Origin of the sequence: Nocardioides sp. NPDC059952 (assembly GCF_042730435.1) — a bacterium.
GTDB lineage: Bacteria > Actinomycetota > Actinomycetes > Propionibacteriales > Nocardioidaceae > Nocardioides.
This window is the reverse complement of sequence record NZ_JBHWLY010000001.1, coordinates 151,666-205,491: the sequence shown is the minus strand read 5'-3', so window position 1 is coordinate 205,491 and position 53,826 is coordinate 151,666. Positions and strand designations below refer to the sequence as shown.

The window sequence follows — 53,826 nt, the reverse complement described above, 5'->3', positions numbered from 1 at the left end:
TCGCGGTCCTTGACACCGGTGCCCGTCGAGAAAGATTTGGCTGGCTATCGGGGCGGCGGCCCGGGTGTGGCGCAGCGGATTCTCGCTGGGGAGGGTGGGGCTTGTGGGGGTGGAGAGGTGGCCCTACGGGCCACTTACCATCCACAGAAGCGATGTCGTTCGCTCACCGCGAAAACCGCGTTTGACCTGCATCTATGGGTGGTTAGGTATCCCTCGAAGGCGTAGATTCAGACCCATCACGACACACCTCTGAGGGAGGGTAAGCGATGAGTCTCGGACACGACCTCGACCCCTGGGGCACCAACCCCGGTGACGCGATCGACGCCGCCCTCGAGGCCATCGAGACCGCCCTTCACGACCTCCTCGCGAGCGACCCGGCCTATTGGCTCACCGGCCAGAAGAAGGACCTGCTGGAACGGTTGGAGAAGCTCCAGGCCCAGCAGGCCGCTCTGAAACTCCGCGTGCTCGCGGCCGCTGGCGACATCGCGGAGGAGACCGGCGACAAGGACGCCTCCGCCTGGATGCGGGCCGAGCTCCTCCTCGACAAGGGTGTGGCCCGCTCCCAGATCAAGCTCGCGACCGGGGTGGCCAAGTACGACCTCGTCGCAGCCGGTCTGGCCGAAGGCGTGGTGTCTCTGGACAAGGCCCGTGTCATCACCCGGGCGTTGGACAAGGTCCATGCCGACCCGGTCGCGAGTGCCGAGGACCTGGCCCTGGCCGAAAAGCTCCTGGTCGACTACGCCACCCAATTGACCGCGAACGAGCTCCGGATCGTCGGCCGGAAGATCCTCGCCGAGGTCGACCCCGCCCGGTTCGAAGACGCCGAAGCCAAAGCCCTCCTCGCCGAGGAAGAACGCGCCCAGCAGAAGACCGCCCTGCGGATCTGGGACAACCACGACGGAACCGTCGGGTTCGACGGCGTCCTGCCGACCTCGATCGGGATGCGGTTCAAACGACTCGTCGAGGCCTACGCCCAACCCCGCAAACAACAACTCGTCACCAAAGGCGCGGCCTTGCCGCCGTGGGAACGACTCATGGGCCAGGGCTTCTCCCACCTGTTGGAGACCCTCGACCCCGCCGCCCTGCCCAGGCATGGCGGGGACGCGACCACCATCAACGTGGTGATCCCCCTCGACGAGCTTCGCAAGGACCTCGGGGTCGCCACCCTGGGCTATGACGAGACCAACGGGGCCACCATCAGCGCCGCCGAGGCCCGCAAGCTGGCCTGCAACGCCACCATCATCCCCTGGGTGCTCGGTGGTGACGGCGAGGTCCTCGACGCCGGCCGGGCCAGCAGGTTCTTCCAACCCATCCAACGCAAAGCACTCCGGCTCCAGCAGAAGTGCTGCCAAGCCGAGGGCTGCGACATGCCACCGGAGTGGTGCGACGCCCACCACCTCGACCCCTGGGCCGCCGGCGGCAAGACCAACCTCAAGGACGGCGCCCTGCTCTGTCCTCATCACCATCGTCTGGCGCACGCCCCGGCATACGTCCATGAGCGACTACCGGATGGCACGATCCGGTTCACCCGCCGCCCCTAACCAGCCGGCAGAGCGGTGCGCTCGGCAGGCGGGGCCGTGGCAGCACGACCCCGCAGCGCCAGCCATCCCGCGAGCGCGACGACGAGAAGCATGGCCACGTTATGGGCGTACTTCGGACCTGCCGCGACATCGCCGATGAGCGGGAAGTAGGTGAACGCCAACAAGCCCCGCACGACAAGGTACGCAGCGCCGATCGTCGCCGCGTGCCGAACCGTCCAAACCCTCGTCCGGGCGGCCAGCAGGACCAGGACGCAGAACACGACTGTGGTCGTGGCCGCGATGGCTACGCCCAGCCAGGTCGCGGGGGTCAGATCCGGGACGAGCGCGAAGACCAGCGCGGTGACGAAGAGGGCCCAGAGCGGCACCTCGCCTGCCCCGTCCCGATGGCTGGCCGTCTGCGCTCGCCGGCCTAGGACGAAGGCGACAAGAAGCAGGACGACGATCACTCCGGCCGTGGCGAGCAGCTGGGCCGGGCTCCCGGAGCGCGACTCCGGGTCGGCGAGGATGAACAACGCCGCGATGACGTACGCGACCGCAGCGAGGGCGGTGCCGATCGGGCCCAGCCACGGCTTTCGGGCGCGGGCCGGCACCCAGGCCTCGGCCAGCGCGACGGGCGCCGCGAAGCTGAAGATCACGTGCCCGATGATGAAGGAGTAGGCGCTGTAGCCGCTGAATCCCAACGACGGGATCAGGGTCGGTTCCCGGTTCTCCTCCCATCCCTCGTAGCCGCCGTAGTCGGCACTGAACAACGACTGGTCGATGAGGCCCGCCTCCGCCACCCCCAGAGCGGCGAAGATCAGCAGCAGGCTCGGCCAGCCCCAGCCGAGGCGGCGCACCAGCTCCCGGGCGACCAGCGCCGGCGCCCCGTAGAGGGCTCCGAAGAAGACCAGCGCGAAGGCGATCCCGCCGATGTTTCCCGTGCTGTCCCCGTACGCCGCCAGCAGCTCGGCTCCGATCCCGCAGAGCACCAGCAGACCCACGACCTGGAGCACACGGCTCCGGTCGGGTCCTGGCCGGTTGTTCACTGCCGCGTCCGGCCCATCCGGCCCACCCGGTGCGGGCCCGGCCGCCAGCCTTCGCACCAAGGCGTACGTCGCGGCGACCAGCCCGACGACCTGAACCCAGCGCATCGCGGCGACGGGCAGCCCGCGGTCACCGATCAGGTCCGGCCCCAGTCCGGCGCCGAGCGACGCGACCGTCACGACGGCGACCGCGACCAGGCTGAGGATGGTGCCGGGACGGCCCCGCCACCACCAGCTCGCCCCTGCCGCGACCAGCAGGATCGGCACCCCTGGCGGGATCCGGATGCCGCCGTCCGACGTCGGCGGGCCGACGACACCCAGTCCGAGCAGACCGACGGCGCCGACCAAGAGTCCTACCGGGACCAGCTGTTGCCGACGCATGAGTCCAGGCTAGGAACGAGCCGGCGGCGCGGCATCGTCCTTCCGTCGCGGCCTTACGCGACTTTGGTCGCGCTGGGTCAGGCGTCGTGGGCGGGGGCGTCCTCGGCGGGGGCGTCATCAGCAGGGGCGTCATCAGCAGGGGCGTCATCGGCCGGCGCGTCGTCGGCGGGCGCGGCGGGGCCGTCCTCGCGCTGCGGACGCCAGAAGGCGGCGAGGAGCAGCGCGGTGCCGACGACCCCGCCGCCGAGCGCTACCGCGCCGCCGACCCAGCCGTCGTAGACGATGTCGAGGGACGCGTCGAGCGAGATCGTCCCGGGTCCGGTGACACCGAGCACGACCGCGACGACGGCCAGGATCATGACGTACTCCCAGCCGTCCTTGAAGACGAAGAACCCGTTGGGGCGGTGCGCCAGCAGCGCGGCCACGAGCATCACCGCGACGACGGCGGCTGCTGCCAGCGGCGTGATCAGGCCCAGGATCAGCAGTACGCCGGCCACGATCTCGGTCACCACGCTGGCCCACGCCTGCAGGGTGCCATGGCGCAGGCCGAGGCTCTCGAACCAGCCCGCGGTGCCGGCGATCTTGCCGCCTCCGCGCCAGTGGTTGACGCCGTGGGCGATCATCGTGCCACCCACCGCGAGCCGAAGAAGCATCAGAGCCAGGTCGACGGGGTCCATCACAGAAGTCCTCAGGGTTGTGGAGTTGGAGTGGCCCAGCCTAGGAGGAGCCCGATGAGCGGGTGCGCAGCGACGCCGTAGGCTCACCCGAATGTTGCTGCTCGGAGTCGTTCTCGCCCTGGGCTCGGCGATCGCCCACGCAGCCTGGAACACGGCGTCGAAGACCATCGCCCCCGCGGGGAGACCGGCGCTGTGGGCGGTGGCGATCGTGGAGAGCTGCCTGGTCGTCACGGTCACCGGGGTGGTGATGATCGTGCGCGGGCACGGCATCGCGGTGTCCTGGGAGCTCCTCCTGCTCTCGCTCGGAAGCACCGCGATGCACGCGCTGACCATGGGCCTGGTCCAGGTCGCCTACCAGGACTTCGACGTGAGCCAGATCTACCCGCTCTCCCGCGGCCTGGCTCCCGTCGTGGTGGCGATCACCGGCATGGTGGTGCTCGGGCAGTGGCTGAGCTGGGCGCAATGGGGTGGCGTACTCCTGATGGCAGCGGCCGTCGGGGCCCTGCTGTTCGAGACCGTCCGCACCCGGGGCTCGCTGCAGGCGAAGCCGCTGCTGTGGTCGGGCTGCATCGCCGTATCGATCGCCGGCTACACGGCCTACGACGGCTGGGTGGTCGTCGAGCGGGGCCTCGACCCGATCGCCTACTACGCCGTCGGCACGGTCATCCAGGTGGTGCTGTGGAGCGTGATCGTGCGTGGCAAGTACGCCGAGGGGCTGCGCCAGGCCAGGATCCACGCCCGGACCGTGGCCGTGCTCGCGGTGCTGATCCCCACCTCGTACGTCCTCAGCCTCTACGCCACCCTGCACGCTCCGGTCTCGCTGGTGGCTGCCGTCCGCAGCTCGAGCCTGATCTGGGTCGCGCTCTCGGCGGCGTTGGTGCTGCACGAGCCGATCGGCAAGGTACGCATCGCCGCAACGGCCCTCGCCGCGGCGGCCGTGGTCGCGATGGTGGTCTGAGCGGGACCGTCGGTGCGGAGCCTCAGCGCAGCGCCAGGAGACGCAGCTGGAGCGCCGCCCCGAAGCGTTGCTCCGCGTCGGCGAGGTCCAGACCGCTGACCTGCTCGAGCCGGCGCAGCCGGTAGCGCAGCGTGTTGGGGTGGATGAAGAGGGCGGCGGCAGCGGCGCGTACGTCGCCGTTCGCGTCCAACCACGCGTGCAGGGTCTCGGCAAGACCGGAGTCGTTGCGCTCGTCGTAGGCGAGGAGCAGCGCGATCGGACCGACCGGACGCTCGTCCCGGGCGGCGGCGAGGTCGCGGAGCTCGAGGAGCAACGACTGGGTGTAGACGTCGGCGAGCCTCGCCACCGAGCGCGTCTCGCCGCCCAGGGCGCCGTCGCGGAGCACCCGCATCGCCCGGGTCGCGGCCGCGCGGGAGGCGACGATGGCGCTGATGTCCGAGCCGACACCGCCGACGCCGACGACGACCGGCAGCCGCGTGCCGAGACGCTCGCAGAACTCCCCGGCCAGCCGAGCGGCCCGTTCCTCGGGCTCGGAGCCGTCGCCGGGGAGCGGGACCAGGGCATGGACGATGCCCCCGACGACCGCGACCGCCGAGGCCGGCACGGCGGCCGAGAGGTGCACCGCCAGCGCGTCGGCGGCGCGCTCGAGCGTGCCGGCGCCGCCCGGGTCGGGTTCGTGCTCGTGATCGGCTGACGGATCGTGCCGCAGGGCCAGGGCGAGCACGACCACCGGGCGCCCCGCGAGGCCGAGCCGGCCCAGCGCGTCTCGAGCACCGGCCGCGCCCTCGAGGACCGAGCTGACCAGATCCGTACGCAACCGCCGGTGCACATCGGCGCCGGCCCGCACGCGCAGCATGTGGAGCGCGACCAGACTGGCGGCGTCGCGCAGCGCCGCGCTCCGCTCGGGCGTGACCTCACCGTCCATCGCCGCCCAGATCGAGCCGAGGACCTCATCACCGGCACGGACCGCGATCGCGACACGCTGCTTGCTGATCCTGTCCTCGTCGAGCCGGGCCGGGTCGACGACGACGGGCCGGTGCTCGCGGTAGAGCTCGCGGAAGACGCCGAGGTCGGTGAGCATCCGGGCGTAGCGTTCGGGAACCTGGCGGCCGATGACCGTCTCGACCCGCGAGGCGTCGGCCTCGTCCTGACGGCCGGAGAAGGCCAGCACCCGCGAGCTGCGGTCCTCGATCGTCACCGGCGCGTCCAGCAGCGCGCCGATCGCGTTGGCGACCGCGAACAGGTCACCCGAGGGCAGGCCACCGAGCGTCTCCGCCTCGGTCGGGCCGATGTCGCCCTCCGCCAGCAGCGACCGCAGCAGCGCGGTCAGCTGCGCCCAGGTCGCGCCGCGGCGCAGCCCGAGCAGGGCGATCCGGCTCTCCTCGACCGCCGCGGCCAGGGCCCCGGTCAGCACGACGGGCGCGCGGACGACCAGCCCGACCGCCCCGCGCCGCCCCACCTCGTAGATGAGCTCTGGGAGCTCGCCCGACGACACCCCGACGGCCAGGACCAGCGCCCCCGCGGGATGGACCGGCTCGTCGTCGGGGTCGTGGATCACCACACCACCGATCTCGCCCTCATGCGCGGGGTCGCCGGCCAGCAGCTCGAGCAGCGTGTCGCCCAGATCATCGAGCACGCGGCCCAGACTCGCGCGCGGACGCTGGCTCACGCCCGGAATACTAGAACCGACCCCCGACACCGTCCACCGATCTACGTCGCGTCCCGAGCGAGATCCATTCGGTCGAGGTGGTGAACGACTCCAGGATCTCCGGGATCGGGGTGACGCCCAGACCCGGGCCGGTCGGGACGCTCATGTGGCCGTCCTCGATCGTGAGCGGCTCGGTGATGTCGGTGCGATAGAACCGGTCGGAGGCGGAGATGTCCCCGGGCAGAGTGAACCCCGGCAGCGCGCCCAGGGCAGCGTTGGCGGCGCGCCCCAGCCCGGTCTCGACCATGCCACCGCACCAGACCGCGAGTCCGTGCGCGGCGGCGAGATCGTGGATGCGTACGGCCTCCAGGTAGCCGCCCACGCGGCCGGGCTTGATGTTGATGATCGAGCAGGCACCGAGCGAGATCGCGGCGGCGGCCGTCTGCGCGGAGACGATCGACTCGTCGAGGCACACCGGGGTGCGGATCTCGCGGGCCAGCTTCGCGTGGCCGAGGACGTCCTCCTCCTCCAGCGGCTGCTCGATGAGGAGCAGGTCGAACGGATCCAGCTTCGCCAGGTGGCGGGCGTCGCGCAGCGTGTAGGCGGTGTTGGCGTCGACCTGCAGCGGGATGTCGCCGAACCGCTCCCGGACCGCGGCCACCGGCTCGATGTCCCAGCCCGGCTCGATCTTGAGCTTGATCCGCACGTAGCCGTCGTCCAGGTAGCCGCCGACCACGTCCAGCAGGTGGGGTACGGAGTCGAAGATGCCGACCGAGACACCGCTCGGCACCCGGTCGTGCACGGCGCCCAGCTCGCGGGCCCAGGACCTCCCGGCCGCGCGCAGCTCGGCGTCGAGCAGCGCCATCTCCAGCGCCGCCTTTGCCATCCGATGTCCCTTGAACGGGTGCAGCACCTTTCCCACCGCGTACGCCCCGTGCCTCTCCAGCTCACCGCCGGCCGCGGCCAGTGCGGGGAGCAGGAACCGACGGAGCACGTCCGCAGTCGCCTCGACGTACTCGGAGGAGTAGAGCGGGTCGGCCATCGCGACGCACTCGCCCCACCCCTCGCTCTGCGAGGTCACCGCGCGCAGAAGCAGGATGTCGCGCTCGCTCTGGGTGCCGAAGGAGGTCCGGAAGGGCGATACCAGTGGCATCGACACCCGTCGCAGCTCCATCCCTTCCAGCTTCATTCGGTTCCTTCCCTCGGGGCTGTGCTTGTCAGCAGATATCCGTGGTCGCGGTCGAAGCCGGCGACCGTGCCCGACTCCAACCCGCTCAGCAGCTGGTCGCGGACCTTGGTACGCCACGCCCGGGCCTCGCCGGGGTCGGAGACGCGCAGCGCCTCGATGTCGCGGGGCACCTCGACCCAGGACGCACCCGGCCCGCCGGCGACCTCGGCGACCTCGACCGGGCTGCCGTCGCACGCGGATGCGACCTGCGGCGAGTCCAGGTCCCAGTGCACCAGGATCCGGTCGCTGGCGTCCTCGGCATCGTTGATGCCGTCGCCCATCGAGCCGTAGAAGTCGGGGAGATACTCCGCGACCCGGGTGCCGAGCTTGGCCAGGTTGAAGTAGGCGTTGCGGGCCACGAGCGGGTCGAAGGTCCACTCCATCAGCGTGATCCCACGTTCCAGGCACCAGGCCCGCTGGTGAAGCTTGAGCGCGAAGCCCGCGTGGCGACCGGCCATCTCCGGGACCACGCCGGCGATGTGGCTGTGCATCGCGCGGGCCGCCGGCACCGAGTGGAACCCGACGCAGACGCCGACCATCTCCTCGCCGGCGGCATCGTCGAACGCACCGGCCACGTAGCCCTCGGCCTTGCGCATCGCGCGCATCAGCTCGGACCCGAGCGGCGGATTGTCCGGAACGCCCCAGATCCCGCCGAGCACCTTCTCGGCCCGCTGCAGCTCCGCGATCCCGTCGAGCTCGCGGACGGTGACCCGGGCGGACTCGGCGGCCCGGACGTACGCCCCCCATGCCCGAGTCACGGCCGATCCCTCGATCCGTCGGTCGGACGGCCGGCCACCGGCTCCTCGAGCAGATCCTGCAGCAGACCGTGCAGCAGAATCGTCCGGTCGGCCAGCCGGTCGACCAGCACGTGCTCGTCCTCGGCATGCGCCCCGCCGCCGACGGCGCCGAGCCCGTCGAGCGTCGGGGTGCCGACGCCGGCGGCGAAGTTGCCGTCGGAGGCCCCGCCGACTGCGGCCTGACCCGGCACCGGCAGCCCGAGCCGGGTCGCGACGTCGACAGCTCGATCGAACAGCCGCGCCGACATGGACTCTTCCAGGGGCGGCCGGTTGATCCCGCCGTGCACGACCAGCTTCGCGCCTTCGAGCGCCGGCTCCAGAGCACGCATCCCGGCGTCGACCCGTTCCTGCTCGGCCGCGCTCCAGGCGCGTACGTCGACCGTGAACCGGGCCGCGCCCGGGACCGTGTTGAGCGTCGTGCCTGCGGATGCGGACGTCGGGGTCACCGTCGTGCCCGCGGACGGGTCGGCGAGCGCGGCCACCGCGGGCACCTGGTGGGCCAGCTCGATGGTGGCGTTGACGCCCTTGTCTGGCTCCAGGCCGGCATGGGCGGCACGTCCGACGACCTCTACCTCGTACATCGAGGTGCCTTTCCGGGCCGTCTTGAGGTCTCCGTCGCCGACCGACGCCTCGAGCACGAGCACCGCGGACGCCTCCCGGGCCTCGGCCTCGATCAGCGCGCGCGAGGACGGCGAGCCGAGCTCCTCGTCGCCGGTGACCAGGAGGCAGACCCCGTCGGGAGCCGGCAGTGCGGCGACCGCGTGCAGTGCCATGACCAGGCCGGCGAGCATGTCGAAGCAGCCGGGGCCGCGCAGGACACCGTCGGTGACGGCGTACGGGATCCTCTCCAGCGTGCCGTGCGGCCAGACCGTGTCGTGGTGGGCCAGCAGCAGGACGTGCGGGCCGGGCCCGAAGCGCCAGCGCAGATGGGTGACCCCGTCGACGACGATGCGCTCCGGGGGGACGCCGAGATGGGCGCCTCCGAGGTGGGCCACGACCTCGGCCGAGCGGGCGACGGCGTCCAGGTCGGTGGAGGGCGACTCGGTCTCGACCAGCTCCCGGATGTCGTCCAGGAGCCGGTGGAGATCGATCTGAGGTCGACGCATTCAGGCCTTCTTCGGGGTCGCGCGGGCGCCGAAGTGGAGGTATCGCTCGCCGGTCGGCAACGTGTAGAAACGTACGGGGAAGTAGGCCGCGGACTTGTCGGGCTTGACCGCGAAGATCGCCTCCGCGACCGGCACCAGCTCATGCACCTCGGGCTCGGAGGCACCCTCGAGCTCCGCGACGGGTCCGGAGACGGTCGTCCGCATCACCGGCTTGCCGTCGAGGACCAGGACCTCCTCCAGCACCGACTCGCGCGAGTACTCGCCGAGGAACGGGGTGATGTCGACCTCGGGTGCGTCGGCGGGGATCTCGAAGCGGTCGGGGAGGCGGACATCGGCGAGCTCGGCGAAGATCTCCTCGAAGAGGTCCTGGTAGAGCGCGATGGCGCTGGCGACGTTGGTGTTGAGCGAGACCGCGATGCCGGCCTCGGGAAGCAGCCGCAGGAACGCGGCCTGCCCGATGGTGTTGCCGTCGTGACCGATCGCACGCGCCCCGTGCCAGTCGCAGCGGAACCAGCCGAGGCCCCACGAGTCGCCGAGCAGGTCCTTCTCCGGACAGTCGACCTGGAAGTCGGCCATCGCCGCCACCGACTCGGCGGAGAGCACCCGGGTGCCGTCTTTTGCCACCCCACCGCTCAGGTGCATCCGGGCGAAGGCGAGCACGTCGGCAGCGGTCGCGGTGATCAGACCGGCCGGGCCGCACGAACGGGGCAGCCCCCATACCGGCGCCGGGGCGATGTCCTCGCCGGTGCCGAGGTGGCCCATCGCGAGCGCATGGAGCATCGCCTCCTCGGGCAGGGTGCCGGTGTGGGTGAGGCCGAGCGGCGTGAAGAGCCGCTCACGCATCGCCTGGTCCCAGGTCTGGCCGGTGACGACCTCGATGACCCGCCCGAGCAGCACGTAGCCGGAGTTGCAGTAGGACCAGGTCGCGCCCAGCGGGTGGTTCTGGGCGGCCTCGCCGAGGCGGGCGACGTACTTCTCCAGTACGTCGTCACCGCGTCCGGTGTCGGTGAAGACATCACCGTCGATGCCGCTGGTGTGGGTGAGCAGGTGGTGGATCGTGACCTTCTCGGTGACCTCGGGGTCACGCAGATCGAGATCACCGATGATCTCCTTGACCGGGGTGTCGAGGGCGAGCTTGCCCTCATCGACCAGCTGCATCACCACGGTCGCGGTCCAGACCTTGGAGATCGAGCCGATCTGCCAGACGGAGTCGGTCGTGGCGGGCTGGCCGGTGCCGAGGTGGAGCACTCCGGTGGTGAGCGTTACCTGCTCGTCCTGAGCGCCGTCGCGGCCGACCCGGAGGATGCCGAGCTGGGCCCCGGGGACGCCGTGCTTCTTCGTCAGCTCGGTGAGCCGGGTCTGCCAGTGAGCGGAATCGATGGTCATCAGGTCTCCTTGGTGAGAGTGTTCGAGGTGCCGCCGGGGACGGCGGCGAGAAGCTCTTGGGTGTAGCGATGACTCGGGTTCTCCAGTACGTCGGCCGCCGGCCCGCACTCGACGATGTGTCCGTGGCTCATCACCGCGACCGTGTCGGCCACGTAGCGCACCACGGCCAGGTTGTGGGAGATGAACAGGATCGAGAGGCCGAGCTCGCGCTGCATCTCGCGGACGAGGTTGAGGACGGCGCCCTGGACGGAGACGTCGAGCGCCGAGGTGATCTCGTCGGCGATGAGCACCTGAGGTCTGCCCGCCAGCGCGCGGGCCAGGGCGACCCGTTGCCGCTGGCCGCCGGAGAGGTTCCCCGGACGCTGGCCGGCGCGGCCCGGGTCGAGATGGACCAGCCGGAGGAGGCGAGCGACCTCGCCGGCCCGTTCGGACTTCGAGGGCCGTCCGGGGATCGCCTCGGCGATGCTCTCGCCGATGCTCATCCGCGGGTCGAGGGAGGAGTAGGGATCCTGGAAGACCATCTGGACCCCGGATCCGGCCTTGGAGCGCCGGCCGGCCGGGACGCCGTCGACCAGGACGCGCCCGGCGCTGACCGGCACCAGCCCGACGGCGGCCCGGGCGAGCGTCGACTTGCCCGAACCGGACTCCCCCACCAGCCCCACGATCGAGCCGTCGGGCACCTCCAGGCTCACCTCGTGGAGCACCTGGGTGCGCCCGAACCGCACGCTGACCTGCTCGAACCGCATGCTCATGCCGCCGCCTCCGTAGCGAAGGGCGAAGAATACGGAAGCGGCGGCCTGAGGCCCACTGTCGCTCGCTGTCGCTCGCTCATACGCTCACCTGCTTCGTCTGCTCCATCGGGAGCGGGTCGTCCGCACGCCAGCACGCGACTCCGTCGAGGAGCGCGGGCTCCTCGCTCAGGCACTGGTCGGTCGCGAGCGGGCACCTGGCGGCGTACGCACAGCCCGGGGGAAGCGCGGCGGGGTCGACCGGCTGGCCGGGGATGGTGGCCAGCGGCTCGTCCCGCGGTGTGCTCATCGACGGGACCGCCGCGACCAGTGCCCGGGTGTAGGGGTGCCGGGCACCGCTGTGGAGGTCGCCCGCGGCGATCTCCTCGACGATGCGCCCGGCATACATCACCAGCACCCGGTCGCAGATCTCGCCGATGACGGACACGTCGTGGGAGATCAGCAGGATCGCGGTGCCGTGCTCGCGGCGTACCCCCTCCAGGAGCGCCAGGACCTGCTTCTGGACGGTGACGTCCAGGGCGGTGGTGGGCTCGTCGGCGATGATCAGCCGCGGGGTGCCCATCAGTCCCATCCCGATCATGGCGCGCTGACGCATGCCGCCGGAGAGCTCGAACGGGTAGGCGTGAGCCGCCCGCTCCGGGTCACGCAGGCGCACCGCGCGCAGCCGGTCGACAGCGCGGGCGAGTGCCTCACGCCGACCGAGGCTCTGGTGGAAGCGGCTCACCTCGGCGAGCTGCGGGCCGACCCGCATGGCCGGGTTGAGCGAGGTCATCGGGTCCTGGAAGACGACCGCGAGCGAGGTGCCGAGCAGGTCCTCGTGGTGGCCGCCGTCGTTCAGGTCGGTGCCGCAGAGGGTGACCTCGCCGGTGACCCGGCCGGGCTCCTCGACGAGCTGGGCGATCGCGAGCGCGGTGAGCGACTTGCCCGACCCCGACTCCCCCACGATCCCCACGGCCTCACCGGAACGCAGCGAGAGGGAGACGCCACGGACCGGGGTGACCGGGGCCGATGGGCCGGGGAAGGCGACAGCGAGATCGCGTACGTCGAGCACCAGGTCGTCTCCCTGCGTGCTCGCCTTCGCAGGAGTCGAGCGGACCGGCCCCGACCAGGACCGTGGCCCGACGACGGGCGTCACCCCCAAGGCACCGGCGACCGCCTCGCCGGTGAGGTTGAAGGCCAGGCCGGCGATGACGACCGCGATCCCCGGCGCGAGCGCCGCGAGCGGGTGGAGGTAGATCCCGGCCAGACCGTCCTGCATCAGCCGCCCCCAGTCGTAGGCGGGCGCCTGGACGCCGAGGCCGAGGAAGGAGAGGCCGGCGAAGGCGAGCAGCGCGCTCCCGGCGCCGATGGTCGCGTTGACGATGAGCGGCTCCGCGACGTTGGGCAGCACGTGCCGCGCCAGGATCCGGGTCCGGCCGAGGCCGGCGATCTCGGCCGCGGCGACATAGTCGCGGGCGGCGATCCCGGCGATCAGCGTCTGGCAGAGGCGGGCGAACGTGGGCGCACCGGCGAACCCGATCGCCAGGACGGCCCCGCGGGCACCGACTCCGAACACGGTGGCCAGGGAGAGGACCAGGAGCAGTCCGGGGAAGGCGACCAGGATGTTGACCAGCGCCGTCACCGGTCGCCCGAGCCGTGGGCCGAGCAGCCACGGCAGCGAGCCGAGCACCAGCCCGGTGAGCACCGCGATCGCGGTCGCCAGCAGCGCCAGGGTGATCGAGAGCCGGGTGGCGACCAGGACCCGCAGGAACAGGTCGCGGCCGGCGTTGTCGGTGCCGAACCAGTGCTCCGCCGAGGGGCCGGCGAGCAGGTTGTCGGTGTCGACTGCGGCCGCCCCGTCGCCGAAGGCGACCGGAGCCAGGATGGCCAGCAGCAGCACCGTCGCGAGCAGGCCCGCGCCGAGCGCTCCCACCGGCGTACGCAATGCCCTCATCAGGCCTCCCCCACCGTCGAGCGGGGGTCGAGCACGGCGAGCGCGACGTCGACGAGCGTGTTGACCAGCAGCACGATCACCCCGTAGACGAGCACCGTGCCCTGCACCACCGGATAGTCCTTGGTGACGATCGACGAAACGATGGTGCTGCCGAGCCCGGGCCAGGCGAAGACGTTCTCGACCAGCACCGTGCCCGCGACCATCGAGGCCAGCAGCATCCCGCCGAGGGTCAGCGTGGCGGTGACGGCGTTCGGCAGGGCGTGCACCAGGTGGATCCGGCGTGCCGGGAGCCGCTTGGCCCGCGCGGTGCGGATGTAGTCGGACTCCAGCACGGAGATCATCTCGACGCGGACGATCCGGGCGAGCATCGCGGCCGGGCCGATCGCCAGGGCGAGGACGGGCAGGACGTAGGACGCGGCCCCGTCCTCGCGGCCCGCGACCGGGAGCCAGCCGAGACCGACCGCGAAGACCGCGACCAGCACCACGCCGATCAGGAAGTCGGGGATCGAGCCGATCACCACGCTGCCGGAGGCGAACCCCAGAGACGTACGCTGCCGGCGCCCGCGCCTCGTCGCGACCGCGACGCAGACCCCGAGCGGTACGGCGATCAGGAGAGCGAGGACGAAGGCGATCAGACCGAGCGAGACGGTGGCACCCAGGCGCCGGCCGATGGTCTCCCCGACTGGCAGCTGGGTCTGGATCGACTCCCCGAGGTCACCGCGGAACAGGCCGCCGACATAGTCCAGGTACTGGGTCAGGAGCGGGTCGTCGAGGCCGAGCGCGTGCCGCCGCGCCTCGACGAGCTCCGTCGGCGCGGTCATCCCGAGCGCGGCCCGCACCGGGTCGCCGGGGACTAGGTGGATCATCAAGAACGCGGCGGTGACCAGCACGAACAGCGACACCAGCAGCCGGCCACCGCGGCGCAGGGCGAACTGGGTCCACCGCCCGCCCAGGGTGCCTGGCACCCCCGTCGGCACCTCCGTCCTCGGGGGTCCAGGCGCCGCTGATGTCGCTGTCATCGACGCCTGCCTCAACCCAGCATCCGGATGCTGGTCGGGACGACACCGCCGACGACCTCGAGCTCGGCACCCTGGGAGAAGAACGGCAGCAGGTTGTTGGCGAACGGCACCACGTCGTAGGACTCGAACAGGCTCGCCTCCGCGGCCAGCCAGTCCGCGCAGCCCTCGGCGCCGTTCTTGGCCATCGCGGTCTTCACCGCTTCGTCGTAGCCGGTGTTGGTGATGCCGGCGAAGTTGTTGCCGCCCTCGGCGGGCGCCGGCCCGGAGAGGAACGGGACGATCTGGTCGGGGGTGTTGATGTTGAGCGGCTCCCAGGCGACGTCCCAGTCACCGGTGCCGAACATCGCGGTCTGGATCGCGGTCTGGTCCAGGGACGTGGCCTTGGCGTCGATGCCGACCTTCTTCCACGCCGCGACGGCCAGCTCGGCGGCGGCGGTGCCGGGCGCGCCGAGCGAGGAGTCGTAGACGAACTCGACCACGAGCGGCTTCCCGGCCTTGGTGCGGACCCCGTCGGCACCCGCGGCCCAGCCGGCATCCTCGAGCGCCTTCTCGGCGGCAGCCGTGTCGTCGTCGGCGAGGTTCCCGTCGACGGAGGAGCCGGTGCAGCCGGCCGGCTCGACGACGGCGAGCTGGGTGGCCGGACCGCCCTTGTCGGCGGTGATCACCTTCTGCAGCTCGGCCAGGTCGAGCGCCTGGGTCAGCGCGGCACGTACCGCGGGGTCAGCGGTCGGGTGGCCCTCGTTGTGGTTGAACCACTGCTCGCCGACCACGGCCTGCGCGTCGACCCGGTTCAGCTTCGCCGCGTCCAGCCGGGCGGCGTCCTGACCGGTGATCGAGGCGGCGTTGAGGTCCCCGGAGAGCAGCTGGTTCGCGACCGTGGTGTCGTTGGCGACGATCTTGGCCTCGACCGTGGCCGGGGTCCCCTCGGCCGCGGTGGTGGCGCCGTCGGGACCCCAGGCGTAGCCCTCGCGGACCTCGTAGGTGTAGTGGTCGCCGGGGACGGCCTCCTTCAGCACGTACGGGCCGGTGCCGGCGGTCCCGGCCTTCAGGACGGCCCGGTCTGCGAGGCCGCTGTCACAGATCATCGGCAGGTTGGAGAAGGAGGCCAGCACGAAGGGCGCGGGCGCCGCCAAGGTGACCGTCACGGTCTGTCCGGAAGCCGTCGCGGTGGCGCCGGCCGGGATGAAGACGCCCAGGTAGGGGCTCTTGTTCTTCGGGTCCTCGACCCAGCTGATGTTGTCGACGACGGTCTGCGCAGTGAACTCCGAGCCGTCCGCGCAGGTCACGTCGTCCTTGATGTCGAAGGTGACCGTGGTGCCGTCCACGCTCCACTTCTCCGCGAGCTGCGCCTGCACCTCGCCGTCACGGTCGACGCTGACCAAGGAGTCGTACGCGAACCGGCTCAGCTGCAGCAGGGTGCTGGTCACGCCGCCGTGCGGGTCGAGGGCACCGGGGTCGGAGGCGATCGCCATCGTGAAGGACTCGCCGTCGACGTACGCCTCGGACTCGGTGCCGCCGCCCGAGCCGGAGCCGCACGCGGCCAGGCCCGCGGCGGCCAGAGGCAGGGTCAGCGCCGCGAGGGCGGGTCTCAGGGCTGCTCGGGCTCGGCGCTGGTTCATGGGGGACGTACCTCTCTCGGACAAGGTTCTCGGGCAAGGTTTTTCGGGCAGGGTTCTCGCGCAGGGTGGTCAGTCGGCGCGCGCGACGACGCGGCCGTAGTGGACGTACTTCGCCGGGGCGTCCGCCTCGCCGAGGAAGGCGAAGACGACGTGGATTCCGCGGACGGGCTCGGTGGCGATGAAGGAGTCGCCGTCGAGGTGGACGAGGGAGAACCGCATCGGCTGCTCGCCGATCTCGGCGATGATGTCCTTGGGGGTGCGGTCGAGGACGAGCCCGCCGGCACCGTCGGCAGTGACCTCGATGTCGTAGATCGTGTCCGCGTAGGGGCCCAGGAACCTGTCGACGTCGACCGTCGCCGGCGCGACCGGTGGCGTGGGCCGGTCGGGAAGTCGTACGCCTCCGAGCTCGTCGAGCAGTCCCGCGACCGCGGCGTTGAAGAGCCCGAAGACCTCGCCTCCGTTCGTGAGCAGGGCGACGGCCAGCCGCTGCTCGGGCACGATCCGGAGGAACGCGGCCTGGCCGATGGTGCCGCCGTCGTGGGCGAGGACGGCGCCCTGCGGGGTGTCGACGAGCTCCCAGCCCAGGCCCCAGGCGCTGCCCATCCCGGAGAGCAGCGGCAGCTCGACCTGCCGCTCCCGCATCGCCGCGACGGCCGCGGCGGAGAGGACCTGGGTCCCGTCGGGCGCGGTGCCGCCGCTCAGGTGCATCCGCACGAAGCCGAGCAGGTCGCTCGCCGTCATCGCGAGCATGGAGCCGGCCGGCGCGTTGGACCTGGCCAGCGCCCAGGTCGGCGCCGCCTCCGGGGCACCGTCGGCCCCCGGCATGTGGCCGGTGGCGGCACGGCGCAGGATGGCCTCGTACGGACTCGGGGAGACGCTGGCGAGGCCGAGCGGTCGCGCGATCCGATCGAGGAGCACCTGGTCGAACGGGGCCTTTCGCAGCACCTCGACCAGCCGACCGAGCACGACGAAGCCGGTGTTGTTGTAGGAGAACGTCTCACCGGGGGCGAACAGCTGCGGCAGGTCGGTGAGGGTGGCGACGTAACGTTCGACGGCGTCCTCGCCGCGGCCGGTGTCGGTGAAGATGTCGCCCTCGAAGCCCGCCGTGTGGCACAGCAGCTGGCGGGTCGTGATCGTCTCGCCGGCCTCGCGGTCGCCGATGACGAGCTCCGGCAGGTAGTCACGGACCGGCCGGTCCAGATCGAGGAGACCGTCGTCGACCAGCTGCATCACCAGCGTCGTGGTCCAGATCTTGGTGATCGAGCCGATCTGGAAGACGGTCTCGGTGTCGACCTCGACCCCGGTGGCCAGGCTGGCCGTTCCGGCGGCAGCGGTGATCACCTCGTCGCCGGTGAGGACGGCGATCGATGCGCCGGGCACGCCGTGCTCGGCGACGAGGTCGGCGAAGCTCTCCTGCAGGTGCCGCGCGGCGTCCGGGCGGGTCTGGTCGTGGGGCATGCCGAAACCGTAGGGAGTCCCGACGGTGTACGTGCTCGTCGTATCGGACAGTCAACGGGCGGTGCTGTTGTCCGATCGGACAATGGCCGCCGTGGCGGAGGACGGTTTGATGGCGGGGTGCTGATTCTCCGTGGTGGCCGGGTCATCGACCCCCGAGCAGGGACCGAGCAGATGGCCGACGTCGCCGTCTCCGACGGGTCCGTGGTGGCCGTCGGGAGCGTGCCCGACGATCCGGCCGCCGAGGTGATCGACGTGACCGGGCTCGTCGTCGGTCCCGGGTTCGTCGACCTGCACAGCCACGTCCACTCGGTCGCCGGCCAGCGCCTCCAGGCGATGGACGGGGTCACCACCACCCTCGACCTGGAGTCGGGGCTGCTCCCTCTCGACCTGGCCTACGAGCGGGCCGCGGCCGACGGCCGGGTGCTCCACTACGGCTTCTCGGCCTCGTGGGGCGATGCCCGTGCCGTCGCGCATCTCGGGATCACGCCGGCCGCCGACCTGGAGACCTCGTTGTCGATGCTCGGCGACCCGGCATGGCAACGTACGTCCTCGGCCGCGGAGCGGCACGCCTGGCTCGAGCTGCTCGAGTCCGAGCTGGCCGCAGGGGCGCTCGGGATCGGGGTGCTGATGGGCTACGCCCCACGCTCGGACCCCGCCGAGTTCCTCGACGTCGCCCGGCTCGCCGCCCGCAGCGGCACGGCGACGTTCACCCACGTACGCGAGATCGTCGAGGCCGACCCCACCACCCCGATCGACGGCTCGGAGGAGATCACCCGCGCCGCCGCCGAGACGGGCGCCCGGATGCACCACTGCCACGTCAACAGCACCTCCCGCCGCCACGTAGACCGCGTCCTCGGCCTGCTCGATGATGCCCGCACGGCCGGGTCCGACGTCACCGTCGAGGCCTATCCGTACGGCGCCGGCTCCACGGCCGTCGGCGCCTTCTTCCTGGCACCCGAGCGGCTCGGCGCCTGGGGCCTGACGCCGTCCTCGATCACGATGGTGACCACCGGCGAGCGGATCGCGTCGGTTGCGCGCCTGGCCGAGCTGCGCGCCACCGACCCCGGCGCCGTCTGCGTGGTCCACTTCCTCGAGGAGGACTCCCCCGTCGACGACGCGATGCTGCAGCGCGCCCTCGCCTTCCCGGACGCGATCGTGGCCAGCGACGCGATGCCGGTGGAGTGGGCCGGCGGCGTGAGCGACACCCGGGAGTGGCCGCTGCCGCCCGGCGGCCAGACCCACCCTCGTACCTCAGGCACCTACGCCCGCTCGTTGCGCCGCATGGTCCGCGAGACCAGCGCCTGGACCTGGCCGGAGGCCTTCCGCCGCTGCTCCTACCTACCGGCTCAGGTGCTCGCCCCGTTCACCCCGGCCATGCGCGGCAAGGGATACCTCGCGCCCGGCGCCGACGCCGACCTGGTCGTACTCTCCCCCGACCGGATCACCGACCGGGCCACCTACCTCGATCCCACCCGGCCCTCGGCCGGCGTCGTCCATCTCCTGGTCGACGGCACCTTCGTCGTGCGCGACGGCAGCCTCGACCCGACGGCGTACCCGGGTCGGCCGATCCGCCGCTGACCGGGCTCTACCGCTTGGGCGCCAGCAGCATCGGCATCAGCCCGACGACCTGGCTGCGCAGATCCTCCAGGGCAGCCTCGCGACCGTTGAGGTAGCCCAGCAGAGCCTGCTGGAAGACGCCGTCGAACATCCCGTAGGCGACCGGCGCCGGGATCGCCGGCTCGGTGCCGGCGAGCGCGGCGTAGCGGTTCACGACCCGCGCGATCATGTCCTCCAGGCTCAGGTCGATCTGGGTGACCGCCTCGCGCAGGCTCTCCTCGAACATCGACTGCGAGCGCAGGTCGTACCAGAGCCGGTGCATCGGCGCTTCCTCGACGATCGTCTCGACGAGCTTGTCACCGAACCGGGCGACGAGGTCGTCCGGGGAGGTCGCCTCGGCGACGACGCCGTCGTAGCGGTGGACGCAGGTCTGCTTGTAGTAGCGCACGCAGTAGACGATCAGCTCGAGCTTGTCGTTGAAGTAGTAGTGCACGACGCCGTGGCTGAACTCGGAGTTGTTGGCGATCTCGCGCAGGCTGGCCCGCGCGTAGCCCAGCTCCCCGAGGGTGCGCAGCGCCGACTCGGCGAGCGCCTTGCGGCGTTCGTCGTGCTTGTCGGCGGGCGTGCGGCGAGACGCCTTCGGGGCAGCGACCTGGGTCATGGGCGGCAACGATACCCCCTCCCGTGCGGTCGTCGATGCCATCCGGACCATTTTCTGGCCAATCGTCAAGAAAACTCTTGACACTCGTCAAGATTCGCGATTGCCTGTGAGCCGGATCACAGCGACATCACAGCGACGAAGGAGTCACAGATGACCGATCTGAGCGGACGTACGGCACTCGTCACGGGCGGCGCCCAAGGCTTGGGTGAGGGGATGGCCCGAGCGCTCGCGGCAGCCGGCGCCAAGGTCGCCGTCGCCGACGTCAAGGACGGCGAGGGCACCAAGGTGGCCGAGTCCATCGGCGGCACTTTCGTGCACCTCGACGTCACCGACGACGCCTCCTGGGAGGCGGGCGCGGCCGCCGCGGTCGACGCACTCGGCGGCCTCGACATCCTGGTCAACAACGCCGGTGTCGAGATCACCAGCCTGGTCACCGAGCTCGACCCTAACGACGTGAAGAAGATGCTCGAGGTCAACGTGCTCGGCACCGCCCTCGGCCTCAAGCACGGGCTGCGTACGATGCGGCCCGACGGCGCCGCGGGCAATGGAGGCGTGATCATCAACGTCGCCTCCGTCGCGGCCACCATCGCTTTCCCGGGCATCTCGGTCTACTCGGCCACCAAGAGCGCCGTCGACCGACTGACCCGCGTGGCGGCGATGGAGAGCGGCAAGCTCGGCTACGGCGTACGCATCAACTGCATCTACCCAGGACTGGTCCCGACCGAGATGGGCGTCGGGCTGGCCGTCGACACCGCCAACCTCGGGCTCTTCGAGTCTCCCGACGCGGCCGTCGCCGGCGTCGTGGACCTCACCCCGTCGGGCCGGCTCGGCACGGTCGAGGACATGGCCGACGCCGTCGCCTTCCTCGCCTCCGACCAGGCGAAGTTCATCAACGGAGTCGGCCTGCCGGTCGACGGCGGAATGGGGATGTGACCATGAGCGAGAACAACAACAAGCCCGTCGTCGTCTACGGCGCCTCCGGCTACACCGGCCGGCTGGTCTGTGAATACCTGCGTGAGCTCGGGGTGCCGTTCGTGGCCGCCGGCCGCTCCAAGGACAAGCTGGTCGCCGCGATGGCCGCCCACGTACCCGGCATCGAGACCGCCGACTACGAGATCGCCGAGGTCGAGCACACCGTCGAGGCGCTCACCGAGCTGCTCACCGGCGCCCGTGTCGTCCTCAACACCGTCGGCCCGTTCTCCCAGTACGGTCCCGAGGTCGTGGAGGCCGCGCTGGCCGCCGGGGTCCACTACACCGACACCACCGGTGAGCAGGACTGGCTGATCACCTGCGACGAGACCTACGGCGAGGGTTTTGCCGAGAAGGGCCTGCTGCTCGCGCCGGGCATCGCGCAGATGTACACCACCGGCGAGATCGCGGCCGAGATCTGCCTCGAGCAGCCCGGCCTCGACACCCTCGACATCGCGGTCTTCTGGGGTGGCTCCCCCACGATCGCCTCGACCCGCACGATCCTGGTCAACGCGGCCACCTCCAAGGCGCACTACCTGGAGCAGAACGCGTACGTCGAGTTCGACCCCAACGCCGGGCTCGTCCCGCTGGTGGTGCCGGGCCAGCACGAGCTGGCGCTCTCGCTGCCGTGGGGCGGCACCTCGCACCCGGTCTGGTACCGCCGCGACCCGAAGGTGGCCACCTGCAAGGCCCAGGGTGGCGTCTTCAACGCCGCCCTGATGAACGGGGTGCCGCAGATCGTGGCGGGTGCGCTGGAGGCGACCAAGGACATGGACGCCGAGCAGCGCGACGAGGCGCTGACCGCCACGGCCGCCCAGGTGATGAACCAGATGCCGCCGCGCGAGAACCCGCGCCTGAACAAGTCGCTCGACTCGGTCCACGCCTCCGGCCCGCTGGGGCGCGCGCACTGCGTGATCCACGGCAACCAGAACTACAAGCAGACCGGGCTGATGCAGGCGTACGTCGCCTACTCGCTGCTGCAGCAGCCGCCTCGCCGGGTGGGCTTCGCCTCGGGCTGCCAGGCGTTCGGTCACCGCGAGCTCCTCGGCCAGCTGCAGGCCTTCGGGCTGGTCTCGGAGCCGGTCGTGACCCGGCAGCGCGGCTGAGGGAGGCCCGATGCAGCTCGTCGACTATCTGGACAAGGGTGCCTCGCTGGGGGGCGACGCCCCCTGTCTCGTCTGCGGCGAGGACACCTGGTCCTACGCCGAGGTCGTCGATCTCTCGGTGCGTGTCGCCGCGGGCCTTCGGGCCCGCGGCGTCGCCCCGGGCGACAAGGTCGCCATCCTCTCGGCCAACGACCCGGTCGCCTTCGCCTCCGTCTTCGGGATCAGCCGCGCGGGGGGCGTCTGGTGCCCGATCAACCCGCGCAGCGAAGCCGCCGAGAACCGGGAGCTGCTGGACCTGTTCGGCTGCTCGGCGCTGATCTTCCAGTCGGCCTTCGCCGGCCTGGTCGACCAGATCCGTGGAGATCTGCCGGAGCTGACCACGTTGGTCTGCCTCGACGCGACCTATGAGTGGGCTATCGACTGGGACGACTTCCTCGGCTCGCCCGCTTCGGCCCTCGAACCGGTCGACGCCGTGGACGATCTCGCGATGGTCGTCGGCACCGGCGGGACCACCGGGCGACCCAAGGGCGTCATGCTCACCGGCACCAACCTGGAGACGATGTCGGCGATCACCCTGATGGCCTACCCGTGGCCGGGTGCGCCGACGAGGCCGACCTACCTCGCGCTCGCGCCGCTCACCCACGCCGCCGGGGTGCTCTGCTTCCCCGTGCTGTGCCTGGGCGGCCAGATCGTGGTGATGCGTACGCCGGACGTGGGTGCGTTCCTCGAGCACATCGAGCGCCATCAGGTCACCCACACGTTCCTGCCGCCGACGCTGATCTACCTGGTGCTGGACCACCCGGCACTGAAGTCGACCGACCTGAAGTCGCTGCGCTGCTTCTGGTACGGCGCGGCGCCGATGTCGTCGACGCGCCTGGAGGAGGCGCTGACCCGGATCGGACCGGTGATGGCGCAGCTGTTCGGGCAGACCGAGGCGCCGATGATGATCGCCACCATGGCGCCCGCCGACCACTTCCACGAGGACGGCACCGTCGCCGCCGAGCGGCTCTCCTCGGCCGGCCGGCCGGCGCCGCTGGTGACCGTGTCGATCATGGGCGAGCGCGGCGCGCTGCTCGGCTCCGGTGAGCGCGGCGAGATCGTCGTACGCAGCTCCCTGGTCATGCGCGGCTACCTCGACAATCCCGAGGCGACCGCCGAGGCGAGCGCGCACGGCTGGCACCACACCGGCGACATCGGCTTCCTCGACGAGGACGGCTTCCTGCACATCGTCGACCGCGCCAAGGACATGGTGATCACCGGTGGTTTCAACGTCTACTCGACCGAGGTCGAGCAGGCGCTGATGACCCATCCGTCCATCGCCGACTGCGCCGTCGTCGGCCTGCCCGACGAGAAGTGGGGCGAGCGCGTCACCGCCGTCGTCCTCCCCCGGCCCGGTGCCGAGGTCGACGTCGCCGACCTCAAGGCGTACGTCAAGGAGCGGATCGGCGCGGTCAAGACCCCCAAGCAGATCGAGGTCTGGCCCGACCTGCCACGTTCGAAGGTCGGCAAGGTGCTCAAGACCGAGATAAAACGGGAGCTGACGAGCTAACTCGTGGTGCCGAGTCGGCGGATCTGTCCCCGTGTCTCGCGAAGCGAAGCGAGAGAGACTCGTGGTGCCGAGTCGGCGGATCTGTCCCCGTGTCTCGCGAAGCGAAGCGAGTGAGAGGGGACGGATGCGCCGACTCGGCCGTAAATGTTCAGCCCGGAAACGAAGCTGCCTTCGCGGCGTACGCGACCATCCAGCTCGGCTCGATGGTGGCATAGACCACGCCCGGCCCTTCCCAGGTCTGCGGGTCCGAGCCGTAGAACTCGGTGAAGTAGGCGTTGTGGGCCTCGAACTCGGGCCCTTCGGAGACCACGTGCGCGGTGCCGTGGGTGAAGACGCCGACGCGCTCCCCGTCGACGTGGGTCGCGCTGACGGCGGGGCGGGCGAGCATGTGCTTGGCCTTGACGGCGGTGGGAGAGGTCCCGAACAGCCAGCGACCGTGCACGAAGTGGCCGTCGACGCAGCTCGTCCGCGGCTCGCCGCGGGCGGTCACGGTGGCCAGCACCAGCACCTTCATGCCCGTCAGCTCGGTGACGAGCTGGCGTGCGTTCAGGCGATTCTCGGCATTGACGATGCCGGTCAGGTGGCCGCTCGCGCGGCCGATCGAAGCGTCCAGGAGGCGTTGCAGGTCGGCGATCTCTTCATCTGTCTCGAGCACACGACGAGTCTCACACCGTTGCCTCCTGGCCGCTTGACCGTTCTTGCGGATATCCGATCGCGGCAGCGATCTCCGGCGGGACGGCGGTCGAACCCGAGCCGTCGGCGGCGACGACCACGTAGACGACCGAGACGGCACAGGTGACCTCCTCGCCCCGGCGGAACTCGAACTCGAGGGTGAAGCTCTTGGTGCCGATCCGGGTGGTGCGCACCGGCACCTGGACCTTGTCGCCGAAGCCGATGCCGGCCTTCCAGTCCAGGTCCGCGTGGACGAGCTGGACGTCGACGCCGAGCTCCTCCCAGCGCGGGTAGGGCACCCCGCACGCATCGATGAAGTGGTTCATCGCCTCGTCGACGTAGGCGAGGTACCAGCCGTTGAACATCACCCCCTGCATGTCGACCTCGAGGTAGCGGGGCGTGAACTCGTAGACCGTCGTCATGGGCGCTCCTTCGCGGGCAGGATCCGCCCGCTGACCTCGCCGAACGCGATCCGGCCGCCGCCCGGCGCCGGCGCCGTCGCGGTGATCGTGACCTCGTCGCCGTCTTCCAGGAACGTACGAGTGGAGCCGTCGTCCAGCTTGAACGGCTCGGCCCCTGACCAGCTGAGCTCGAGGAGCGAGCCGCGCTGACCCGGCTCGGGGCCGCTGATCGTGCCGCTGGCGAACAGGTCGCCGACGCGGAGCGAGGCGCCGTTGGCGCTCATGTGCGCGAGCATCTGCGGTGCGGTCCAGTACATCGTGGCGTACGGCGGCTCGGCGACCAGCGAACCGTTGAGCCTGACCTCGAGGGCGAGGTCGAGGGCCCACGGCTCGAGCGCCGAGTCGTCGAGGTAGCCGGTCAACGGGACGTCGCGTTCCGGCGGGCTCACCCGGGCGGCCTCGAGCGCCGCGAGCGGAAGGACCCACGGCGAGATCGAGGTCGCGAACGACTTGCCGAGGAACGGGCCCAGCGGGACGTACTCCCAGGCCTGGATGTCGCGCGCCGACCAGTCGTTGAGGAGCGTGATCCCGAAGATGTGGTCGGCGGCCTCGGCGAGCGGGACCGGAGTGCCTCGGTCCGAGCCGACGCCGACCACGAACCCCATCTCGGCCTCGATGTCGAGGCGGATCGAAGGGCCGTCGACGATCCCGTCGGGCGTCTTCCGCAGCCCGGTCGGCCGGACGACGTCAGTGCCGGAGACGACGACCGTGCCCGAGCGGCCGTGGTAGCCGATCGGCAGGTGCTTCCAGTTGGGCGTCAGCGGCTCGGAGTCGGGGCGGAACATCTTCCCGACGTTGGACGCGTGGTGCTCGGAGGCGTAGAAGTCGACGTAGTCGGCCACCGTGAACGGCAGCAGAAGGTCGGCCTCCTCGATCGGCACCAGGTGCGGTCTGACCTCGGCCTCGTTCCCGGGGTCGCTGAGCAGCCGGGTCAGCTCGGCGCGTACGTCCGTCCAGACCGCCGGCCCGGCGGCGAGCAGCGCGTCGAGACCGCCTTCGCCGACACCTGTGACCGCGGCGACGTCGAGCACCAGATCACCGATCCGCGCCCCGAGCCGCGGCGTGGGGTCCGCGGCGGTGCGGAAGGTGGCGTACGGAAGCGCCTCGAGGCCGAACTGACTGTCTCCGATGTCCAGCCAGGTGCTCACGCGGCCACCTCCGTAGCGCAAGCGCCAGGATACGGACGCGGCCGCGTGTGGTCTTGTCTGTTCGCTCGCTGACGCTCGCTCACTGGCGGCCGCCGGCCCAGGTCCAGGCGTACTTGCCGTCGTCGACGGCCGCACCCGCCTCGCCGACCTCGAGCGGCCGGAAGGTGTCGACCATGACCGCGAGCTCGTCGAAGAACTCCGCGCCCAGGCTGCGCTCCGTCGCACCGGGCTGCGGCCCGTGGGCGTGGCCACCGGGGTGGAGCGTGATCGAGCCGATGCCGATCCCGGAGCCCTTGCGGGCCTCGTAGTCGCCGCCTACGTAGAACATGACCTCGTCGGAGTCGACGTTGGAGTGGTAGTAGGGCACCGGCACCGCGAGCTCGTGGTAGTCCACCTTGCGCGGCACGAAGTTGCAGATCACGAAGTTGTTGCCCTCGAAGACCTGGTGCACGGGCGGCGGCTGGTGCACCTTGCCGGTGATCGGCATGTAGTCGGCGACGTTGAAGACGTAGGGATAGAGGCAGCCGTCCCAGCCGACGACGTCGAACGGGTGGTGCGGGAGGACGTGGACCGAGCCGGCGATCCCGCCGGCGCCCGGGCCCCGATGCTTGATGTAGACCTCGATTCCGTGGGCCTCTGCCTCGGTCGCGTCCACGGTCTGCGGATCGGTCGGGAGCCGGAGGTCCCGCTCGCAGTACGGGGCGTGCTCGAGGAACTGGCCGAACCGGGAGAGATAGCGCTTCGGCGGGGCGATGTGGGAGTTCGCCTCGATCGCATAGACGCGCAGCGGCTCGTCGCCGCTCGGCACCCACCGGTGGGTGGTGGCACGCGGGATCACCACGTAGTCGCCCTCACCGACCTCCAGGTCGCCGAAGACCGTCTCGACGACCCCGCTGCCGGACTCGACGTAGACACACTCGTCGCCGATCGCGTTGCGGTAGAGCGGCGAGGCCTCCCCCGCGACCGCGTAGTGCAGCCTCACGTCGCCGTTGCCGAGCACCAGGCGGCGTCCGGTCACCGCGTCGTGACTCTTCCATTCTTCGGCTTCGAAAAGATCGTGAAGCCCCAGGTGCATCGGGCGCAGCGGATGGTTGGGGGTCGTGCCGTGGTCGGGCAGCTCCCAGACGCGTACGTCCTTCACCGCCGAGGGGATGTAGCGGTGGTAGAGCAACGAGGAGTCCGAGGAGAACCCTTCCTCGCCCATGAGCTCTTCGTAGTAGAGATTCCCTTCTCCGTCGCGGTGTTGGGTGTGCCGCTTGGGCGGGATGTGCCCGCGCTTTTGGTAATGCGCCATACCTCGGATCGTACGTGACCTGGACCACACCGATCACGGGGGTCGAACGTCCTGACTTTGTCTCAGATACCGGGTGGGGCATGGTTCCTCCCCTAGGCTCCGGAGATGCCCTCCGAGACCCCCGAGACCCTCTTCGTGGCGCACGCGACGGGTCGTCTCCTACACGTTCGGGCCTGCCCCCAGCTCCTCGGTCTCGACGCACCGATCAGGGCCAATGCCGCGCAGATCGACTCCCTCGGCATGTGCGCCTGGTGTGCGAAGGAACTGTCCGAGGACGGCCGAAGATACTTCGACTCCGTCGAGCAGGCCGTACGCACTCTCGACCCCTCCGACGATGCGGTTCGTGCCACCGAGGTGGCTCTGGGTGATGTCTCCTACGACCTCGTCTGGGTTCCGCCGAGCTACTCCTACATCGCCGTCGGGGACAAGGAGCATGCTGTTGCCTGGATCGGGCGAGGGTGTGTCATGCATGCGGATGGGCGGCTCGTCGACTTCGCCTGACTGTTCTTCTTTGGCTGGCGGGGCCGCCGACCCGTTCTTGAGGGTCTTCTCGATCTGGTCCGGCGTCAAGGACGCCCTGCGGGCGCCGGCTTCGCCGGCCGCTTCGCGGTCCTGGACTCCGGACCAGATCGAGAAAGATTTGGCTGGTTATCGGGGCGGCGGCCCGGGTGTGGCGCAGCGGAATCCTGCTGGGATTCGTGGGGCTTGTGGGGATGGAGGGGTGGCCCTTCGGGCCACTTACCATCCACAGAAGCGATGCCGTTCGCTCACCGCGAACATAGTGTTTGACCTGCACCTATGGGTGGTTAGGTATCCGTTCAAGGCGTAGAATCAGACCCACCACGACACACCTCTGCAGGGAGGAAACGCGATGAGTCTCGAGCACGACCTCGGCCACTGGGGCACCAACCCCGGTGACGCGATCGACGCCGCTCTGACGGCCATCGAAACCGCCCTCCACGACCTCCTCGCGAGCGACCCGGCCTATTGGCGCACCGGGCAGAAGAAGGACCTGCTGGAACGGCTGGAGAAACTCCAGGCCCAGCAGGCCGCACTGAAGCTACGAGTCCTGGCCACGGCCGGGGATATCGCCGAGGAGACCGGCGCGAAGGACGCCTCCGCCTGGATGCGGGCCGAACTGTTGGTCGACAGGGCCGTGGCCCGCTCCCAGCTCAAACTCGCCACCGGGGTCGCCAACTACGACCTGGTCGCAGCCGGTCTGGCCGAAGGTGTCGTGTCCCAGGACAAGGCCCGGGTGATCACCCGGGCGCTGGACAAGATCAAGGCCGACCCGGTCGCGAGTGCCGAGGACCTGGTCTTGGCCGAGAAGCTGCTGGTCGACTACGCGCGCACTTTGACCGCGAACCAGCTGCGGATCGCCGGCAAACGAATCCTGGTCGAGATCGACCCGGTCCGGTTCGAGGACGCCGAAGCCCGAGCCCTGCTGGCCGAGGAGGAACGTGCCCAGCAGAGGACCGCGCTGCGGGTCTGGGACAACCACGACGGGACCGTCGGGTTCGACGGGGTGCTGCCGGTCTCGATCGGGATGCGGTTCAAACGACTCGTCGAGGCCTACGCCCAACCCCGCAAACAGCAGCTCGTCGCCAAGGGTGCGGCGTTGCCGCCCTGGGAGCGACTGATGGGTCAGGGGTTCTCCCGCCTGTTGGAGACCCTCGACCCCGCCGCGCTGCCCCGCCACGGCGGTGACGCGACCACGATCAACGTGGTGATCTCCCTCGACGAGCTCCGCAAGGACCTCGGGGTCGCCACCCTGGGCTACGACGAGACCAACGGGACCACCATCTCGGCGGCTGAGGCCCGGCGGATGGCCTGCAACGCCACCATCATCCCCTGGGTGCTGGGCGGGGATGGTGAGGTCCTCGACGCCGGCCGAGGCAGCCGGTTCTTCCAGCCCATCCAGCGCAAGGCACTCCGGTTGCAGCAGAAGTGCTGCCAGGCCGAGGGCTGTGACATGCCCCCGGAGTGGTGCGATGCCCACCACCTCGACCCCTGGGCCGCCGGTGGCAAGACCAACCTCAAAGACGGGGCCCTGTTGTGTCCCCATCACCATCGGCTGGCGCACGCCCCGGCGTATGTCCATGAGCGGTTGCCGGATGGCACGATCCGGTTCACCCGTCGACCCTGAGGCCTGCCAGGGTTCTGATTCATCCCGGCCGGGGTGATCGCCGTGCCGGACCGTTTCCGCAGGTGTTCCCCACCGGCGCGGAGACTTCCCCACGCCTGTAGTCGCGCCCGCACGACGAGACCTCAACCTTCCCCGGACACCAGCTACAGCCCCAAGCCCGTGCCCAACTGAATCCGCTGCGCCACACCCTCGCCGCCGGCCCGATACAGGCGAAATCTTTCTCGATCGGGCGTCGGGTCAGGGATGGCCGCAGGCCACCGGCGAAGCCGGCGGGCGAAGCCCGTCCTTGACGCGGTGCGTGATCGAGAAACAATCGAAGCAAGGGTCGGCGGCGACCCCATGAAGCAACACACGCTTACGCGATCCCGAGAAGAATCAGGCGGTATCCTCGAAGACATGACCGCGTTGCCCGACTGGATGCACCCTCCCCGTGAGGAGGGTTGGTACTCCGAAGACCTCGACATGCTCGTCGAGGCGCCGCGTCATACCGAACTCATCGACGGAGCCCTGGTCTTCAATATGTCACCGCAGCGCCGCTGGCACAGTCGGCTCGTCACGGCCCTGACCAACGCGCTGACGGCGCAGGCGCCCGACGGGTTCGAGGTCGATCGGGAGCTGACGGTGGTGCTCGACAGGCGCAACCGGCCGGAGCCGGACGTGCTGGTGAGCACGGCGCGGATCTCCGACCAGGCCTCCTTCTACGATGCGAGCTCGGTGGCTCTCGTCGTCGAGGTGGTCTCGCCGGAGTCCGAGCATCGCGACCGGGCGGTGAAGCCGCAGAAGTACGCCGAGGCGGGCATCGCTCACTACTGGCGCATCGAGAACGAGGACGGCGCGCCCGCGATCCATGTCTATGAGCGCGACGACCTCACCAACGCCTACGTCCCGATCGGGATCTTCCGGGACCGGCTCGACGTCCCGTTGCCGTTCCCGGTCAAGATCGACCTCACCGACCTGCTCCGCTGACCTTCTCCTCCGCGGACACGCCGCTTCCCCATCGCCGGCAGAGCCGCACCGCGAGGGCCCCGGTCAGGCCAGAGCGGCGACGGCGGCCGCGAGATCGTCGACGGACCGAGCACGCTCCGGGAGGCTGCCGTCGAGGCCCAGGCTGAGCTGGAGACCCTGGAAGGCGGCGTCGATGACGTGGGCAGCCCGTTCGGCGACCGCGGGGCCCACACCGGACTTCTCCAGATGCGCGATGAGGCCGGCGATCCACAGTGCGTTGGCTTCGCGGACCGCCGATGCGTACGGCTCCTTGCCGAAGAGGCCGAGAGCGGCCGCCTCCACATAGATCCAGCTGCACCGGTCGCCCTCCATCACCGACCAGAGGTCGTGGACGGCGAGCCGCAGGTCCTTGGAGGGCTCGAGCGCGGCGACCGCGGCGACCGACCGCTCGTTGGAGGTGCGGAGCACGTCGGCGACCAGCTGGTCCTTGGTGCCGAAGTGGTAGAGCAGGACCCGGTTGCTGGTGCCCAGCTCGGCCGCCAGCGGGCGCAGGCTCAGCCCGATCAGACCGTTGGCGTGGACGTAGTCGGTCGCCAGCTCGGCCCAGGCAGCACGGCGCTGCGGATCCTTGGCGGGCGCGGTGGTCGCGATCGTCATGCGGCGACTCTAACAACTGGTTCGAGCCATTTGTAACAGCTGCAACAATTTTGTACCGCCTGCAACAATTTTGTCCCACAAGCCCTTGACCTGGCCCTTCGCATCCGCGCAGGATCTTCTGCAATTCACCCGCGGTTGCCTGTTGAGCAACACGATGCTGGAGGTTGCATGGCCGAGATCTACATCGACGGGCGCTGGTCGCCCGCGCAGTCGGGCGACCAGCGGGAGATCCGCTGTCCCGCTGACGGCGCGGTCGTCGGAACCGTTGCTGAGGCCGGAGCGGAGGACACCCGCTCCGCGATCGCCGCGGGACGCCGCGCCTTCGACGAGGGACCATGGCCCCGCACCTCGGCGGCCGAGCGTGGTGCCCTGCTGGAGCGGGTCGCCCGTCTGCTCGAGCGCGACAAGCAGCTGGTGGCCCGGGCCGAGTCGCTCGACACGGGCAAGCGCCTGGTCGAGAGCGAGCTCGACATCGATGACATCGTCGCCGTCTTCGACCACTACGCGCGGCTCGCCGGCGAGGACCACACTCGCCCGGTCGTCACCGACCGGCCCGAGGTCGAGTCGGTGATCGTCCACGAGCCCGTCGGTGTCTGCGCTCTCATCACGCCGTGGAACTACCCGCTCCTCCAGACGGCCTGGAAGGTCGCCCCGGCTCTGGCCGCGGGCAACACCTTCATCCTCAAGCCGAGCGAGCTGACGCCACACACCGCGATCCACCTGATGAGGCTGCTGGCCGAGGCCGGGCTCCCGGCGGGTGTGGGCAACCTCGTCCTCGGTGCCGGTCCGGTCGCGGGAGCTCCGCTCGCGGAGGATCCGCGGGTCGACCTGCTCTCCTTCACCGGCGGCCTCGAGACCGGCAAGCACCTGATGGCCACCGCCGCTGCCACGGTCAAGAAGGTCGCCCTCGAGCTCGGCGGCAAGAACCCCAACATCGTCTTCGCCGACTCCGACCGCGAGACGGCCCTCGACAACGCGCTGACCGCGGTCTTCCTCCACTCCGGGCAGGTCTGCTCCGCCGGCGCCCGCCTCCTGGTCGAGGAGTCGATCCACGACGAGTTCGTCGACGCGCTCGTCGAGCGGGCATCCGCCATCCGGCTCGGAGGCCCCTTCGACGACAAGGCGGAGACGGGTCCGCTCATCTCTCTACCGCACCTGGAGAAGGTGACGGCGTACGTCGAGGCCGGTATCGCCGAGGGCGCCGTGCTGCGCTGCGGCGGCGCCCGCCTCACCGATCCCGAGTACGCCGATGGCTACTTCTTCCCGCCCACGGTGCTCGACCGTTGCACCGCCGGGATGTCCGTCGTGCGTGAGGAGTCCTTCGGGCCGGTGCTGACCGTGGAGACCTTCCGCACCGAGGACGAGGCCCTGGCCCTGGCCAACGACACGATCTTCGGTCTGGCCGGCGGGGTGTGGACCTCCGATCCCGATCGAGCGCGCCGGATCGCCGCGGGGCTGCGCGCGGGCACGGTCTGGATCAACGACTTCCATCCCTACGTGCCGCAGGCCGAGTGGGGCGGGTTCAAGCAGTCCGGCGTCGGCCGCGAGCTCGGCATGGCAGGCCTGGACGAGTATCGCGAGGCGAAGCACATCTGGCACAACACCACCCCCGAGCCCAGCCGTTGGTTCGGCGCGTGAGAGCAGGAGCTACTTCGATGGACAAGCAGTACGACTACGTGATCGTCGGCGGTGGTTCGGCCGGCAGCGCACTGGCCGCGCGTCTCAGCGAGGACCCCGCTCACCGCGTCCTGGTGCTCGAGGCCGGGCACAGCGACTACAAGATCGACCCGTTCGTGCACATGCCGGCGGCACTCCCGTTCCCGATCGGCAGTCGGTTCTACGACTGGAAGTACGAGACCGACCCGGAGCCGCACATGGGTGGCCGCAAGGTCTACCACGCCCGCGGCAAGGTCCTCGGTGGCTCCAGCAGCATCAACGGCATGATCTTCCAGCGCGGCAACCCGCTGGACTACGAGCGCTGGGCCTCCGACCCGGGCATGGAGACCTGGGACTACGCCCACTGCCTGCCCTACTTCAAGCGGATGGAGAGTCGGCACCTGGCCGACGGCAGCTCTGGAGCCGATGACTGGCGCGGCGGCGAAGGCCCGCTCCACCTCGAACGCGGCAAGTGCGAGAACCCCCTCTTCGGCGCGTTCTTCGACGCGGTCCAGGAGGCCGGCTATCCGCTGACCGACGACGTCAACGGCTACCGTCAGGAGGGCTTCGCGCCCTTCGACCGCAACGTCAAGCGCGGCCGCCGATGGTCAGCCGCCCGGGCCTACCTGCACCCCGCGAAGAAGCGCCCGAACCTCACCGTCCAGACCTTCGCGTTCGCCGAGAAGATCCTCTTCGACACCACCGGCGACACGCCCCGCGCGACCGGCGTCGAATACACCCGCGGCGTCGGCCGCGCTGCCCGCCGGCACACCGTCCACGCTGGTGACGTGATCCTCTGTGGCGGCGCGATCAACACCCCGCAGCTGCTCCAGCTCAGCGGCATCGGCGACCGCCAGCTCCTCGCGCAGCACGACATCCCGCTGGTCCACCACCTGCCCGGCGTCGGCGAGAACCTGCAGGACCATCTCGAGGTCTACATCCAGTACGCCTCGAAGCAACCGGTCTCGATCGCCCCCGGCCTGGCCTGGCACCAGCGCCCGAAGATCGCCTGGCAGTGGCTGTTCCAGCGCAAGGGCCTGGGCGCGACCAACCACTTCGAGGGCGGCGGATTCTGCCGTTCCAACGAGGATGTCGACTACCCCAACCTGATGTTCCACTTCCTGCCGATCGCGATCCGCTACGACGGCACCAGCCCGACCGAGGGTCACGGCTATCAGGTCCACATCGGCCCGATGTACGCCGACACCCGCGGCTGGGTGCGCATCGAGTCCAAGGACCCGCGCGTGCACCCGTCCATGCGGTTCAACTACCTCTCGACGCCGACCGACCGCAAGGAGTGGGTGGAGGCGATCCGGGTCGCGCGCGACATCCTCAACCAGCCTGCGTTCGCGGCGTACAACGACGGGGAGATCTCCCCCGGACCGTCGGTGGAGACCGACGAGGAGATCCTCGAGTGGGTGCGTGAGGACGCCGAGACCGCGCTGCACCCCTCGTGCACGGCGGCGATGGGCACCGGGGAGATGGCCGTGACCGATCCTCTGACGATGAAGGTGCACGGCACCGACGGTCTGCGGGTCTGCGATGCCAGCGTCTTCCCCTACGTCACCAACGGCAACATCTACGCCCCGGTGATGATGGTGGCCGAGAAGACTGCCGACCTGATCCTCGGCAAGACTCCGCTGCCGCCGTCAGAGGTTCCCTTCTACAACTACCGCGAGGGCAGCCCGCTCGACCCCGAGCCGGCGGTCAGGACAGGTGAGCTGGCATGACCATCCGGACCACGGACACAGAGGGCACCAACGTCCTAGGAGCTACCGACGTGGCTGCCGCCACCCCGCCCGCTCTCAGGGTCGAGGGGCTGTGGAAGATCTTCGGCGCCAAGGCGGACAAGATCATCGGCTCCGGCGACGCGACGCTGTCCCGCACGGACCTGCAGGCGAAGACCGGCTGCGTCGCCGCGGTGAAGGACATCTCCTTCGAGGTCCAGCCGGGCGAGGTCTTCGTGATCATGGGCCTGTCGGGGTCGGGAAAGTCGACCCTGGTCCGGCTGCTCAACCGGCTCATCGAGCCCACCGCCGGCAGCGTGGTCGTCAACGGCGAGGAGATCACCTCCCTCCCCTCCGGCAAGCTGCGCGACATGCGGCGCCGGCACATGTCGATGGTCTTCCAGCACTTCGGCCTGCTCCCGCACCGCACGGTGATCGACAACGTGGCCTACGGCCTCGAGGTCCGCGGCGAAGGCAAGGCCGAGCGCCGTCGCCGGGCCCAGGAGATGGTCGACCTGGTCGGCCTGTCGGGCTACGAGAACTCCTTCCCCGACCAGCTCTCCGGCGGCATGCAGCAGCGCGTCGGCCTGGCCCGGGCGCTCGCCGTCGACCCGCAGGTGCTCTTCTTCGACGAGCCGTTCTCCGCCCTCGACCCGCTGATCCGGCGCGACATGCAGGACGAGATCGTGCGGCTGCACCACGAGGTCGGCAAGACCATGGTCTTCATCACCCACGACCTCCAGGAAGCCATCAAGCTCGGGGACCGGATCCTCATCATGCGCGACGGCGAGATGGTGCAGCTCGGCACCGCCGCCGAGATCGTCGCCCACCCTGCCGACGACTACGTCCGCGACTTCGTCAGCGAGGTCCCGAAGGGGCATGTGCTGACCCTGCGGTACGTCATGCAGCCCGTACGTCCCGGGGACTCCCTCGACGGGCCCGCCATGGACCCCGACACGGTCGTGTGGCAGGCCGCCCGCGTGGCCCTCGCCTCTGCCCATCCCGTGCGCGTCGTCGAGAACGGCGAGCTGATCGGCATCGTCGACGACGAGAACATCCTGCGCGTGGTCGTCGCCGAGGAGGAGACGGTCACGGAGTCCGGTCCTGAGGCCGGCCCCGGGGCCGGGGAGTAAGTGGCATGTCCACATCGACACTCGAACGTCCCACACCCAGCGGCGGCGAACGCCGTGACCAGGAGCCGGCTGGATCACCGGCGCTGACGACCCTGCGCCGCCACTGGCGCGCGACCTCGCTGCTCGTCCTGCTCGCGGTGTGGGTGCTGGCGTGGGCGCTCTTCAAGGATCAGTACACGCTGGCGATCGGGGGCTCCGCCCGCACACCGGTCTTCGACTGGCTCGGCGACCGCAGCGCCTGGGTCGAGCAGGCCGCATCAGACGGCAGCAACCTGGTGATCAACCTCGCGGGCGCGATCGCCGACCTCGTCGACAGCGTCTTCGCGTGGCTTCAGAGCATCTTCACCGTCGCCCGGTTCCCGCGCCCGCTACCGCAGATCGGCTGGCTCGGCACCATTGCGCTGGCGGCCCTGGTGGCGTACGCCGCGGCCGGCTGGCGCACGGTCGCGCTGGTGGTGCCGTGCTTCCTCGCCTTCGGGGTGCTCGGCTACTGGAACGACGCCATCGACCTCCTGATCGTGACCTTCTTCGCGGTCGTGGTCTCGTGCATCGCCGGCATCGCGATCGGTGTCCTGATGGCACACAGCCGGCGCGTGTCCGCCCTCGTCACGCCGATCCTCGACGTCATGCAGACGATGCCGCCGTTCGTCTACTTGCTGCCGATGAGCATCCTCTTCGGGATCGGTCCGGCGGCCGCGGTGATGATGACGCTGATCTACGCCGCGCCACCGGTCATCCGGATCACCGCGCACGGCATCCGGTCGGTCTCCGGCCCGGTGATCGAGGCGACCGACTCGCTCGGGCAGACCGGCCTCCAACGGCTCTGGAACGTCGAGCTGCCGATGGCCAAGCGCACGATCATCGCCGGCATCAACCAGACCATGATGGCGGCGCTCTCGATGGCGACCATCGCGGCGTACATCGACAGCCCGGGCCTGGGCCAGCCCGTGCTCGACGGCCTCAAGCGCGGCCAGCTCGGCACCTCGTTCGTGGCCGGCATCGCGATCGTGATCATGGCCGTCATGCTCGACCGGTCGATGACCGCGGCCGGATTCCGCGCCGAGCTCGCCGCCCGTGCCGGCGAGCGGGGTGGCCCGTTCCGTCGCATCGGCCTGGCCATCGCGACGATCGGCACATTGATCGCGCTCTACCTGTCCCACAACTACATCTGGGCCAACGAGTTCCCGTCGCAGCCCGACCTCGGCACGCCGCTGCGCAACGCCGTCGACCGCTTCGGCGAGTGGCTGCGCAGCGACCTGTCGCAGCTGACGGACGGCATCCAGCGTGGGTTCACCGACTACGCCCTCAACCCGATCCAGAGCCTCTTCGCGGACTCCCCGTGGTTCGTGACAGCGGCCGCCATCTTGGCCATCGCCGCCGTGGTCGGTGGCCGCCGCGCCGCGGTCGCGACCGTTCTCTGCCTGGGTATGATCCTCGGCCTCGGCCTGTGGAACCACGCCATGGAGACCCTCACCGCCTGTCTGGTGGCGACCGTCGTCGTGGTGCTGCTCGCGGTGGTCTTCGGCGTGCTCATGGGCCGCAGCAACCGGGTCGACATCGGTCTGCGGCCGATCCTCGACATGGGCCAGACCCTGCCGCCGTTCGTCTACCTCGTCCCCATCCTGATCCTGTTCGGCCCCAACCGCTTCACCGCGATGCTCGCCGGCGTCGTCTACGCCGCTCCGGTCGCGATCAAGCTGGTCGCCGACGGCGTGCGCGCGGTCTCCCCCAACACGATCGAGGCCGCCGAGATGGCGGGCTCCTCCGCCTGGCAGATGATCACCAAGGTCCAGCTGCCGATGGCGCGCAGCTCCGTGCTGCTGGCGACCAACCAGGGCCTGCTCTACGTGCTGTCGATGGTCGTCATCGGCGGCATGGCGGGCGCCGGCGCGCTGGGCTTCGACGTGGTGACCGGTTTCCGTCAGTCCAGCGCCGTCGGCCGCGGCCTCGCCGCCGGACTCACCATCGTGCTGATCGGCATCATGCTCGACCGCATCACGACGTACGGCGCCCAGCGGGCGTCCGCCGCATCCACATCTTCGCGGGCCTGAGACCCGGCGATGTTCCACACCCCCTTCCCGAGAGGCAACAGCATGGAACTCAAGCGCCCGCGCACAGTCGCGGCTGTCCTGGCCGGATTCGGCCTGGCCATCACCCTGACCGGATGTGGCGGTGGTTCGATCGAGAACGCGACCGCCGACGGCGACACCGAGTGCGGCGACCTCGACGTCGCGATCAACCCATGGGTCGGCTACGAGGCCGACGCCCACGTGCTCGGCCACGTCGCCGAGACCCAGCTGGGCTGCACGGTCAACTACAAGGACCTCGACGAGCAGGTCTCCTGGAAGGGCTTCGGCAGCGGCGAGGTCGACGTCGTCGTGGAGAACTGGGGCCACCCCGAGCTGCAGAAGAAGTACATGGCCGACCAGGGCGGTGACGGCTCGGCCGTCGACTTCGGGTCGACCGGCAACGAGGGAGTCATCGGCTGGTACGTACCGCCGTGGATGGCGGAGAAGTACCCCGACATCACGGACTGGAACAACCTCAACAAGTACGCCTCCCTGTTCAAGACCACCGAGTCCGGGGACAAGGGCACGCTCTATGACGGCGACCCGGGCTTCGTCACCAACGACGAGGCGCTGGTGAGCAACCTGAAGCTCGACTACAAGGTCGTCTACGCCGGCAGCGAGACCGCCCTCATCGAGGCGTTCCGCGATGCGGAGAAGAACAAGAAGCCGATGCTCGGCTACTTCTACGAGCCGCAGTGGTTCCTCAGCGAGGTGGACCTGGTCAAGATCGACCTGCCCGAGTACACCGACGGCTGCGACGCCGACGCCGCCAAGGTCGCCTGCGACTACCCGGTCTACGACCTGAACAAGGTCGTGTCGAAGGAGTTCGCGGACTCCAAGAGCCCGGCGGTCGACCTGGTCAAGAACTTCTCCTGGACCAACGAGGACCAGAACCTGGTCGCGAAGTACATCTCCGTGGACCAGATGAACCCCGACGACGCCGCCAAGAAGTGGGTCGACGCCAACCCCGAGAAGGTGGACGCCTGGCTGAAGGAATGACCTGTCACAGCACGGCGGTCGCCGGTGTCCTAGGGGTATGAACCGCAACAAGCAGGAGGACCCCATGAGCAAGCACCACGTGATCGTCGTCGGTGGCGGATACGCCGGCGTGATGGCCGCCAACCGGCTCACCAAGCGCGAGGACATCGCGATCACCCTGGTCAACCCGCGCGACCAGTTCGTCGAGCGGATCCGGCTGCACCAGCTGGTCGGTGGGACCTCGGAGGCCGTGGTGGCCTACACCGACGTGCTCAGCCCGCGCGTGCGGCTGGTGGTCGACACCGTGGCCTCCATCGACGCGGGCGCGCGGACCGTCGCGCTCGGCAGCGGGGAGGAGATGTCGTACGACTACCTGGTCTACGCCGTCGGCAGCGCCGGCACGAGCCGCGTGCCCGGCACCGCGGATCACGCCTTCGGGATCTCGACCTACGAGGAAGCGACCCGGCTGAAGGCGGCGCTGGAGACGACGCCGGCCGACGCGCCGGTGGTCGTCGTCGGCGGCGGGCCGACCGGCATCGAGGTCTCCTCCGAGCTCGCCGAGGCCGGCCGCAACGTGGCTCTGATCTGCGGCGACAGGCTCGGCCCGTGGCTGCACGAGAAGGGCCGCGCCGATGCCGAGCGCGCCCTGCGGCGGCTCGGCGTCGGCATCATCGAGGGCGCCCGGGTGGCAGAGGTGCTGGACGGCCGCGTACGCCTCGACAACGGCCGCGAGCTGCCCAGCTCGGTGACGATCTGGACCGCCGGTTTCACCACGCCGGACCTGGCGCGCCGCAGCGGGCTCTCCACCGACGAGGTCGGCCGGCTGGTCACCGACGAGACCCTGACCAGCATCGACGACGACCGGATCGTCGCGACCGGCGACGCCTCGGCGCCCTCGGGCCTGGCGTACCGGATGAGCTGCCAGGCCGCGAACCAGCTCGGGCCGCTCGCCGCCGAGACGGTGCTCACGCGCCTCGCGGGCTCGAAGCCGAAGCCGGTCAGCATCGGCTTCGTGGGCGAGTGCATCAGTATCGGCCGCGGGCTGGGCCTGGTGAACTTCGCCCACCGCGACGACTCGGCCGTGGGCGCCCGTCTCCGCGGCATGCCCGCGGCGAAGGTGAAGGAGATCGTCTGCCGCAGCACGGTCTGGGTCCTGGGGATGGAGGCGCGTCGTCCCGGATCCGCGTTCGTCGTCAAGGACCGCTCGCGCGCCGCACGCGTCCAGGCGGCAGCGGCCACCCCGCCGGTCCGGGAACCCAGCCGGTGAATCTCGGCTGAGGTCGCGATGTCACAGTCCCGGGCGCTGTCTCGTCCCAGGGTGGAAGATGTCTACCGAGGAGGACGACCGTGACACCTGAGACCGAGATCGAGTTCGAGGAGCTGCGGCCGCTGCTGTTCTCGATCGCCTACCGGATCCTCGGCAGCGTGGGCGAGGCGGAGGACGCGGTGCAGGAGACCTGGATCCGGCTGGAGGGGACCTCGACCGAGCCCGACTCGCTCAAGGCCTACCTCTCGACCGTGGTCACCCGGATCTCTCTCGACGTGCTGCGCTCCGCCCGGGTCCGTCGGGAGACGTACGTCGGGCCGTGGTTCCCCGAGCCGCTGCCGACCGACGCCCACGTCGACGATCATGCGGGTCTCTACGCGAGCCCGGAGCGCGCGACCGAGCTGGCCGACTCGGTGTCGATGGCAGCGCTGCTGCTGCTCGAGCGGCTCAGCCCCTTGGAGCGGGCGGTCTTCGTGCTGCGCGAGGTCTTCCACTTCGGCTTCGCCGACATCGCCGCAGCGGTCGACCGGTCCGAGGCCGCCTGCCGTCAGCTCGCCTCCCGGGCCCGGCGCCACATGGACGACGGCAAGCCGCGGTTCGAGGCCGACCGGCGCAAGCGGGTCGAGCTCTCGAGCCGGTTCTTCGAGGCGTTGCGCGACGGTGACGTCGACCGGCTCCAGGCGCTGCTGGCCGCGGACGTGGAGACCGTCAACGACGGTGGCGGCGTGGCCGGTGGCATCGGCGGCCGGTTCGGTGCGGAGAAGGCCGCGCGCATCCTGGTCGCGGCCGTACCACCCCTGCTCGCCATGGGCGCCCGCCTGGAGCAGCGCGAGCTCAACGGCGAGCCCGGAGCCATCCTGCGCGACGCCGACGGCGCCATCCTCGGCACCTGGACCCTCGACATCCTCGACGGCCAGGTCCAGCGGATCCGCTCGGTCACCAACCCCGAGAAGCTGGACCACCTGGGCCCGGTCGCCGACCTGAAGGACGTCGTCCGCCGCCGCAATCGCCACCGCCGCGGGCAGTGATGTCGCTGCCCGCGGCGGCGCGGTTCCGTGCGGGTCGGGTCGTCAGGCGACGGCGCCCTGCGGGTCCGGGGCCCGCCGCAGACCGAGATCGGCGGTGCGTACGTCCTTGGTCTCGCGGGCGGTCAGGGCAGCGATCGACGCGACGAGGCAGACGACCGCGGTGTAGCCGGCAGTGACGACCCAGCCGCCCTCCTGCACGCCACCCAGAGCGGTGACGATCGACGGCGTGAACCCGGCCAGCAGGAAGCCGATCTGGGTGCCGATCGCGACGCCGGAGAACCGCACCGGGGTCGAGAACATCTCGCCGTAGAACGACGGCCAGGTCGCGTTCGCGGCCGCATAGCCGAACGAGAAGGTCACGATCGCGAGCGCGAAGACGAGCAGCTCGCTGCCCTGGCTCATCGAGAGCAGGTAGAACGGCATCATCACCGCGCTGGCCACGGCCCCGTAGATGAAGACCGGCTTGCGCCCGATCCGGTCCGCGAGCCGGCCGAACATCGGCTGGGTGAACAGCGCGACGACGTTGGCCGCGACGACCAGCCACAGCGTGATCGAGTCGACCATGCCGACCGCGACACCGTAGGCGATGGCCAGGTTGCCGAAGACCGTGGAGACGGCCGCGATGAAGGCGCAGCAGATGACGCGCAGCACGTCGGCCCAGTGGTCCCGCAGCAGCACCGCGAGCGGCAGCTTGGCGACCTCGTTGTTGGCCTTGGCCTCCTCGAACTCCGGGGTCTCGTTGAGGCGGCTGCGGATGAAGAACGCGACCATGACCACGATCGCGGAGAGCCAGAACGGGATCCGCCAGCCGATGCTGTACTTGATGTCGTCCGGCAGCGCGACGACCGGGATGAAGACGAGCGCGGCCAGGATCTGACCACCCTGGGTGCCGGTGAGCGTCCAGGAGGTGTAGAAGGAGCGCTTGTCGTCGGGGGCGTGCTCGAGGGTGAGCGAGCTGGCGCCGGCCTGCTCGCCGGCGGCCGAGAGCCCCTGGAGCAGACGGCAGAACACCAGCAGTGCGGGCGCGATCCAGCCGGCCTGGTCGTAGGACGGCAGACAGCCGATCAGGAACGTGCCGCCACCCATCAGCAGCAGGGTGAACAGCAGCACCTTCCGGCGGCCGATCCGGTCACCGAAGTGACCGACGAAGACCGCGCCGACCGGCCGGGCGACGTACGCGAAGGCGAAGGTCGCGAACGACATCACCAGGGCGGCGTCACCGGCTGTGGGGAAGAAGACGTGCGGAAAGATCAGCGCCGCGGCAGAGCCGAAGATGAAGAAGTCGTAGTACTCGACGGCGCTGCCCATGAAGCTGGCCAGCGCGGCCCGGACCGGGGTCTTGCCTTCTTGGTTCGCACTGCTGTCGGTGTCAGGTCCCGCCATCGGGTCCTCCTCGGGTAGGCCCGCGGTTCCTGACCGCGGACGGGTGGGGGGGGTGAAGTTTGTCTGGCTCTTCGAATTGCTGGGGGGTCAGCCGGCCGCGGCCAGCTCGCGCAGGTGGGCGAGCATCCGCTCGGCATCGGGGTCGATGCCGGTGATCAGCCGGAAGGCGTCGACGGCCTGGTAGACCGCCATGTGGCCTCCGTGGAGAGTCCGGCAGCCGACCTCACGCGCCGCCTGCAGCAGCGCGGTGTCCAGAGGCCTGTAGACGATGTCCGCCACCCACAGCTCGGGGCGGAGGAGGCTCGTCTCCAGCGGCGTACCGGGGTGGTCGGCCATGCCGACCGGGGTGCAGTTGACCAGTCCGTCGGCGTCGGGGAGGAGCGCCGGCAGCTTGTCGACGTGGCTCGCCTCGACGGTGCTCTCCGGGTGGTGCCGCCGGATCTCCTCGACGCGCGCCTGGGCGCGGTCGAGGTCCATGTCGGCGATGACCAGCCGGTCGGTCCCCTGCGACACCAGCGCGTGGGCGACGGCCGAGCCCGCCCCGCCGGCGCCGAGCTGCACGACGGTGCCGAGCGAGGCATCCGGCATCCCGGTACGCAGCGCGTGGCCGAAGCCGGTCGTGTCGGTGTTGTGGCCGACCGCACCCTCGTCGGTGAAGACCACTGTGTTGACCGCACCGAGCCGGGCCGCGGTCTCGTCGAGCCGGTCGAGGTGCTCGATCACGAGCTCCTTGCACGGGTGGGTGATGTTGAGGGCGTCGAAGCCGAGTCGCCGGGCGTCCCTCATCAGGTCGCCCACACCCTCGGCCGGGATCCCCAGATCGGTGATGTCGAGCGTCTTGTAGACGTACGACAACCCGTGCTCGAACCCTTCGCGCATGTGCAGCGCCGGACTCAGCGAGGGTCCGACGCCCGCGCCGATCAGGCCGACAAGAAACGAAGACTTCATCTGAGCGATCCTTAATGTACGAACTAGTACGTTACGAGAGTGAAGGGGATCACATCACGCCCCGGGTCGTCAACCCCCGCACGGCAAAGAGCCCGTCCCCGCGGCGCGGGGACGGGCTCTTCAGGGTTCGTGTCAGCGAGCGGTGAGCCAGCCGACGACGATGTCGCCGAGGATGCGGCGGTGACGCTCGCGAACGTCGGGGGCGAGCATGTCGCGACCGAACAGGAAGCCGAAGGTGGCGCTGTTGGCGACCTGGAAGACGCAGTAGGCGCTGATCATCATGTGCACGTCGACCGCGTCGACGTCGGCGCGGAGCTCACCGGACGCGCGGCCGCGGGCGAGGACCTCGTCGAGGACGCTGGCAGCCGGGGCGCCGAGCTCGCGCAGCGACTCGACCTTCTCCATGTGCCGGCCACGGTGGATGTTCTCGACCGAGACGAGGCGGATGAAGTCGGGGTGGTTGACGTGGTGGTCGAAGGTGAGCTCGGCAATACGACGGATCGCGTCGACCGGCTCGAGATCACCCGCATGCAGGCTCTGCTCGAGCTCGCGGATCCGGCGGTAAGCAGCCTCGAGCACGGCCAGGAACAGCCCCTCCTTGCCGCCGAAGTAGTAGTAGATCATCCGCTTCGTGGTGCGGGTGCGCTCGGCGATCTCGTCGACCCGGGCGCCCGAGTAGCCCTGCTCCGAGAACACCTCGGTGGCAACCTCGATCAGCTCGGAACGGGTGCGTTCGGCATCGCGCGACTGAACCATGCCCCGAGCCTAGAGCACGACTCACTTCCCAAGCGGGAGCAATGTATGTACCGTTTCGTACATTAGCTACGAACGGAGACCCATGCGCACCTCGATCGCCACCGTCTGCCTCAGCGGCGGCCTGGTCCAGAAGATGTACGCCGCGGCCGAGGCGGGATTCGACGCGATCGAGATCTTCGAGCCCGACCTCATCGCCGCGCCCCAGTCCCCCGAGGAGATCCGGGCACTGGCCGACCGGCTCGGGCTCACTCTCGACCTCTACCAGCCCTTCCGTGACGCCGAGGGCGTCGACGAGGCAGCCTTCGGCGACGTGCTGCACCGGGCCGAGGCGAAGTTCCGGCTGATGCGCCGGCTCGGCATCGACCTGATGCTGGTGTGCAGCAACGTCGGCACCGCGACCGTCGACGACGACGAGGTCTCCGCGGGACAGTTGCGCCGACTCGGCGAGCTGGCGAGCACGTACGACATCCGGCTCGCCTACGAGGCGCTCGCCTGGGGTCGGTTCGTCGACGACTACCGGCGTTCGTGGCGGATCGTGGAGCTCGCCGACCACCCCAACGTCGGGATCTGCCTGGACAGCTTCCACATCCTCTCCCGGGGCCACGACCCCAAGCAGATCGAGGACATCCCGGCCGAGAAGATCTTCTTCCTCCAGCTCGCCGACGCGCCGGCGCTCAGCATGGACGTGCTCTCCTGGAGCCGTCACCACCGGCTCTTCCCCGGCGAGGGCAGCTTCGACCTGCCGGCCTTCCTCGGCCACATGCTCCGCGCCGGCTACGACGGACCGCTGTCGCTGGAGGTCTTCAACGACACCTTCCGCCAGACCGACCCGGTCCGGACCGCGCGCCAGGCGCAGCGCTCGCTGCGCTGGCTCGCCGACCGTACCGCCGACCTGCTCGGCGAGGAGGCCGGCCCGCTCCCCCGGCTGCCGGAGGTGGCCTCGCCGGAGGCCTTCGACTTCGTGGAGATCAAGGCGCCGGACACCTCCGGGGTCGAGGTGCTGCTCGAGCAGCTCGGATTCGACTTCGGCGGCCGCCACCGCAGCAAGCAGGTGCGCCTGTGGACCTGGGGCTCGGCCCGGATCGTGTGCAACGACGTGCCGAGCGCCTCCCCCGAGCCCAGGATCGCCGCGGTCGGCTTCGACGTCGCCGACTCGGACCCGGCCGCCGAACGCGCCGCGCGGCTGATGGCGCCGCCGGTCCACCGCCGGACGTACGCCGGGGAGCAGGCGCTGCGCGCCTTCACCTCCCCCGACGGCACCGAGGTCTTCCTCTCGCACGCCGCGGACTGGATCGGCGAGTTCGACGGCGGAGCCTCGAGCACCGACAGGCGCGGCGCCCACATCGACCACGTCAACCTGGTCCAGCCCTGGCACAGCTTCGACGAGGCGGTCCTCTTCTACACCAGCGTGCTGTCGCTGACCCCGCAGCCGACCCAGGAGGTCGCCGGCCCAGCCGGTCTCGTCCGCAGCCAGGTGATGAGCTCGCCGGCCGGCGGCGTACGCCTTCCGCTCAACCTGCTCCCGACCGGGCAGCTCCCCCACGACCAGCAGGGCCATGCCCAGCACGTCGCGCTCGCCTGCCACGACATCATCGGGGTCGTCGCGGCCGCCCGGGAGCGCGGCCTGCGGCCGCTGAAGGTCCCGGGCAACTACTACGACGACCTGGTCGCCCGCTTCGGCCTCGCCGACGACCTCGTCGCCACCCTGCGCGAGCTCGACCTGCTCTACGACCGCGACGCCGACGGCGAATACCTGCACTGCTACACCGAGACCGTCGGCGAGGTCTTCTTCGAGCTCGTCGAGCGCCGCGAGCGCTACGACGGCTACGGCGCCGGCAATGCCCCGGTCCGCCTGGTCACCCAGGCGGACCGCTGACACGTACGTCAATGGATCTCGACCCGCAGTCGCGGGTTCGCAAGCTCACCCGCGCGCTCGCTCGATCTCTTCGCGTTGTGACCCTGCTCGTGCCTCGCAGGGTCACAGGCTCAGAAGTTGCCGCGGCGCTCCTGCTCGCGCTCGATGGCCTCGAAGAGGGCCTTGAAGTTGCCCTTGCCGAAGCCGAGGGAGCCGTGGCGCTCGATCAGCTCGAAGAAGACCGTGGGGCGGTCGCCGATCGGCTTGGTGAAGATCTGCAGCAGGTAGCCGTCCTCGTCGCGGTCGACCAGGATGCCGCGCTTCTGCAGCTCCTCGATCGGTACGCGCACCTCACCGATCCGGGCGCGCAGCTCCGGGTCCTCGTAGTAGGAGTCGGGGGTGTTGAGGAACTCGATCCCGGCGTCGCGCAGCGCGTCGACGGTGGCCAGGATGTCGCCGGTGGCCAGCGCGAGGTGCTGGGCGCCGGGGCCCCGGTAGAACTCCAGGTATTCGTCGATCTGCGACTTCTTCTTGGCGATCGCCGGCTCGTTGAGCGGGAACTTCACCCGGTGGTTGCCGTTGGCCACGACCTTCGACATCAGCGCGGAGTAGTCGGTGGCGATGTCGTCGCCGATGAACTCGGCCATGTTGGTGAAGCCCATGACGCGGCCGTAGAAGTCGACCCACTCGTCCATCTTGCCGAGCTCGACGTTGCCGACGACGTGGTCGAGCGCCTGGAAGAGGCGCTTGGGGGCGCCCTCGGGCTTCTTCAGCGTCGAGCTCCGGGTGACATAGCCGGGCAGGTAGGGGCCGTCGTAGCCGGACCGGTCGACCAGCGTGTGGCGGGTCTCGCCGTAGGTGGCGATGGCGGCGATGCGTACGGTGCCGTGCTCGTCGCTCACGTCGTGGGGCTCCTCCACGACGCGGGCGCCCTGCTTGCGGGCGTGCTCGATGCAGCGGTCGACGTCGGGCACCTCGAGGGCGATGTCGATGATGCCGTCACCGTGACGGGCGTGGTGGGCGATGATCTCGCTCTCCGGCGCGACGCCGCCCTTGATCACGAACCGCACTCCCCCGCTGCGCAGCACGTAGGAGTGGTGGTCGCGGTTGCCGGTCTCGGGACCGGAGTAGGCGACCAGCTCCATGCCGAAGGCGCTCTGGAAGAAGTGGGCGGTCTGGGTGGCGTTGCCGACAGCCCACACGACCGCGTCCCAGCCGGTGACCGGGAAGGGGTCGGAGGTGTCGTCGTAGGCCACCAGGCCGACGAGCTGCTCCAGCTCGGCCAGCCCGAGTCCGGCGAGCTTCTCTTGGTTGGTCAGGGTGTCTGCAAGCGTCATGCGGGCAAGTCAAGTGCGCCCGATCACACCAAACAAGTTGACCACTGAGCGCTGGTCAATCTGTCAGATCCGACCAGCGATAGACACGCTCGACTAGACAATCTGACTACCATCGAGTCATGAACCTCGATGACCTCGACGTCACTCTCCTGGAGACTTTGTACGCCCACCCGCGAGTCGGCGACCTCGAGCTCTCCCGGGTCGCCGGCGTCGCCCGCGCGACCGTGCAGAGCCGGCTGCGCAAGCTGGCCGAGGCGGGCGTGATCCGCGACTGGGCGCCGACGATCGACCCGGCCGCCGCCGGCCACACGGTGCAGGCGTTCGTGACCTTGGAGATCTCCCAGGGAGCCCTCGAGGACGTACGCCGCGACCTCGCCGAGATCCCCGAGGTGCTGGAGGCCTACGTCACCACCGGCTCCTTCGACGTCTTCTGCAAGGTCGCGACCGGGTCGCACGCGAAGCTCCAGGAGGTGCTCGTACGCATCGACCAGTCCCACGCCGTCGTCCGCTCGACCAGCGTGGTCACCCTCTCCACCCTCATCGAGCCGCGCACGCTCGACCTGCTGCGCACGGGAGCGACCACTCGCTGAGACTTTTGTCGACGAGATTGCTAACAATCTTGTTGATGATCTATGGTCTGTGACGTGCGTCATGCCCCAGACCCCCGAACCCAGACACCCGTGCGGTGTCTCCTCATGCGCGGCGGGACCTCCCGCGGACCGTTCTTCGACGCCCGCGACCTGCCCATAGACACCGCGCGGCGCGACGCGGTGCTGCTGGCGGTGATGGGCTCGCCCGACCCGCTCCAGGTCGACGGCGTCGGTGGCGGGCACCCGCTGACCAGCAAGGCCGGCATCGTCGCGCCCGGGGTCGACGGCATCGACGTCGAGTGGACCTTCGCCCAGCTCCAGCCCGACTCGGACCGGGTCGACACCACCCCCAACTGCGGCAACATGCTGGCCGCGGTGCTGCCCTTCGCGATCGAGACCGGCATGGTGGTCCCCGACAGCGACACGACCACGGCCCGAGTCCTCACCCGCAACACCGGCGCGGTCGCCGAGATCACCGTGTCGACTCCGGCCGGCCCGGACGGCACGCGCTTCGTACGCTACGACGGCGACGCCCGCATCGACGGCGTCCCCGGCACGGCGGCACCGGTGCGGATCGGGTTCCTCGACACCGCCGGCTCGGTGGCCGGGAGCCTGCTGCCGACCGGCAACGTACGCGACACCGTCGAGGTCCCGGGCGTCGGCCCGATCGACGTCACCCTGATCGACAACGGCCAGCCGCTGGTGATCGTCGACGCCCGCGACCTCGGCGCGACCGGCTCGGAGAGCCCCGAGGAGATCGACGCCGACGAGGCGCTCCGGGCGCGGATCGAGGCGCTGCGGATCGTCGCCGGCCACGCGATGGGTCTGGGCGACGTGACCGAGAAGCCCTACCCGAAGATGACGCTCGTCTCCGCCCCGAGCCACGGCGGCGCGCTCAGCACCCGCAGCCTCATCCCCCGCCGCACCCACCACTCGATCGGCGTCCTGGCCGCCGTCACCGCGGCGACCGCGGCCGTGATGCCGGGATCGGTGGCCCACGACCTCGCGAAGCTGCCGGAGATCACCGGCGAGGAGACCACGCTCAGCGTCGAGCACCCCACCGGGGAGTTCAGCGTGACCCTGGGCCTCGACCCCAACGATCCCACCCGCGCGACCCGATCCGCCCTGCTGCGTACGGCCCGGCTGATCATGGCCGGCGAGGCCATGGTCCCGAGCGCCGTCTTCGCCACCACCGAGGAAGCCACCGCATGATCATCGACATCCACGGCCACTACACCACTGCACCGGCGCCGCTGGGTGAGTGGCGCGACGCCCAGGTCGCGGCACTGACCGACCCCGGCAAGGCGCCTGACCCGGCGGGACCGCGGATCTCCGACGACCAGATCCGCGAGACCATCGAGGCCAACCAGCTGCGGCAGATGGACGAGCGCGGCATCGACGTGACCGTCTTCTCGCCGCGGGCGTCCTTCATGGCCCACCACATCGGCGACCTGGAGACGTCGACCGCGTGGGCGCGGATCTGCAACGACCTGTGCGCCCGGGTGGCCGAGCTCTACCCGACCCGGTTCGCCGCGGGCGCGATGCTTCCGCAGTCGCCCGGGGTCGACCCCGCCACGACCGTCGCCGAGATCGAGCGCGCCGTCACCGAGCTCGGCGCGGTCGCGGTCAACGTCAACCCCGACCCCTCCGGCGGCCACTGGACGGCGCCGCCCCTGACCGACCGGTCCTGGTATCCGATCTGGGAGAAGCTCTCCGAGCTCGACGTACCGGCCATGGTCCACGTCTCCACCAGCTGCAACCCGGCCTTCCACACCACCGGCTCTCACTACCTCAACGCCGACACGACCGCGTTCATGCAGCTGCTCACCGGTGACCTCTTCGCAGACTTCCCCGATCTGCGCCTGGTGATCCCGCACGGCGGCGGCGCGGTCCCCTACCACTGGGGCCGGTTCCGCGGCCTCGCCCAAGCGCTCGGGAAGCCAGACCCGACGGAGACCCTGATGAGGAACGTCTTCGTCGACACCTGCGTCTACCACCAGCCCGGGATCGACCTCCTCCTCGACGTGATTCCGCACAGCAGCGTCCTGTTCGCCTCGGAGATGATCGGCGCCGTCCGCGGCATCGACCCGGACACCGGCCACCACTTCGACGACACCCGCCGCTACGTCGAGACGTACGCAGCCCGCAACGGCCTCACCGAGGCCGAGCTCGCCGCCCTGACCGAGACCAACGCCCGCCGCGTCTACCCGGGCCTGGATCGGCGGATCCGGGCGGCCGAACCCCCTGTAACACGTCGTTCGTAGGACTACTCGCCCTATCTGAACGACCGGATAGTCCTACGAACAGCGTGTTACACCCCGCGACCCCCGCCACCCACCCCAGCTAGGAGACCACCGTGCACGAGCTCGGAGTTGTTCACACGACCATCGACCGCGCCGACCCCGCGGCCGTCGAGGCGCTGTCCGAGTTCGGCGTCGCGACGATCCACGAGGCGATGGGGCGGTTGGGGCTGATGCGGCCCTACATCCGCCCGGTCTACGAGGGCGCGAGGCTGTGCGGCACGGCCGTGACCGTGCTGCTCCAGCCCGGTGACAACTGGATGCTGCACGTCGCCGCCGAGCAGGTCCGGGAGGGCGACGTGGTCGTGGCCGGCTGCGTGACCGAGTCCGAGGACGGCTTCTTCGGCGAGCTGCTGGCCACCTCGCTGCGTAGCCGCGGCGCCCGCGGCCTGGTCATCGACGGCGGCTGCCGCGACGTCGACGAGCTGCGCGAGATGGACTTCCCGGTCTTCTCCCGGGCGATCAACGCGAAGGGCACCGTCAAGGCGACCCTCGGCTCGGTCAACGTCCCGGTCAACGTCGCGAACGCGCTGGTCAACCCCGGGGACGTCGTCGTCGCCGATGCCGATGGCGTGGTCGTCGTCCCGGCCGCCCGTGCCGCCGAGGTCGCCGAGGCCGCCCGTCGCCGCGAGGACGCCGAGGCCGGCAAACGCGCCCGCTTCCAGCAGGGAGAGCTCGGCCTCGACATCTACGACATGCGCCCGAAGCTCGCCGAGCTCGGCCTCACCTACAAGGACTGATCCGATGGTCACCCCCGGCTGGCTGCACTGGTTCGAAGGCCCCACGAAGCCCACCTTCACCCTCCCCGAGGGCGCGGTCGACGCGCACTGTCATGTCTTCGGCCCGGCCGAGGAGTTCCCGTTCGCCCCCGAGCGCAAGTACACCCCGGTCGACGCCTCCAAGGACCAGCTCTTCGCGCTCCGCGACCACCTCGGCCTGGCCCGCAACGTCCTCGTCCAGGCGACCTGCCACGGCGCCGACAACAGCGCACTCCTCGACGCGCTCGCACACTCCGACGGACGAGCCCGAGGGGTGGCGACGGTGCACGCCGACATCACCGACGAGGAGCTCGCAAGCCTCCATGAGGCGGGGGTCCGCGGCGTACGTTTCAACTTCGTCAAGCGCCTCGTCGACGTCACGCCGACCAAGACGCTGGAGACGATCGCGGCCCGGATCGCCCCGCTCGGCTGGCACGTGGTGATCTACTTCGAGGCCGCCGACCTCGCCGGGCTGAAGGACTTCTTCGCGAGCCTGCCGGTGCCGCTGGTCGTCGACCACATGGGCCGCCCCGACGTGACCAAGGACCCCGACGGCCCGGAGTTCGCGGAGTTCCTCGACTTCGTCGCCGCAGGCGACGTGTGGGTCAAGGTCTCCTGCCCTGAGCGCCTCACCGTGACCGGCCCCGCAGCCCTCGACGGGCAACGACACGCCTACCGCGACGTCGTCCCGTTCGCCCGCACGGTCGTCGAGCGCTTCCCCGACCGCGTGCTGTGGGGCACCGACTGGCCGCACCCCAACCTGAAGGACCACATGCCCGACGACGGGCTGCTGGTCGACCACATCCCGCACATCGCCCCCACCCCCGAGCTGCAGCAGGCGCTGCTCGTGGACAACCCCATGCGCCTGTACTGGCCCGAAGGAGAGCACAGTGCCTGACCTCACCCCCACCAACGCAGCCAACCGGCTCGACCGGCTGCCCATCTCCAGGTTCCACAAGCTCGCCACCGTCGCGCTCGCGTTCGCCTACTTCTTCGAGTTCGCCGACATCAACACCTTCGCCACGACGGCGCCGGTGATGCGCGAGCAGTGGGGCGTGACGATCAACCACATCGCGTACGTCACCTCCCTCTCGTTCGTCGGCATGTTCATCGGGTCCGTGGTGGCCGGCGGCCTGGCCGACCGGCTCGGCCGGAAACGTACGCTCGTGGCGACCACCATCTGGTTCTCGGTCTGGTCCTTCGCCAGCGTCTTCGCCTGGGACATCGTCGCGATGGGCTTCTTCAGGGTGATGACCAGCGCCGGGCTCTCCGCGATGACCGTGGTGGCCGTGGTCTACATGAACGAGCTCTTCCCGCGCGCCAAGCGCGGCAAGTTCCAGGCGTACGTCATCGTCATCGGCATCTGCGGGACGCCCGCCACCAACCTGATCGCCTCCGCGGTCGTGCCGATCGCCGACTGGACCTGGCGCCTGGTCTACCTCTGGGGCGCCCTCGGTGTGCTCTTCCTCTTCTTCGTACGCCGCCTGGTGGAGTCGCCGCAGTGGCTGGAGTCGCGTGGGCGGCATGCGGAGGCCGAGGAGATCCTGGCCGGTCTGGAACGCGACGCGACCGCCGAGCACGGCACCCTTCCCGCGCCCGCCGCACCCGTCGAGGACGGCCCGGTCACCAAGGCGGGTCTGGCGATGCTGAAGGACAAGCGGTTCCTCTACCCGACGATCCTGCTCTCGGTGCTGTGGATCTCCCAGACGATCGGCTTCTTCGGCTTCTCATCGTGGGCACCCACCCTGCTCGCGGCCGAGGGTGTCAGCGTCGAGGACTCGATCTTCTACGTCGCGCTGACCACCATCGGCGCCCCGCTCGGCTCCTTCCTGGCCTCGCTGGTCACCGACCGCTACGAGCGCAAGTGGTGTCTGGTGGTCTTCGGCCTGATCATCGCCGGTTCCGGTCTCCTCTACGGGCTGACCTTCACGCCGCTGCTGATCGTCGCCTTCGGGTTCCTGGTGAACCTGTTCGAGCGTGGCTACACCGCGCTGGCCTACGCCTACTCCCCCGAGCTCTTCGACACCAGGGGCCGCTCCCTCGGCACCTCCCTCTCCTACGGTCTCGGCCGGCTCTCCAACGCCGCCGGCCCGCTGATCATCGCCGGTCTCTACAGCGGGCTGGGCTACCAGGCCGTCTTCTACTTCATCGCCGGCACCTGGGTGGTCGGCGCGCTCGCCCTGGCGATCTTCGGCCCGGCGACCCGCAAGGCCCGCCTGGCCGCCGAAGCCGCCGCCGTCCCGGCTCACTGAAGGGAGCGATCATGCCCGACCCCGTTCCGGAGAACCTGACCACGCTCAAGCGGATGGTCGCCGAGACCCCCACCCGCCCACCGCTGGGCGACGTGGCGCACATCGGCCACGCCCAGCTCTTCACCCCGACGCCCGCCGAGACCGTCGGATTCTTCACCGACTTCCTCGGCCTGACCGTCTCGGCGCAGGAGGGTGACCACACCTACCTGCGCACCTGGGACGACTACGAGCACCACAGCATCGTGGTCACCGAGCGGGACACACCCGGCATCGGGCGTACGGCGCTGCGCTGCTCCTCCCCCGAGGCGCTCGAGCGCCGGATCGCGGCCGTCGAGGCCACCGGCGCGAGCGGTGAGTGGACGGAGGACGAGCCGGGCATCGGGCCGCTGTGGGTGACCCACGATCCCGACGGGCACGAGTTCGCGCTCTACCACGAGACCGACTATTGGGAGGCGCCCTCGCCCGAGCTCCGGCCCGGGCTCAAGAACCAGCCCCAGGCCAAGCCCGGCCACGGGGTCGCGGTGCGGCGCCTGGACCACATCAACTACCTGGCCCGCGAGGTCGAGTCGACCACCGGCTTCGTGATCGATGCCCTCGGCGCGCGGCCCACCGAGCAGATCAGGCTGGACGACGGCCACCTCGGCGCCCGCTGGTCGACCTTCACCCAGAAGTCCTACGACCTCGTCTACACCGAGGACTGGACCGGGTCGACCGGCCGGCTGCACCATCTGGCTTTCGCCACCGACACCCGCGAGGACATCCTGCGGGCCGCCGACCTCGCCCTGGACACCGGCGTGTTCATCGAGACCGGACCGCACAAGCACGCGATCCAGCAGACGTTCTTCCTCTACGTCTACGAGCCCGGCGGCAACCGGATCGAGCTGTGCAACCCGCTGACCCGCCTGATCCTCGCCCCCGACTGGCCGCTGATCACCTGGACCGAGGCCGAGCGGGCCAAGGGCCAGGCGTGGGGCCTGAAGACGATCTCGTCCTTCCACACCCACGGCACCCCGGTCGTCGACGCCCCAGGGTCGTGAAGCTGGGTTGTGAAGCTGAGAGTGACCTAAAGTGCCCCCGCAGCGTAACAAACCCCCCCCCCCGG

At 70.1% G+C, this 53,826-nt stretch carries 46 protein-coding genes; 24 read left to right on the top strand and 22 right to left on the bottom strand.

The window, feature by feature from the left end:
- Nucleotides 1-266 precede the first annotated feature (266 nt).
- The gene (locus tag ACFV9G_RS00925) at nt 267-1,541 is read left to right on the top strand and encodes a DUF222 domain-containing protein (RefSeq protein WP_378723984.1); all 1,275 of its coding nucleotides are present in this window, start codon (nt 267-269) and stop codon (nt 1,539-1,541) included.
- Here ACFV9G_RS00925 and ACFV9G_RS00920 read toward each other — a convergent pair.
- Both ACFV9G_RS00920 and ACFV9G_RS00915 read right to left on the bottom strand, forming a co-directional pair.
- Nucleotides 1,538-2,944, bottom strand: a complete 1,407-nt coding sequence (locus ACFV9G_RS00920; RefSeq protein ID WP_378723983.1) for a hypothetical protein — start codon at nt 2,942-2,944, stop codon at nt 1,538-1,540. The genes ACFV9G_RS00925 and ACFV9G_RS00920 overlap by 4 nt on opposite strands.
- A gap of 77 nt (nt 2,945-3,021) precedes the next feature.
- Entirely contained in the window at nt 3,022-3,621 is a 600-nt protein-coding gene (locus ACFV9G_RS00915) for a DoxX family protein (RefSeq protein ID WP_378723982.1), read from the bottom strand.
- Between the two features lie 91 nt (nt 3,622-3,712).
- Between ACFV9G_RS00915 and ACFV9G_RS00910 the strand changes: the two genes are divergently transcribed.
- Nucleotides 3,713-4,579, top strand: coding sequence for a hypothetical protein (locus ACFV9G_RS00910; RefSeq protein WP_378723979.1), 867 nt, complete (start codon nt 3,713-3,715; stop codon nt 4,577-4,579).
- 22 nt (nt 4,580-4,601) lie between these two features.
- On the opposite strand, the gene ACFV9G_RS00905 is transcribed toward ACFV9G_RS00910, so the two are convergent.
- The 10 genes from ACFV9G_RS00905 to ACFV9G_RS00860 all read right to left on the bottom strand — a co-directional run bounded on the left by ACFV9G_RS00905 (nt 4,602) and on the right by ACFV9G_RS00860 (nt 17,522).
- Nucleotides 4,602-6,248 carry a PucR family transcriptional regulator gene (locus tag ACFV9G_RS00905; protein ID WP_378723976.1) on the bottom strand — a complete coding sequence of 549 codons (1,647 nt, stop codon included), beginning with the start codon at nt 6,246-6,248 and terminating at the stop codon, nt 4,602-4,604.
- Between the two features lie 10 nt (nt 6,249-6,258).
- The gene (gene menC, locus ACFV9G_RS00900) at nt 6,259-7,416 is read right to left on the bottom strand and encodes an o-succinylbenzoate synthase (RefSeq protein ID WP_378723974.1); all 1,158 of its coding nucleotides are present in this window, start codon (nt 7,414-7,416) and stop codon (nt 6,259-6,261) included.
- On the bottom strand, nt 7,413-8,213 hold the full coding sequence (locus ACFV9G_RS00895; protein ID WP_378723971.1) for a GNAT family N-acetyltransferase: 801 nt from the start codon (nt 8,211-8,213) through the stop codon (nt 7,413-7,415). The genes menC and ACFV9G_RS00895 overlap by 4 nt, the downstream gene beginning before the upstream one ends.
- Nucleotides 8,210-9,358: a M20 family metallopeptidase gene (locus ACFV9G_RS00890; protein ID WP_378723968.1), complete on the bottom strand. Its 1,149-nt coding sequence runs from the start codon at nt 9,356-9,358 to the stop codon at nt 8,210-8,212. Before ACFV9G_RS00890 ends, ACFV9G_RS00895 begins: the two co-directional genes overlap by 4 nt.
- A complete protein-coding gene (locus tag ACFV9G_RS00885) occupies nt 9,359-10,744 on the bottom strand; it encodes a serine hydrolase domain-containing protein (protein ID WP_378723966.1) in 1,386 nt (461 codons plus the stop codon).
- Nucleotides 10,744-11,496, bottom strand: coding sequence for an ABC transporter ATP-binding protein (locus ACFV9G_RS00880; RefSeq protein WP_378723963.1), 753 nt, complete (start codon nt 11,494-11,496; stop codon nt 10,744-10,746). The genes ACFV9G_RS00885 and ACFV9G_RS00880 overlap by 1 nt, the downstream gene beginning before the upstream one ends.
- A 76-nt stretch (nt 11,497-11,572) precedes the next feature.
- Nucleotides 11,573-13,426: a dipeptide/oligopeptide/nickel ABC transporter permease/ATP-binding protein gene (locus ACFV9G_RS00875; RefSeq protein ID WP_378723960.1), complete on the bottom strand. Its 1,854-nt coding sequence runs from the start codon at nt 13,424-13,426 to the stop codon at nt 11,573-11,575.
- The gene (locus ACFV9G_RS00870) at nt 13,426-14,391 is read right to left on the bottom strand and encodes an ABC transporter permease (RefSeq protein ID WP_378723957.1); all 966 of its coding nucleotides are present in this window, start codon (nt 14,389-14,391) and stop codon (nt 13,426-13,428) included. Before ACFV9G_RS00870 ends, ACFV9G_RS00875 begins: the two co-directional genes overlap by 1 nt.
- Before the next feature lie 65 nt (nt 14,392-14,456).
- Complete coding sequence (locus ACFV9G_RS00865) at nt 14,457-16,064, bottom strand: ABC transporter substrate-binding protein (RefSeq protein ID WP_378723954.1); 1,608 nt, start codon at nt 16,062-16,064, stop codon at nt 14,457-14,459.
- A gap of 69 nt (nt 16,065-16,133) precedes the next feature.
- Entirely contained in the window at nt 16,134-17,522 is a 1,389-nt protein-coding gene (locus ACFV9G_RS00860) for a serine hydrolase domain-containing protein (RefSeq protein ID WP_378723952.1), read from the bottom strand.
- A gap of 117 nt (nt 17,523-17,639) precedes the next feature.
- Here ACFV9G_RS00860 and ACFV9G_RS00855 point away from each other — a divergent pair, with 117 nt between their 5' ends.
- Complete coding sequence (locus ACFV9G_RS00855) at nt 17,640-19,100, top strand: amidohydrolase family protein (protein ID WP_378723949.1); 1,461 nt, start codon at nt 17,640-17,642, stop codon at nt 19,098-19,100.
- Between the two features lie 7 nt (nt 19,101-19,107).
- Here the strand turns inward: ACFV9G_RS00855 and ACFV9G_RS00850 are convergent, their stop codons facing one another.
- Nucleotides 19,108-19,740 (bottom strand): TetR/AcrR family transcriptional regulator, encoded by a 633-nt coding sequence (locus ACFV9G_RS00850; RefSeq protein WP_378723946.1) that lies wholly within the window; start codon nt 19,738-19,740, stop codon nt 19,108-19,110.
- A gap of 150 nt (nt 19,741-19,890) precedes the next feature.
- Between ACFV9G_RS00850 and ACFV9G_RS00845 the strand changes: the two genes are divergently transcribed.
- From ACFV9G_RS00845 to ACFV9G_RS00835, 3 genes are read left to right on the top strand one after another with little or no spacing between them, the layout of a single operon-like run.
- Complete coding sequence (locus ACFV9G_RS00845) at nt 19,891-20,673, top strand: SDR family NAD(P)-dependent oxidoreductase (RefSeq protein ID WP_378723944.1); 783 nt, start codon at nt 19,891-19,893, stop codon at nt 20,671-20,673.
- A gap of 2 nt (nt 20,674-20,675) precedes the next feature.
- Complete coding sequence (locus ACFV9G_RS00840; RefSeq protein ID WP_378723941.1) at nt 20,676-21,815, top strand: DUF5938 domain-containing protein; 1,140 nt, start codon at nt 20,676-20,678, stop codon at nt 21,813-21,815.
- Between the two features lie 10 nt (nt 21,816-21,825).
- A complete protein-coding gene (locus ACFV9G_RS00835) occupies nt 21,826-23,364 on the top strand; it encodes a long-chain fatty acid--CoA ligase (RefSeq protein WP_378723939.1) in 1,539 nt (512 codons plus the stop codon).
- A gap of 148 nt (nt 23,365-23,512) precedes the next feature.
- Here ACFV9G_RS00835 and ACFV9G_RS00830 read toward each other — a convergent pair whose 3' ends face one another.
- From ACFV9G_RS00830 to ACFV9G_RS00815, 4 genes are all read right to left on the bottom strand, one after another.
- Nucleotides 23,513-24,019: a pyridoxamine 5'-phosphate oxidase family protein gene (locus ACFV9G_RS00830; RefSeq protein WP_378723936.1), complete on the bottom strand. Its 507-nt coding sequence runs from the start codon at nt 24,017-24,019 to the stop codon at nt 23,513-23,515.
- Between the two features lie 10 nt (nt 24,020-24,029).
- On the bottom strand, nt 24,030-24,458 hold the full coding sequence (locus ACFV9G_RS00825; RefSeq protein WP_378723933.1) for an acyl-CoA thioesterase: 429 nt from the start codon (nt 24,456-24,458) through the stop codon (nt 24,030-24,032).
- Nucleotides 24,455-25,645: a fumarylacetoacetase gene (gene fahA, locus ACFV9G_RS00820; protein ID WP_378723932.1), complete on the bottom strand. Its 1,191-nt coding sequence runs from the start codon at nt 25,643-25,645 to the stop codon at nt 24,455-24,457. Before fahA ends, ACFV9G_RS00825 begins: the two co-directional genes overlap by 4 nt.
- A gap of 79 nt (nt 25,646-25,724) precedes the next feature.
- Nucleotides 25,725-26,939 (bottom strand): homogentisate 1,2-dioxygenase, encoded by a 1,215-nt coding sequence (locus ACFV9G_RS00815; protein WP_378723929.1) that lies wholly within the window; start codon nt 26,937-26,939, stop codon nt 25,725-25,727.
- Nucleotides 26,940-27,044: 105 nt separating this feature from the next.
- Between ACFV9G_RS00815 and ACFV9G_RS00810 the strand changes: the two genes are divergently transcribed.
- The 3 genes from ACFV9G_RS00810 to ACFV9G_RS00800 all read left to right on the top strand — a co-directional run bounded on the left by ACFV9G_RS00810 (nt 27,045) and on the right by ACFV9G_RS00800 (nt 30,051).
- Nucleotides 27,045-27,440, top strand: coding sequence for a hypothetical protein (locus ACFV9G_RS00810; protein ID WP_378723927.1), 396 nt, complete (start codon nt 27,045-27,047; stop codon nt 27,438-27,440).
- Nucleotides 27,441-27,810: 370 nt separating this feature from the next.
- Complete coding sequence (locus ACFV9G_RS00805; RefSeq protein ID WP_378723924.1) at nt 27,811-29,085, top strand: DUF222 domain-containing protein; 1,275 nt, start codon at nt 27,811-27,813, stop codon at nt 29,083-29,085.
- A 396-nt stretch (nt 29,086-29,481) separates the two neighbouring features.
- On the top strand, nt 29,482-30,051 hold the full coding sequence (locus tag ACFV9G_RS00800) for a Uma2 family endonuclease (RefSeq protein ID WP_378723921.1): 570 nt from the start codon (nt 29,482-29,484) through the stop codon (nt 30,049-30,051).
- 63 nt (nt 30,052-30,114) lie between these two features.
- Here ACFV9G_RS00800 and ACFV9G_RS00795 read toward each other — a convergent pair whose 3' ends face one another.
- Nucleotides 30,115-30,687, bottom strand: a complete 573-nt coding sequence (locus ACFV9G_RS00795; RefSeq protein WP_378723918.1) for a TetR/AcrR family transcriptional regulator — start codon at nt 30,685-30,687, stop codon at nt 30,115-30,117.
- 168 nt (nt 30,688-30,855) lie between these two features.
- On the opposite strand from ACFV9G_RS00795, the gene ACFV9G_RS00790 reads away from it, so the two are divergent.
- The 7 genes from ACFV9G_RS00790 (at nt 30,856) to ACFV9G_RS00760 (ending at nt 40,545) form a co-directional block, all read left to right on the top strand.
- Nucleotides 30,856-32,325: an aldehyde dehydrogenase family protein gene (locus tag ACFV9G_RS00790; protein WP_378723916.1), complete on the top strand. Its 1,470-nt coding sequence runs from the start codon at nt 30,856-30,858 to the stop codon at nt 32,323-32,325.
- A gap of 17 nt (nt 32,326-32,342) precedes the next feature.
- The gene (betA, locus tag ACFV9G_RS00785; protein ID WP_378723913.1) at nt 32,343-34,073 is read left to right on the top strand and encodes a choline dehydrogenase; all 1,731 of its coding nucleotides are present in this window, start codon (nt 32,343-32,345) and stop codon (nt 34,071-34,073) included.
- Nucleotides 34,070-35,203 carry a glycine betaine/L-proline ABC transporter ATP-binding protein gene (locus tag ACFV9G_RS00780; protein ID WP_378723911.1) on the top strand — a complete coding sequence of 378 codons (1,134 nt, stop codon included), beginning with the start codon at nt 34,070-34,072 and terminating at the stop codon, nt 35,201-35,203. Before betA ends, ACFV9G_RS00780 begins: the two co-directional genes overlap by 4 nt.
- Before the next feature lie 5 nt (nt 35,204-35,208).
- Nucleotides 35,209-37,254 carry an ABC transporter permease gene (locus ACFV9G_RS00775; protein WP_378723908.1) on the top strand — a complete coding sequence of 682 codons (2,046 nt, stop codon included), beginning with the start codon at nt 35,209-35,211 and terminating at the stop codon, nt 37,252-37,254.
- A 42-nt stretch (nt 37,255-37,296) separates the two neighbouring features.
- A complete protein-coding gene (locus tag ACFV9G_RS00770) occupies nt 37,297-38,271 on the top strand; it encodes an ABC transporter substrate-binding protein (RefSeq protein ID WP_378723906.1) in 975 nt (324 codons plus the stop codon).
- 64 nt (nt 38,272-38,335) lie between these two features.
- Entirely contained in the window at nt 38,336-39,517 is a 1,182-nt protein-coding gene (locus ACFV9G_RS00765; protein ID WP_378723905.1) for an NAD(P)/FAD-dependent oxidoreductase, read from the top strand.
- A gap of 80 nt (nt 39,518-39,597) precedes the next feature.
- Nucleotides 39,598-40,545 (top strand): RNA polymerase sigma-70 factor, encoded by a 948-nt coding sequence (locus ACFV9G_RS00760; RefSeq protein ID WP_378723903.1) that lies wholly within the window; start codon nt 39,598-39,600, stop codon nt 40,543-40,545.
- Between the two features lie 42 nt (nt 40,546-40,587).
- Here ACFV9G_RS00760 and ACFV9G_RS00755 read toward each other — a convergent pair whose 3' ends face one another.
- The 3 genes from ACFV9G_RS00755 to ACFV9G_RS00745 all read right to left on the bottom strand — a co-directional run bounded on the left by ACFV9G_RS00755 (nt 40,588) and on the right by ACFV9G_RS00745 (nt 43,632).
- Nucleotides 40,588-41,928, bottom strand: a complete 1,341-nt coding sequence (locus ACFV9G_RS00755) for an MFS transporter (RefSeq protein WP_378723900.1) — start codon at nt 41,926-41,928, stop codon at nt 40,588-40,590.
- Nucleotides 41,929-42,015: 87 nt separating this feature from the next.
- A complete protein-coding gene (locus ACFV9G_RS00750) occupies nt 42,016-42,876 on the bottom strand; it encodes a shikimate dehydrogenase (RefSeq protein ID WP_378723898.1) in 861 nt (286 codons plus the stop codon).
- Nucleotides 42,877-43,008: 132 nt separating this feature from the next.
- On the bottom strand, nt 43,009-43,632 hold the full coding sequence (locus tag ACFV9G_RS00745) for a TetR/AcrR family transcriptional regulator (RefSeq protein ID WP_378723895.1): 624 nt from the start codon (nt 43,630-43,632) through the stop codon (nt 43,009-43,011).
- An 82-nt stretch (nt 43,633-43,714) separates the two neighbouring features.
- On the opposite strand from ACFV9G_RS00745, the gene ACFV9G_RS00740 reads away from it, so the two are divergent.
- On the top strand, nt 43,715-45,508 hold the full coding sequence (locus ACFV9G_RS00740) for a bifunctional sugar phosphate isomerase/epimerase/4-hydroxyphenylpyruvate dioxygenase family protein (RefSeq protein WP_378723892.1): 1,794 nt from the start codon (nt 43,715-43,717) through the stop codon (nt 45,506-45,508).
- A gap of 110 nt (nt 45,509-45,618) precedes the next feature.
- Here ACFV9G_RS00740 and hppD read toward each other — a convergent pair whose 3' ends face one another.
- Nucleotides 45,619-46,824, bottom strand: coding sequence for a 4-hydroxyphenylpyruvate dioxygenase (hppD, locus tag ACFV9G_RS00735; protein ID WP_378723890.1), 1,206 nt, complete (start codon nt 46,822-46,824; stop codon nt 45,619-45,621).
- A gap of 119 nt (nt 46,825-46,943) precedes the next feature.
- Here hppD and ACFV9G_RS00730 point away from each other — a divergent pair, with 119 nt between their 5' ends.
- The 7 genes from ACFV9G_RS00730 to ACFV9G_RS00700 all read left to right on the top strand — a co-directional run bounded on the left by ACFV9G_RS00730 (nt 46,944) and on the right by ACFV9G_RS00700 (nt 53,761).
- Nucleotides 46,944-47,414 carry an Lrp/AsnC family transcriptional regulator gene (locus ACFV9G_RS00730; RefSeq protein WP_378723887.1) on the top strand — a complete coding sequence of 157 codons (471 nt, stop codon included), beginning with the start codon at nt 46,944-46,946 and terminating at the stop codon, nt 47,412-47,414.
- Nucleotides 47,415-47,456: 42 nt separating this feature from the next.
- The gene (locus ACFV9G_RS00725) at nt 47,457-48,626 is read left to right on the top strand and encodes a 4-oxalomesaconate tautomerase (RefSeq protein ID WP_378723884.1); all 1,170 of its coding nucleotides are present in this window, start codon (nt 47,457-47,459) and stop codon (nt 48,624-48,626) included.
- The gene (locus tag ACFV9G_RS00720; RefSeq protein WP_378723881.1) at nt 48,623-49,678 is read left to right on the top strand and encodes an amidohydrolase family protein; all 1,056 of its coding nucleotides are present in this window, start codon (nt 48,623-48,625) and stop codon (nt 49,676-49,678) included. The genes ACFV9G_RS00725 and ACFV9G_RS00720 overlap by 4 nt, the downstream gene beginning before the upstream one ends.
- A 92-nt stretch (nt 49,679-49,770) precedes the next feature.
- The gene (gene ligK / locus ACFV9G_RS00715; RefSeq protein WP_378723878.1) at nt 49,771-50,454 is read left to right on the top strand and encodes a 4-carboxy-4-hydroxy-2-oxoadipate aldolase/oxaloacetate decarboxylase; all 684 of its coding nucleotides are present in this window, start codon (nt 49,771-49,773) and stop codon (nt 50,452-50,454) included.
- Nucleotides 50,455-50,458: 4 nt separating this feature from the next.
- Nucleotides 50,459-51,370, top strand: coding sequence for an amidohydrolase family protein (locus tag ACFV9G_RS00710; protein ID WP_378723875.1), 912 nt, complete (start codon nt 50,459-50,461; stop codon nt 51,368-51,370).
- Nucleotides 51,363-52,724 (top strand): MFS transporter, encoded by a 1,362-nt coding sequence (locus ACFV9G_RS00705; RefSeq protein ID WP_378723872.1) that lies wholly within the window; start codon nt 51,363-51,365, stop codon nt 52,722-52,724. The genes ACFV9G_RS00710 and ACFV9G_RS00705 overlap by 8 nt, the downstream gene beginning before the upstream one ends.
- Nucleotides 52,725-52,735: 11 nt before the next feature.
- Nucleotides 52,736-53,761 carry a VOC family protein gene (locus ACFV9G_RS00700; RefSeq protein ID WP_378723869.1) on the top strand — a complete coding sequence of 342 codons (1,026 nt, stop codon included), beginning with the start codon at nt 52,736-52,738 and terminating at the stop codon, nt 53,759-53,761.
- The last annotated feature ends 65 nt before the right edge of the window (nt 53,762-53,826 follow it).

Excerpts from the sequence above, each read along its gene's own strand:
- ACFV9G_RS00925 (WP_378723984.1), top strand. The coding sequence starts at position 267 with ATGAGTCTCGGACACGACCTCGACCCCTGGGGCACCAACCCCGGTGAC.
- ACFV9G_RS00920 (WP_378723983.1), bottom strand. The coding sequence starts at position 2,944 with ATGCGTCGGCAACAGCTGGTCCCGGTAGGACTCTTGGTCGGCGCCGTC.
- ACFV9G_RS00915 (WP_378723982.1), bottom strand. The coding sequence starts at position 3,621 with ATGGACCCCGTCGACCTGGCTCTGATGCTTCTTCGGCTCGCGGTGGGT.
- ACFV9G_RS00910 (WP_378723979.1), top strand. The coding sequence starts at position 3,713 with ATGTTGCTGCTCGGAGTCGTTCTCGCCCTGGGCTCGGCGATCGCCCAC.
- menC (WP_378723974.1), bottom strand. The coding sequence starts at position 7,416 with ATGAAGCTGGAAGGGATGGAGCTGCGACGGGTGTCGATGCCACTGGTA.
- ACFV9G_RS00890 (WP_378723968.1), bottom strand. The coding sequence starts at position 9,358 with ATGCGTCGACCTCAGATCGATCTCCACCGGCTCCTGGACGACATCCGG.
- ACFV9G_RS00885 (WP_378723966.1), bottom strand. The coding sequence starts at position 10,744 with ATGACCATCGATTCCGCTCACTGGCAGACCCGGCTCACCGAGCTGACG.
- ACFV9G_RS00880 (WP_378723963.1), bottom strand. The coding sequence starts at position 11,496 with ATGAGCATGCGGTTCGAGCAGGTCAGCGTGCGGTTCGGGCGCACCCAG.
- ACFV9G_RS00875 (WP_378723960.1), bottom strand. The coding sequence starts at position 13,426 with ATGAGGGCATTGCGTACGCCGGTGGGAGCGCTCGGCGCGGGCCTGCTC.
- ACFV9G_RS00865 (WP_378723954.1), bottom strand. The coding sequence starts at position 16,064 with ATGAACCAGCGCCGAGCCCGAGCAGCCCTGAGACCCGCCCTCGCGGCG.
- ACFV9G_RS00860 (WP_378723952.1), bottom strand. The coding sequence starts at position 17,522 with ATGCCCCACGACCAGACCCGCCCGGACGCCGCGCGGCACCTGCAGGAG.
- ACFV9G_RS00850 (WP_378723946.1), bottom strand. The coding sequence starts at position 19,740 with ATGACCCAGGTCGCTGCCCCGAAGGCGTCTCGCCGCACGCCCGCCGAC.
- ACFV9G_RS00845 (WP_378723944.1), top strand. The coding sequence starts at position 19,891 with ATGACCGATCTGAGCGGACGTACGGCACTCGTCACGGGCGGCGCCCAA.
- ACFV9G_RS00840 (WP_378723941.1), top strand. The coding sequence starts at position 20,676 with ATGAGCGAGAACAACAACAAGCCCGTCGTCGTCTACGGCGCCTCCGGC.
- ACFV9G_RS00835 (WP_378723939.1), top strand. The coding sequence starts at position 21,826 with ATGCAGCTCGTCGACTATCTGGACAAGGGTGCCTCGCTGGGGGGCGAC.
- ACFV9G_RS00825 (WP_378723933.1), bottom strand. The coding sequence starts at position 24,458 with ATGACGACGGTCTACGAGTTCACGCCCCGCTACCTCGAGGTCGACATG.
- ACFV9G_RS00815 (WP_378723929.1), bottom strand. The coding sequence starts at position 26,939 with ATGGCGCATTACCAAAAGCGCGGGCACATCCCGCCCAAGCGGCACACC.
- ACFV9G_RS00810 (WP_378723927.1), top strand. The coding sequence starts at position 27,045 with ATGCCCTCCGAGACCCCCGAGACCCTCTTCGTGGCGCACGCGACGGGT.
- ACFV9G_RS00805 (WP_378723924.1), top strand. The coding sequence starts at position 27,811 with ATGAGTCTCGAGCACGACCTCGGCCACTGGGGCACCAACCCCGGTGAC.
- ACFV9G_RS00800 (WP_378723921.1), top strand. The coding sequence starts at position 29,482 with ATGACCGCGTTGCCCGACTGGATGCACCCTCCCCGTGAGGAGGGTTGG.
- ACFV9G_RS00795 (WP_378723918.1), bottom strand. The coding sequence starts at position 30,687 with ATGACGATCGCGACCACCGCGCCCGCCAAGGATCCGCAGCGCCGTGCT.
- ACFV9G_RS00790 (WP_378723916.1), top strand. The coding sequence starts at position 30,856 with ATGGCCGAGATCTACATCGACGGGCGCTGGTCGCCCGCGCAGTCGGGC.
- betA (WP_378723913.1), top strand. The coding sequence starts at position 32,343 with ATGGACAAGCAGTACGACTACGTGATCGTCGGCGGTGGTTCGGCCGGC.
- ACFV9G_RS00780 (WP_378723911.1), top strand. The coding sequence starts at position 34,070 with ATGACCATCCGGACCACGGACACAGAGGGCACCAACGTCCTAGGAGCT.
- ACFV9G_RS00775 (WP_378723908.1), top strand. The coding sequence starts at position 35,209 with ATGTCCACATCGACACTCGAACGTCCCACACCCAGCGGCGGCGAACGC.
- ACFV9G_RS00770 (WP_378723906.1), top strand. The coding sequence starts at position 37,297 with ATGGAACTCAAGCGCCCGCGCACAGTCGCGGCTGTCCTGGCCGGATTC.
- ACFV9G_RS00765 (WP_378723905.1), top strand. The coding sequence starts at position 38,336 with ATGAGCAAGCACCACGTGATCGTCGTCGGTGGCGGATACGCCGGCGTG.
- ACFV9G_RS00755 (WP_378723900.1), bottom strand. The coding sequence starts at position 41,928 with ATGGCGGGACCTGACACCGACAGCAGTGCGAACCAAGAAGGCAAGACC.
- ACFV9G_RS00750 (WP_378723898.1), bottom strand. The coding sequence starts at position 42,876 with ATGAAGTCTTCGTTTCTTGTCGGCCTGATCGGCGCGGGCGTCGGACCC.
- ACFV9G_RS00745 (WP_378723895.1), bottom strand. The coding sequence starts at position 43,632 with ATGGTTCAGTCGCGCGATGCCGAACGCACCCGTTCCGAGCTGATCGAG.
- ACFV9G_RS00740 (WP_378723892.1), top strand. The coding sequence starts at position 43,715 with ATGCGCACCTCGATCGCCACCGTCTGCCTCAGCGGCGGCCTGGTCCAG.
- hppD (WP_378723890.1), bottom strand. The coding sequence starts at position 46,824 with ATGACGCTTGCAGACACCCTGACCAACCAAGAGAAGCTCGCCGGACTC.
- ACFV9G_RS00730 (WP_378723887.1), top strand. The coding sequence starts at position 46,944 with ATGAACCTCGATGACCTCGACGTCACTCTCCTGGAGACTTTGTACGCC.
- ACFV9G_RS00725 (WP_378723884.1), top strand. The coding sequence starts at position 47,457 with ATGGTCTGTGACGTGCGTCATGCCCCAGACCCCCGAACCCAGACACCC.
- ACFV9G_RS00720 (WP_378723881.1), top strand. The coding sequence starts at position 48,623 with ATGATCATCGACATCCACGGCCACTACACCACTGCACCGGCGCCGCTG.
- ACFV9G_RS00710 (WP_378723875.1), top strand. The coding sequence starts at position 50,459 with ATGGTCACCCCCGGCTGGCTGCACTGGTTCGAAGGCCCCACGAAGCCC.
- ACFV9G_RS00700 (WP_378723869.1), top strand. The coding sequence starts at position 52,736 with ATGCCCGACCCCGTTCCGGAGAACCTGACCACGCTCAAGCGGATGGTC.